Source organism: Amycolatopsis tolypomycina (genome assembly GCF_900105945.1).
In the GTDB taxonomy this organism is placed as follows: Bacteria; Actinomycetota; Actinomycetes; order Mycobacteriales; family Pseudonocardiaceae; genus Amycolatopsis; species Amycolatopsis tolypomycina.
Genome location: NZ_FNSO01000003.1, coordinates 55,380 through 110,650 on the forward strand (window position 1 = coordinate 55,380; position 55,271 = coordinate 110,650).

Annotated in this window: 55 protein-coding genes and 1 pseudogene (2 of these 56 cut by a window edge); 34 read left to right on the forward strand and 22 right to left on the reverse strand. The window is 70.5% G+C overall.

Going from position 1 to position 55,271, the window contains the following annotated elements:
* Both BLW76_RS05795 and purD read right to left on the reverse strand, forming a co-directional pair.
* On the reverse strand, positions 1-294 hold the 5' portion of the coding sequence (locus BLW76_RS05795; RefSeq protein WP_208613224.1) for a hypothetical protein. It extends 87 nt beyond the left edge of the window; the window shows 294 of its 381 coding nt (coding positions 1-294); the start codon lies at positions 292-294; the stop codon falls past the left edge of the window.
* A 124-nt stretch (positions 295-418) separates the two neighbouring features.
* The gene (gene purD / locus BLW76_RS05800) at positions 419-1,693 is read right to left on the reverse strand and encodes a phosphoribosylamine--glycine ligase (protein WP_091304824.1); all 1,275 of its coding nucleotides are present in this window, start codon (positions 1,691-1,693) and stop codon (positions 419-421) included.
* 955 nt (positions 1,694-2,648) lie between these two features.
* Between purD and BLW76_RS05805 the strand changes: the two genes are divergently transcribed.
* From BLW76_RS05805 to BLW76_RS05815, 3 genes are all read left to right on the forward strand, one after another.
* Positions 2,649-3,785 (forward strand): glycerophosphodiester phosphodiesterase, encoded by a 1,137-nt coding sequence (locus tag BLW76_RS05805; protein WP_091304825.1) that lies wholly within the window; start codon positions 2,649-2,651, stop codon positions 3,783-3,785.
* A gap of 52 nt (positions 3,786-3,837) precedes the next feature.
* The gene (locus BLW76_RS05810; RefSeq protein WP_091304826.1) at positions 3,838-4,758 is read left to right on the forward strand and encodes a serine hydrolase domain-containing protein; all 921 of its coding nucleotides are present in this window, start codon (positions 3,838-3,840) and stop codon (positions 4,756-4,758) included.
* A gap of 70 nt (positions 4,759-4,828) precedes the next feature.
* Positions 4,829-6,367, forward strand: a complete 1,539-nt coding sequence (locus tag BLW76_RS05815) for an amino acid permease (RefSeq protein WP_091304827.1) — start codon at positions 4,829-4,831, stop codon at positions 6,365-6,367.
* Between the two features lie 61 nt (positions 6,368-6,428).
* Here the strand turns inward: BLW76_RS05815 and BLW76_RS05820 are convergent, their stop codons facing one another.
* Positions 6,429-7,664: an MFS transporter gene (locus BLW76_RS05820; RefSeq protein ID WP_091304828.1), complete on the reverse strand. Its 1,236-nt coding sequence runs from the start codon at positions 7,662-7,664 to the stop codon at positions 6,429-6,431.
* Positions 7,665-7,803: 139 nt separating this feature from the next.
* Between BLW76_RS05820 and BLW76_RS05825 the strand changes: the two are divergent.
* Positions 7,804-9,439: pseudogene (locus BLW76_RS05825) on the forward strand (cation:proton antiporter).
* Between the two features lie 108 nt (positions 9,440-9,547).
* Positions 9,548-10,045: an OsmC family protein gene (locus tag BLW76_RS05830; RefSeq protein ID WP_091304829.1), complete on the forward strand. Its 498-nt coding sequence runs from the start codon at positions 9,548-9,550 to the stop codon at positions 10,043-10,045.
* Here the strand turns inward: BLW76_RS05830 and BLW76_RS05835 are convergent.
* On the reverse strand, positions 10,042-11,328 hold the full coding sequence (locus BLW76_RS05835) for an adenylosuccinate synthase (RefSeq protein ID WP_091304830.1): 1,287 nt from the start codon (positions 11,326-11,328) through the stop codon (positions 10,042-10,044). The genes BLW76_RS05830 and BLW76_RS05835 overlap by 4 nt on opposite strands.
* A 112-nt stretch (positions 11,329-11,440) precedes the next feature.
* Here BLW76_RS05835 and BLW76_RS05840 point away from each other — a divergent pair, with 112 nt between their 5' ends.
* The 3 genes from BLW76_RS05840 to BLW76_RS05850 all read left to right on the forward strand — a co-directional run bounded on the left by BLW76_RS05840 (position 11,441) and on the right by BLW76_RS05850 (position 13,972).
* Entirely contained in the window at positions 11,441-12,085 is a 645-nt protein-coding gene (locus BLW76_RS05840) for a hypothetical protein (protein ID WP_091305776.1), read from the forward strand.
* Positions 12,086-12,208: 123 nt separating this feature from the next.
* Positions 12,209-12,847, forward strand: coding sequence for an HNH endonuclease family protein (locus BLW76_RS05845; RefSeq protein WP_167384484.1), 639 nt, complete (start codon positions 12,209-12,211; stop codon positions 12,845-12,847).
* Between the two features lie 18 nt (positions 12,848-12,865).
* Positions 12,866-13,972, forward strand: coding sequence for a glycosyltransferase (locus tag BLW76_RS05850; protein WP_091304831.1), 1,107 nt, complete (start codon positions 12,866-12,868; stop codon positions 13,970-13,972).
* Here the strand turns inward: BLW76_RS05850 and BLW76_RS05855 are convergent.
* Positions 13,956-15,836, reverse strand: coding sequence for an FAD/NAD(P)-binding protein (locus tag BLW76_RS05855; protein ID WP_091304832.1), 1,881 nt, complete (start codon positions 15,834-15,836; stop codon positions 13,956-13,958). The two genes, BLW76_RS05850 and BLW76_RS05855, sit on opposite strands and share 17 nt — an antisense overlap.
* A 174-nt stretch (positions 15,837-16,010) precedes the next feature.
* On the opposite strand from BLW76_RS05855, the gene BLW76_RS05860 reads away from it, so the two are divergent.
* The 3 genes from BLW76_RS05860 (at position 16,011) to BLW76_RS05870 (ending at position 19,350) form a co-directional block, all read left to right on the forward strand.
* On the forward strand, positions 16,011-16,307 hold the full coding sequence (locus tag BLW76_RS05860; protein ID WP_091304833.1) for a hypothetical protein: 297 nt from the start codon (positions 16,011-16,013) through the stop codon (positions 16,305-16,307).
* Positions 16,308-16,605: 298 nt separating this feature from the next.
* Positions 16,606-17,865 (forward strand): MFS transporter, encoded by a 1,260-nt coding sequence (locus BLW76_RS05865; RefSeq protein WP_091304834.1) that lies wholly within the window; start codon positions 16,606-16,608, stop codon positions 17,863-17,865.
* A gap of 318 nt (positions 17,866-18,183) precedes the next feature.
* On the forward strand, positions 18,184-19,350 hold the full coding sequence (locus BLW76_RS05870) for a sensor domain-containing diguanylate cyclase (protein WP_091304835.1): 1,167 nt from the start codon (positions 18,184-18,186) through the stop codon (positions 19,348-19,350).
* On the opposite strand, the gene BLW76_RS05875 is transcribed toward BLW76_RS05870, so the two are convergent.
* The gene (locus BLW76_RS05875) at positions 19,351-19,995 is read right to left on the reverse strand and encodes a TetR/AcrR family transcriptional regulator (protein WP_091304836.1); all 645 of its coding nucleotides are present in this window, start codon (positions 19,993-19,995) and stop codon (positions 19,351-19,353) included.
* An 88-nt stretch (positions 19,996-20,083) separates the two neighbouring features.
* Here BLW76_RS05875 and BLW76_RS05880 point away from each other — a divergent pair, with 88 nt between their 5' ends.
* Positions 20,084-21,307, forward strand: coding sequence for a lipase family protein (locus BLW76_RS05880; protein WP_091304837.1), 1,224 nt, complete (start codon positions 20,084-20,086; stop codon positions 21,305-21,307).
* A 68-nt stretch (positions 21,308-21,375) separates the two neighbouring features.
* Here the strand turns inward: BLW76_RS05880 and BLW76_RS05885 are convergent, their stop codons facing one another.
* Positions 21,376-21,786: a DUF3151 domain-containing protein gene (locus BLW76_RS05885; RefSeq protein ID WP_091304838.1), complete on the reverse strand. Its 411-nt coding sequence runs from the start codon at positions 21,784-21,786 to the stop codon at positions 21,376-21,378.
* A 231-nt stretch (positions 21,787-22,017) separates the two neighbouring features.
* Here BLW76_RS05885 and BLW76_RS05890 point away from each other — a divergent pair, with 231 nt between their 5' ends.
* The 3 genes from BLW76_RS05890 to BLW76_RS05900 are packed head-to-tail and all read left to right on the forward strand — an operon-like array spanning position 22,018 to position 23,889.
* Positions 22,018-23,217 carry a hypothetical protein gene (locus BLW76_RS05890; RefSeq protein WP_208613225.1) on the forward strand — a complete coding sequence of 400 codons (1,200 nt, stop codon included), beginning with the start codon at positions 22,018-22,020 and terminating at the stop codon, positions 23,215-23,217.
* Entirely contained in the window at positions 23,214-23,492 is a 279-nt protein-coding gene (locus BLW76_RS05895) for a type II toxin-antitoxin system Phd/YefM family antitoxin (protein ID WP_091304840.1), read from the forward strand. Before BLW76_RS05890 ends, BLW76_RS05895 begins: the two co-directional genes overlap by 4 nt.
* A complete protein-coding gene (locus tag BLW76_RS05900; RefSeq protein ID WP_091304841.1) occupies positions 23,485-23,889 on the forward strand; it encodes a type II toxin-antitoxin system VapC family toxin in 405 nt (134 codons plus the stop codon). Before BLW76_RS05895 ends, BLW76_RS05900 begins: the two co-directional genes overlap by 8 nt.
* Before the next feature lie 53 nt (positions 23,890-23,942).
* Here BLW76_RS05900 and fbaA read toward each other — a convergent pair whose 3' ends face one another.
* A complete protein-coding gene (fbaA, locus tag BLW76_RS05905) occupies positions 23,943-24,974 on the reverse strand; it encodes a class II fructose-bisphosphate aldolase (RefSeq protein ID WP_091304842.1) in 1,032 nt (343 codons plus the stop codon).
* 153 nt (positions 24,975-25,127) lie between these two features.
* A complete protein-coding gene (locus tag BLW76_RS05910) occupies positions 25,128-25,949 on the reverse strand; it encodes an LLM class F420-dependent oxidoreductase (RefSeq protein ID WP_091304843.1) in 822 nt (273 codons plus the stop codon).
* Between the two features lie 62 nt (positions 25,950-26,011).
* Between BLW76_RS05910 and BLW76_RS05915 the strand changes: the two genes are divergently transcribed.
* From BLW76_RS05915 to BLW76_RS05940, 6 genes are all read left to right on the forward strand, one after another.
* Positions 26,012-26,914: an aldo/keto reductase gene (locus BLW76_RS05915; RefSeq protein WP_091304844.1), complete on the forward strand. Its 903-nt coding sequence runs from the start codon at positions 26,012-26,014 to the stop codon at positions 26,912-26,914.
* A gap of 55 nt (positions 26,915-26,969) precedes the next feature.
* On the forward strand, positions 26,970-27,881 hold the full coding sequence (locus tag BLW76_RS05920; protein ID WP_091304845.1) for an SDR family oxidoreductase: 912 nt from the start codon (positions 26,970-26,972) through the stop codon (positions 27,879-27,881).
* Positions 27,882-27,883: 2 nt separating this feature from the next.
* Positions 27,884-28,357 (forward strand): pyridoxamine 5'-phosphate oxidase family protein, encoded by a 474-nt coding sequence (locus tag BLW76_RS05925; RefSeq protein ID WP_091304846.1) that lies wholly within the window; start codon positions 27,884-27,886, stop codon positions 28,355-28,357.
* Positions 28,358-28,438: 81 nt separating this feature from the next.
* Positions 28,439-29,911, forward strand: a complete 1,473-nt coding sequence (locus tag BLW76_RS05930) for a flavin-containing monooxygenase (RefSeq protein WP_091304847.1) — start codon at positions 28,439-28,441, stop codon at positions 29,909-29,911.
* Positions 29,908-30,765, forward strand: coding sequence for a metal-dependent hydrolase (locus BLW76_RS05935; RefSeq protein ID WP_091304848.1), 858 nt, complete (start codon positions 29,908-29,910; stop codon positions 30,763-30,765). Before BLW76_RS05930 ends, BLW76_RS05935 begins: the two co-directional genes overlap by 4 nt.
* An 86-nt stretch (positions 30,766-30,851) precedes the next feature.
* Positions 30,852-31,787, forward strand: coding sequence for a PDR/VanB family oxidoreductase (locus BLW76_RS05940; RefSeq protein ID WP_167384555.1), 936 nt, complete (start codon positions 30,852-30,854; stop codon positions 31,785-31,787).
* Here the strand turns inward: BLW76_RS05940 and BLW76_RS05950 are convergent.
* On the reverse strand, positions 31,782-32,066 hold the full coding sequence (locus BLW76_RS05950; RefSeq protein WP_091304849.1) for a YciI family protein: 285 nt from the start codon (positions 32,064-32,066) through the stop codon (positions 31,782-31,784). The two genes, BLW76_RS05940 and BLW76_RS05950, sit on opposite strands and share 6 nt — an antisense overlap.
* A gap of 202 nt (positions 32,067-32,268) precedes the next feature.
* On the opposite strand from BLW76_RS05950, the gene BLW76_RS05955 reads away from it, so the two are divergent.
* The 4 genes from BLW76_RS05955 to BLW76_RS05970 all read left to right on the forward strand — a co-directional run bounded on the left by BLW76_RS05955 (position 32,269) and on the right by BLW76_RS05970 (position 35,200).
* Positions 32,269-32,841 carry an RNA polymerase sigma factor gene (locus tag BLW76_RS05955; RefSeq protein WP_167384556.1) on the forward strand — a complete coding sequence of 191 codons (573 nt, stop codon included), beginning with the start codon at positions 32,269-32,271 and terminating at the stop codon, positions 32,839-32,841.
* Between the two features lie 91 nt (positions 32,842-32,932).
* Positions 32,933-34,084: an N-acetylglucosamine-6-phosphate deacetylase gene (nagA, locus tag BLW76_RS05960; RefSeq protein WP_091304851.1), complete on the forward strand. Its 1,152-nt coding sequence runs from the start codon at positions 32,933-32,935 to the stop codon at positions 34,082-34,084.
* A gap of 24 nt (positions 34,085-34,108) precedes the next feature.
* Positions 34,109-34,453, forward strand: coding sequence for a hypothetical protein (locus BLW76_RS05965; protein WP_091304852.1), 345 nt, complete (start codon positions 34,109-34,111; stop codon positions 34,451-34,453).
* Between the two features lie 45 nt (positions 34,454-34,498).
* A complete protein-coding gene (locus tag BLW76_RS05970) occupies positions 34,499-35,200 on the forward strand; it encodes a DedA family protein (RefSeq protein WP_091304853.1) in 702 nt (233 codons plus the stop codon).
* 292 nt (positions 35,201-35,492) lie between these two features.
* Here the strand turns inward: BLW76_RS05970 and BLW76_RS05975 are convergent, their stop codons facing one another.
* From BLW76_RS05975 to BLW76_RS05990, 4 genes are all read right to left on the reverse strand, one after another.
* A complete protein-coding gene (locus BLW76_RS05975) occupies positions 35,493-35,903 on the reverse strand; it encodes a type II toxin-antitoxin system VapC family toxin (RefSeq protein ID WP_091304854.1) in 411 nt (136 codons plus the stop codon).
* Complete coding sequence (locus BLW76_RS05980) at positions 35,903-36,175, reverse strand: type II toxin-antitoxin system Phd/YefM family antitoxin (protein ID WP_244170066.1); 273 nt, start codon at positions 36,173-36,175, stop codon at positions 35,903-35,905. The genes BLW76_RS05975 and BLW76_RS05980 overlap by 1 nt, the downstream gene beginning before the upstream one ends.
* Before the next feature lie 40 nt (positions 36,176-36,215).
* Positions 36,216-37,607 (reverse strand): FAD-binding oxidoreductase, encoded by a 1,392-nt coding sequence (locus BLW76_RS05985; protein WP_167384485.1) that lies wholly within the window; start codon positions 37,605-37,607, stop codon positions 36,216-36,218.
* Between the two features lie 73 nt (positions 37,608-37,680).
* On the reverse strand, positions 37,681-38,100 hold the full coding sequence (locus tag BLW76_RS05990) for a PPOX class F420-dependent oxidoreductase (protein ID WP_091304857.1): 420 nt from the start codon (positions 38,098-38,100) through the stop codon (positions 37,681-37,683).
* Positions 38,101-38,288: 188 nt separating this feature from the next.
* Here BLW76_RS05990 and BLW76_RS05995 point away from each other — a divergent pair, with 188 nt between their 5' ends.
* The 4 genes from BLW76_RS05995 (at position 38,289) to BLW76_RS06010 (ending at position 42,986) form a co-directional block, all read left to right on the forward strand.
* Complete coding sequence (locus BLW76_RS05995; protein WP_091304858.1) at positions 38,289-38,813, forward strand: MarR family winged helix-turn-helix transcriptional regulator; 525 nt, start codon at positions 38,289-38,291, stop codon at positions 38,811-38,813.
* Entirely contained in the window at positions 38,810-41,377 is a 2,568-nt protein-coding gene (locus BLW76_RS06000; protein WP_091304859.1) for an MFS transporter, read from the forward strand. The genes BLW76_RS05995 and BLW76_RS06000 overlap by 4 nt, the downstream gene beginning before the upstream one ends.
* Positions 41,374-42,195, forward strand: coding sequence for a YceI family protein (locus tag BLW76_RS06005; RefSeq protein ID WP_091304860.1), 822 nt, complete (start codon positions 41,374-41,376; stop codon positions 42,193-42,195). The genes BLW76_RS06000 and BLW76_RS06005 overlap by 4 nt, the downstream gene beginning before the upstream one ends.
* Positions 42,196-42,317: 122 nt before the next feature.
* The gene (locus tag BLW76_RS06010; protein ID WP_091304861.1) at positions 42,318-42,986 is read left to right on the forward strand and encodes a DedA family protein; all 669 of its coding nucleotides are present in this window, start codon (positions 42,318-42,320) and stop codon (positions 42,984-42,986) included.
* Here the strand turns inward: BLW76_RS06010 and BLW76_RS06015 are convergent, their stop codons facing one another.
* The 7 genes from BLW76_RS06015 to BLW76_RS06045 form a co-directional block, all read right to left on the reverse strand.
* Positions 42,987-43,400 (reverse strand): VOC family protein, encoded by a 414-nt coding sequence (locus BLW76_RS06015; RefSeq protein WP_091304862.1) that lies wholly within the window; start codon positions 43,398-43,400, stop codon positions 42,987-42,989.
* A 316-nt stretch (positions 43,401-43,716) separates the two neighbouring features.
* Positions 43,717-44,457 carry an SDR family oxidoreductase gene (locus tag BLW76_RS06020; RefSeq protein WP_091304863.1) on the reverse strand — a complete coding sequence of 247 codons (741 nt, stop codon included), beginning with the start codon at positions 44,455-44,457 and terminating at the stop codon, positions 43,717-43,719.
* Positions 44,454-45,089 (reverse strand): nucleoside/nucleotide kinase family protein, encoded by a 636-nt coding sequence (locus BLW76_RS06025; RefSeq protein ID WP_091304864.1) that lies wholly within the window; start codon positions 45,087-45,089, stop codon positions 44,454-44,456. Before BLW76_RS06025 ends, BLW76_RS06020 begins: the two co-directional genes overlap by 4 nt.
* Entirely contained in the window at positions 45,086-45,913 is an 828-nt protein-coding gene (locus BLW76_RS06030; protein WP_091305783.1) for a PfkB family carbohydrate kinase, read from the reverse strand. The genes BLW76_RS06025 and BLW76_RS06030 overlap by 4 nt, the downstream gene beginning before the upstream one ends.
* Positions 45,914-45,915: 2 nt before the next feature.
* Entirely contained in the window at positions 45,916-46,725 is an 810-nt protein-coding gene (locus BLW76_RS06035; protein ID WP_091304865.1) for an ATP-binding cassette domain-containing protein, read from the reverse strand.
* Positions 46,722-47,711, reverse strand: coding sequence for an ABC transporter permease (locus BLW76_RS06040; RefSeq protein ID WP_167384486.1), 990 nt, complete (start codon positions 47,709-47,711; stop codon positions 46,722-46,724). Before BLW76_RS06040 ends, BLW76_RS06035 begins: the two co-directional genes overlap by 4 nt.
* On the reverse strand, positions 47,708-48,724 hold the full coding sequence (locus tag BLW76_RS06045; protein ID WP_091304866.1) for a substrate-binding domain-containing protein: 1,017 nt from the start codon (positions 48,722-48,724) through the stop codon (positions 47,708-47,710). The genes BLW76_RS06040 and BLW76_RS06045 overlap by 4 nt, the downstream gene beginning before the upstream one ends.
* Positions 48,725-48,831: 107 nt before the next feature.
* On the opposite strand from BLW76_RS06045, the gene BLW76_RS06050 reads away from it, so the two are divergent.
* The 3 genes from BLW76_RS06050 (at position 48,832) to BLW76_RS06060 (ending at position 51,328) form a co-directional block, all read left to right on the forward strand.
* Entirely contained in the window at positions 48,832-49,869 is a 1,038-nt protein-coding gene (locus tag BLW76_RS06050; RefSeq protein ID WP_091304867.1) for a LacI family DNA-binding transcriptional regulator, read from the forward strand.
* Between the two features lie 69 nt (positions 49,870-49,938).
* Complete coding sequence (locus BLW76_RS06055; protein WP_091304868.1) at positions 49,939-50,805, forward strand: LacI family DNA-binding transcriptional regulator; 867 nt, start codon at positions 49,939-49,941, stop codon at positions 50,803-50,805.
* Positions 50,806-50,815: 10 nt separating this feature from the next.
* Positions 50,816-51,328 (forward strand): GNAT family N-acetyltransferase, encoded by a 513-nt coding sequence (locus BLW76_RS06060; RefSeq protein WP_091304869.1) that lies wholly within the window; start codon positions 50,816-50,818, stop codon positions 51,326-51,328.
* Here BLW76_RS06060 and BLW76_RS06065 read toward each other — a convergent pair.
* On the reverse strand, positions 51,293-52,312 hold the full coding sequence (locus BLW76_RS06065; RefSeq protein ID WP_091304870.1) for a glycoside hydrolase family 76 protein: 1,020 nt from the start codon (positions 52,310-52,312) through the stop codon (positions 51,293-51,295). The two genes, BLW76_RS06060 and BLW76_RS06065, sit on opposite strands and share 36 nt — an antisense overlap.
* Before the next feature lie 51 nt (positions 52,313-52,363).
* Between BLW76_RS06065 and BLW76_RS06070 the strand changes: the two genes are divergently transcribed.
* Together BLW76_RS06070 and BLW76_RS06075 are read left to right on the forward strand one after the other, a co-directional pair.
* The gene (locus tag BLW76_RS06070; protein WP_167384487.1) at positions 52,364-54,508 is read left to right on the forward strand and encodes a molybdopterin-dependent oxidoreductase; all 2,145 of its coding nucleotides are present in this window, start codon (positions 52,364-52,366) and stop codon (positions 54,506-54,508) included.
* A gap of 67 nt (positions 54,509-54,575) precedes the next feature.
* Positions 54,576-55,271: the 5' portion of a cellulase family glycosylhydrolase gene (locus BLW76_RS06075; protein ID WP_091304872.1), read on the forward strand. 273 nt of this gene lie beyond the right edge of the window; the window shows 696 of its 969 coding nt (coding positions 1-696); its start codon is at positions 54,576-54,578; the stop codon falls past the right edge of the window.

Genomic DNA, 55,271 nt, shown 5'->3' on the forward strand with positions numbered 1-55,271 from the left:
CTCGACCAGGCGCTTGAGGCCGGCGACGTACTCGCGGACCTGGCCGGCGTAGGAGCGGTCGCCGTCGGCGATGAGGGTGTTCCAGGCCTGGACCGACTGGGTGCTGATCACGTCCGCGGACGGCGAGTCGATCCGCAGCTGGCCGAGCTTGGTCAGCAGCTGGTCTTCGAGGGCGTTGGCCTGCTCTTCGACGATCCGGGCGACGTCGAGGAGCTTGTCCGGGTGGACCAGGACGTCCGCGGCCGCGGGCGCCACCGGGACGGCCGAACTGAGGTCGTACGAGGGTCCTGACATGCGCTCCCCTGACGTCATACGGACAGTGACCGGCCGGTTCCCGTCGAGGCTACCAACGTGGGTGTGGCGGCAGCCTGAGTTTGGACGAAGAGTGCGGCCGGCCGGTTCCCCCGATCCGTGGAAATCAGGCGCGCTGTTTCGCCGCCGGGGCGCCGACCTCGCCGTTCGCCGCCTTCAGCGCGATGTCCGTGCGGTGGTGCGAGCCCGCGAGGTGGACCTTTTCGACGGTCTCGTAGGCGTGCTTGCGCGCCGACTTGAGCGACTTGCCGGTGCCGACGACCGACAGCACGCGGCCGCCGGCGGAGACGACGGCGCCGTCGTCGCGGCGGCGGGTGCCGGCGTGCAGGACGCCTTCCAGCTCGGCCCCGGTGATGACGTCGCCGGTGCGCGGCTTGCCCGGGTAGCCGTCGGCGGCGATGACGACGGTGACGGCGGCGCCGCCCGACCACTCCAGCGGCGGGTGCTCGGCGAGCTTGCCGGTGGCGGTGGCGTGCATCAGCCCGGCGATCGGGGTGCGCAGCAGCGCGAGCACGACCTGCGTCTCCGGGTCGCCGAAGCGGCAGTTGAACTCGATGACCTGCGGACCTTCGGAGGTCAGCGCGAGGCCGGCGTAGAGCAGGCCGGAGAAGGGGGCACCGCGGTTCACCAGCTCGTCGGCGACCGGCTGGACGACCGTCCTGACCAGCTCGTCGACCAGGTTTTCGGGCGCCCACGGCAGCGGCGCGTAGGCACCCATGCCGCCGGTGTTCGGGCCGGCGTCGCCGTCGCCGACGCGCTTGAAGTCCTGCGCCGGCAGCAGCGGGACGACGGTGTTGCCATCGACGAAGCAGAACAGCGAGGCCTCCGGGCCGTCCAAAAAGGACTCCAGGAGGACGGGGTGCCCGCCGTCGAGCAGCATGATGGCGTGCTTGCGCGCGACGTCGATGTCCGCCGTGACGACGACGCCCTTGCCGGCGGCCAGCCCGTCGTCCTTGACCACCCAGGTCGGGCCGAAGCGTGCGAGCGCGGCATCGAGCCGAGCCGGGTTGTCGACGACCTCGCACCGAGCGGTGGGCACGTTCGCGGCGGCCATGACGTCCTTGGCGAAGGCCTTGGACCCTTCGATCCGAGCGGCGGCGGCCGAGGGACCGAAGCAGGCGATGCCGGCCTTGCGGACAGCATCGGCAACACCGGCGACGAGCGGCACTTCGGGACCGACCACGACGAGGTCGGCATGCCAGCTCTTCGCGAGCGCCGCAACGGCCTCGGGATCGGAAGCTTCGACACCAAGCTGCTCAGCGACGGCGGCGGTCCCGGCATTGCCGGGCGCGCAGGCCAGGGCCGTGACAGCGGGGTCGCCGGACGCCGCGAGGACGAGTGCATGCTCCCGGGCGCCGGAGCCGATTACCAGTACGCGCACGCCGCACAGCGTATCCGGCCGGGTTCGCGGGGGACATCGCGCCGTCGGTGGGGTGTGGTGGGCGGCGGGTGCGCGGGGTGGGTGGGCAGAGGTGTGGTGGGGCGGCGGTGGTGGTGGGGCGGTGGTGGTGGGGCTGCGGTGGTGGGGCTGCGGCTGGGGCGGGCGGTCGCGGGGGTGCGGCTGGATGGGCGGGGCGGTGCCGAGGCCGCGGTGGGCGGGCGGCGCCGCGGCCGCGGCCGGGGCGGGCTGCGGCTGGAGCGGGCGGTGGCGGGGTGCGGTTGGGCGGGCGGCGCCGAGGCCGCGGCTGGGCGGGCGGGTGCCAGTGCTGCGGCGGGCGGGCGGTGCCGGGGCGGGCTGCGGCTGGAGCGGGCGGTGGCGGGGTGCGGTTGGGCGGGCGGTGCCGTGGCCGCGGCTGGGTGGGCGGGTGCCAAAGCTGCGGCGGGCGGGCGGCTTGCCGCTCGCTGCTCGCTCGCCGCCTGGCTCGCGGCTTGGCGAGCCTGTCCACAAGTTGCCGCCGGTGTGGATAACTCGGGTTGTAGGGCCGGCGATCGGGAAAATTTGTCGGGGGTCGCCGATACGCTGAAAGCGGGGGCTTCCCCCTGGGAGGGCGGGCGCTGCGGCGGTTCCTCGGGAGGCCTTCGGCTGCCGCGGGGCGGTTCCGCAGCGGCGATTGCTCCGGGAGGCTCCAGCCGCCGCGGCGCGACTCTGCGGCGGCCGTTCCCGCCCTGCCCTGCCCTGCCCTGCCCTGCCCCGCCCTGCCACGCCGCCGGCCCAACCCCGGGCGCGCCGGGCGCAGCCCTGCCTCTGTCACCGTGCCCAGGGCCACATCTGCGCGAACAGGAGTCCACTCGTCGTTTACCGCTTCGACCGGCCGATGACGTACTTCGGACGCTTGCGGCGTCGAGGGTGGCGCGGGTACATCCAGGGCACACCCTGTGTGAAAAGAGGTCACCAGATGAAGCGCAAACGTGTCGGCGTCCTGGCACTGGCCGGGCTGGCGTTGCTGAGCGTCACCGGGTTCGCCGTCGGGTCGGCGAATGCCGCCGAAAGTGAGACCGCTGGTGCGGCCGCGCACGGGCGGGGCCACCATGACCCCGTGATCATCGGACACCGTGGGGCGCCCGGGTACCGGCCGGAGCACACCCTTGCTTCCTACGAGCTCGCCTACCGGATGGGTGTCGACTGGGTCGATGTCGACCTCGTGCCCACCAAGGACGGGCAGCTCGTCGCCCGGCACGAACCCGAGATCGGGGGCACCACCGATGTCGCCCAGCATCCTGAGTTCCGGGATCGGAAGAAGACCGTTGTCCTCGATGGGGTTACCACTACCGGGTGGTTCACGCAGGACTTCACGCTCGCCGAGCTGAAGACGCTGCGTGCCGTCGAACGGATTCCGCAGAACCGGCCGCACAACACGCTGTACAACGGGCGGTACCAGATTGCCTCCTACCAGGAGGTTCTCGACCTGACCAAGCGGCTCGGCAAGGAACTGCACCGGACGCTCGGCACCTACCCCGAGGTCAAGCACTCGACCTTCTTCCAGTCCATCGGCAACCCGACCGAGCCGAAGCTGGTCGCGATCCTCAAGCGCAACGGGCTCGACCGGCCGGACGCGCCCGCGATCATCCAGTCGTTCGAGGTGTCGAACCTGATCGCGCTGCACCAGCAGGTCCGGACGCCGCTGCTGCAGCTGACGTCGGCGACCGGCGCCCCCGCCGACTTCGTCGCGAAGGGCGACCCGCGGACCTACAAGGACCTCGTGACGCCGCAGGGCCTGCGTGACGTCGCGAAGTACGCGAAGTACCTCGGCCCGGAGAAGGGGCAGATCATCCCCCTGGACGCCGCCGGGAACCTGACGCGGCCGACCGCGCTCGTCGCCGACGCGCACCGGGCCGGCCTGAAGGTGCAGCCGTACACCTTCCGGAACGAGAACCCGTTCCTGCCCGCGAACCTGCGCTCGTCGGCCGAGCCGGATGCCTACGGTGACGTCTTCACCGAGGAGAAGGCGTTCCTCGAGGCCGGCGTCGACGGCTTCTTCGCCGACCAGCCGGACACCGCGCTGGAGTCGCTGCACGCGTTCCTCGGGCGGTAACTCTGCCCTTAAGTGATTGGCCGCGAAGGGGGCTTCCGGGGACGCTGTGTCCATGGAAGCCCCCTTCTCCGGCGTGGTGCTGGTCAACCGCGGCGACGAGACGCTGCTCGCCGAGGCGTCCGGGTACGCGCACGTCGCCCACGGCGTCGAAAACACCGTCGACACCCGGTTCGCGATCGCCAGCGGCACCAAGGGGTTCACCGCACTCGTCGTCGTCGGCCTAATCGCCGAGGGACGGCTGAAGCCGGCGACCACCGCGCGCGAAGTCCTCGGCGACGACCTGCCGCTGATCGACGACGGCGTGACCGTCGAGCACCTGCTGACACATACCTCCGGCATCGGCGACTACTACGACGAAGACGCTGACCCGGCGCCGGCCCCGCTGCTCGCCACGTCGGCGGACTACCTCGCCGCCCTCGACGGGTTCCCGCAGCGCACCCCGCCGGGCCGGGAGTTCCGGTACAACAACGGCGCCTTCGTCGTCCTCGCGTTGATCGCCGAACGGATCGCGGGCATACCTTTTGCCGAGCTCGTGCGGACCCGGGTGACCGAGCCGGCCGGGATGACGGACACCGCGTTCCTCCGCTCGGACGCGCTGCCTGCCCGGACGGCGACCGGCTACCTCGAAGACGGCCGCAGCAACGTGTTCAGCCTGCCGGTCGTGGGCCACGGCGACGGCGGGATCTACAGCTCGGCACCGGACTTCCGGAAGTTCTGGCCCGCGCTGCTCGACGGCCGCCTGGTGCCGGACGAATGGGTGACGCGGATGCTGCGCCCGCACGCCGACGGCTACGGCCTCGGCTTCTGGCTGCCCCGGCCCGGGGTGGTCCGGCTGGAGGGCGGCGATCCCGGCGTCACGTTCCGGAGCACGCACGAGCCGGCGTCCGGGCTCACCGCGACCCTCATCTCGAACGACCACCGAGGTGGCGGGCCCCTGCTGCGGCGGCTGGACGAGTTCTTGACGAAGGCTTGACACCCTCCGGGACCGGAGCTACCTTCGGCGAATTCAATGGTCTGGCCGCATACCTTTCAAGAGGTGCCCGATGGACGTTTCCGACCAGCAGACCACCCCCGCCGACGACGACGCCGCCCGGCTGCACCAGCTGGGCTACGCGCAAGAGCTGAAACGGACGATGTCGGCGTTCTCGAACTTCGCCGTCTCGTTCACGATCATCTCGATCCTCTCCGGCTGCCTCACGCTCTACGGCTTCGGCATGAAGACCGGCGGGCCCGCCGCGATGATCTGGGGCTGGCCGCTGGTCGGGCTGTTCGTCATCCTGGTCGGGCTCGGCATGGCCGAGGTCTGCTCCAGCTACCCGACCGCCGGCGGGCTGTACTACTGGGCCGCGAAGCTCGCGCCCGGCAAGTCCGGCCCCGCGTGGTCGTGGTTCACCGGCTGGTTCAACCTCATCGGCCAGATCGCGGTCACCGCCGGCATCGACTTCGGGGCGGCGCTGTTCCTCAACGCGTTCCTCGACCTGCAGTTCGGCTTCGAGGCGACGCCGGGGCACACGATCCTGCTGCTCGCGATCATCCTCGTGGTGCACGGCCTGCTGAACACCTTCGGCGTCCGGATCGTGGCGATCCTCAACAACGTCAGCGTCTGGTGGCACCTCATCGGCGTGCTGGTGATCGTCGGCGTGCTGATCTTCGTGCCCGCCAAGCACCAGGACGCGTCGTTCGTCTTCGGCAGCTTCGTCAACCAGACGGGCTGGGGCTCGGCGTTCTACGTCTTCGCGCTGGGTCTCCTGGTGGCCCAGTACACGCTGACCGGCTACGACGCGTCCGCGCACATGACCGAGGAGACGAAGAGCGCGGCGACGGCCGGGCCGCGCGGCATCGTCATGTCGATCGTCGTCTCGCTCGTGGCCGGCTGGATCCTGCTGATCGGCCTGACGTTCGCGATCCAGGACTACGACGGCGCCGTCGGCTCGGCCACCGGGGTGCCGCCCGCGCAGATCTTCATCGACGCCACCGGCGCCGTCACCGGCAAGTTCCTCCTCCTGATCTGCATCGGCGCGCAGCTGTTCTGCGGAATGGCCTCGGTGACGGCGAACTCGCGGATGATCTACGCCTTCGCCCGCGACGGCGCCATCCCGGGCTCGGGCTTCTGGCACAAGATCAACAAGCGCACGCAGACGCCGACCAACGCCGTGTGGCTCGCCGCGGGCGGCGCGCTGGTGCTGGCCCTGCCGTACCTGTGGAGCGCGACGGCCTACGCGGCGGTGACTTCGATCGCCGTGGTCGGGCTGTACGTGGCCTACGTGATCCCGGTGTTCCTGCGCGTGCGCCGCGGCGACTCGTTCGAGCCGGGGCCGTGGACGCTCGGCAAGTGGGGCAGGCCGATCGGCATCGTCGCGACGGTGTGGGTCGCGCTGATCTTCGTGCTCTTCATGCTGCCGCAGGTGGCACCCGTGACCGTGGATTCCTTCAACTACACGCCGATCGCCTTCCTCGTGGTGCTGGGCGGGGCCGCCCTGTGGTGGGCGGTTTCGGCCCGGAAGTGGTTCAAGGGGCCGAAGGTGCAGGGGTCGGAGGCGGAACTGGCCGCGGTGGAACAGGAACTGAAGGACCTGGGCTGAGTTGTCGTGAGTGGTAAGGCGGTTCTAACCCGCTTACCACTCACGACCCACCGCGGCAGGCTCAGGAAGCCGCGTGGCTTTCCGGGGCTGGAGTGGGGTCTGGCGCCGGGGAGCGGCGGCCTGGGCGGACCACCGTCACGGCCACCGCGCCCAGGGCGCCCACGGCCGCGAACGCGTAGAAGCCCCACGGGTAGGCGATTCCCGCCGTCAGCAACGCGCCGCCGAGGAGGGGACCGGAGATGGCGCCGAGCCGGCCGATGCCCGCCGACCAGCCGAGGCCCGTCGCGCGGATCGCGTCCGGGTAGATGCGGCCGATGTACGCGTACACCAGCACCTGGGCGCTGAACACGAAACAGCCCGTGAGGAACACCGCCGCGTACAGCCCCACCGCCGGCAGCTTCACGCTCAGCAGCGCGAGGAACACCGCGCCCGCGCAGAACCAGACGATCGCCGACGGCCGGATGCCCACCCGGTCGGCGACCCGGCCCGCGACCAGCAGGCCCACGATGCCGCCGACGTTCAGGGTCAGCAGCAGGCTCAGCGCCGCGCCCAGTGGGTAGCCGGCCTGGCGCATGATCTCCGGCAGCCACGTGTTCAGCCCGTAGACCAGCAGCAGGCCCATGAACGACGTGACCCAGAACGCGATCGTCGCGCGCAGCAGGCCGCCGCGGAACAGCCCGGCCACGGCGTGCCCGGCCGAGCGCTCGGTCTCACGGACCCGCTCGAACGTCTCGGACTCCGGCAGGTACTTCACCATCAGCGGGACCAGGACCACGGCGGGCAGCGCGCCCGCGACGAACATCGCGCGCCAGCCGAGTGGCGAGATCAGCACAATGCCCAGCAGCGCCGTCAGCACCGCGCCGACGTGGTAGCCGGTCATCACCGTGGTGGTCGCACTGCCGGACCTGCCGTGGCGCGCGTACTCCGTGACGAGCGTGATCGCCGTCGGCAGGCAGCCGCCGAGGCCGAGCCCGGCCACGAACCGCAGCAGGCCGAAGACGAACGTCGACGGCGCGAAGGCGCACAGCAGCGTGCACAACGAGAACAGCGTGACGGAGATGATCAGCGACTTCCGGCGGCCGATGACGTCGGTGACCGTGCCGATCGCCAGCCCGCCCAGCATCATACCGGCGAGCCCCACCGTCGACACGACCGAGGCCGTGGCGGGCGTCAGGCCCCAGACGTGGCCGCGGAGGAGCACGGGCAGCACCGTGCCGAGCACGACCAGGTCGAACCCGTCGAGCAGGACGGCTGTCCAGGCCAGGGGCACGACCCAGCCGCGAGTACCAGGGGACATGGAAACCTCCGGAGGTGGTCGTCTTCCGCACAGGTGTGCGTATTGCGAACAGTATGCATGTGGGGTCCGACACATTCCACCGCTTTTCCGCTCACCGGAAGCCCAGCGAGGCCGTGCGACCTGCGGAAAGATCGGCCCAGTGGAAATTTTGACGCTGATGGGCGTGCTCGCCGGCTCGCTCGCGCTGACGGCGGTCGCACGGCGCTGGAACCTGTCCGCGCCGCTGCTGGTGGTGGTCGTCGCGCTCGGCGTCGCGCTGATCCCCGGGGTGCCGCGGCTGGAGCTCGAACCCGAGCTGATCCTCACCGTCGTGCTGCCGCCGCTGCTCTATTCGACGTCGCTCGAGAGCTCGCTGACGCACTTCAAGACCAACCTGCGGCCGATCATCGCGCTCGGCGTGGTGCTGGTGGCGGTGACCGCGGTGGTCGTCGCCGTCGTCGTGCACCTGCTGCTGCCGGACGTGCCGTTCGCGTCGGCACTGGTCCTCGGCGCGGTCGTGGCGCCGCCGGACGCGGTGACGGCGGTGGCGATCGGGCGCAAGCTCGGCCTGCCGCGGCGGGTGATGGCCGTGCTGACCGGGGAAAGCCTGGTGAACGACGCCGCCGCGCTGACGCTCTACAAGGTCGCGCTCGCCGCGGTCGCGGGCACCGCGAGCTCGGCCGGGCACGGGTTCGCCGTGTTCGGCGTGGCGACCGTGCTCGGCATCGCGGTCGGCCTGGCGATCGGCGCCGTCGTGGTGCTGATCCGGCGGCTGCTCGACGACCCGCTGATGGAGTCGGCGTTCGGGATCATCGTGCCGTTCGCCGCGTACGTCACCGCCGAGCACCTGCACCCCTTCGGCGACGACTTCAGCGGGTCGGGCGTGCTCGCCGTCGTCGCGGCCGGCCTCTACCTCGGCCACCGTTCGCTGTACGCGTCACCGGCGACCCGCATGCAGGACAGATCGGTGTGGGCGTCGATCGACGTCCTGCTGGAGGCGCTGGTGTTCGCGCTGATGGGCCTGCAGTTGCCGTTCGTGCTGGACGGCGCCCAGCACGCGGCCCGCGACAACGGCACGCTCGCGCTGGTCGCGGCGGCCGTGCTGGCGGTGACGATGCTGGTGCGGATTCCCGCGGTGTTCGTCTCCGCGTACCTGCCGCGGGCGATGCGGCTGTTCGGCCGCGGCCGCGCGGCGCCGTCGTGGCGGGTACTGGCGGTGGTCTCGTGGACGGGCATGCGCGGGGTCGTCACGCTGGCGGCCGCGGCCGGGGTGCCTGCCGGGACACCGGGCCGCGAGGAGATCCAGCTGTTCGCGTTCACCGTGGCGATCGGGACCGTGCTGCTCCAGGGGCTGACGCTGCCACCGCTGATCCGGGCGCTGAAGGTCGAAGATCCCACGGAAGCATCGCGGGACGAAGCGGAAGAGCTCGCCGCGCGCGAAGTCGCGAAGCAGGCGGCGCAGGAACGGTTGCGCGAGATCAGCCGCGAGCGGCTGGCTTCGCTCGACCTGCCCCCCGGAGAAGGTGGACCGGCTCAAGGAGCGGCTCCAGCGGCTGATCGACATGCGCTACCGGTTCGCCAAGGCGGCGATCACGCTGTCCGGCGAAGAGCATCCGGGAAGTCCGCAGGCCCAGTTCGCGAAGGCCCGGCGCGAACTGCTGATCACCCAGCGCAAGGCGATGATCGAGGAAAACCGCGCGGGCCGCCTCGACGACGACGTGCTGCGGAAGGTGTTGCGGGAACTGGACCTGGAAGAGCTGGCCGTGTCGGCGACTATCCCGAACCGGTTGAGCTAGCAAGCGCTTCCGCATGCCGGACACCCCGGCTCCCAACGCATGAGAACCCGAGCGCCCGGAAGTGAAATCGCCCACCCTGAAGCAAATCACGATCTTCAGGAGAGCCCCATGTCGCTGACCGAAGTCATCGAAGGCACCCGCAAGGCCGTCGACGCCGATCCGCACAACGCCGCCGTCTCCTTCAGCGTCGACAACGTTCTCAAGCCGGGGACGCGGACCGAAGTCGAGGTCAAGGTGCGGGACCACAGCTTCACCGTCGACGAGCCGGCCGCGCTCGGCGGCACCGACCAGGCCGCCAACCCCGTCGAGTACGCGCTCGCCGCCCTTGGCTCCTGCCAGGTGATCACCTACCAGTTCTGGGCGGCGAAGCGCGGGATTCCGCTCGACTCCGTCAAGGTCACCGTCGACGGGGACCTCGACCTGCACGGCTTCTTCGGCTTCTCCTTCAACACGCGGCCCGGTTTCGGGGACGTCCGCGTGTCCGTGGAACTCGAGGGCCCGGCGAGCCGGGAGCGCTACGAAGACCTCAAGCGCGAGGTCGACGAGCACTGCCCGGTGCTCGACCTGTTCCGGAACGAAACGCCCGTCAGCACGAAACTGACCTAGACGAACTGGTGCCGGACGATCGTCTGCTCGCGGCCCGGGCCGACGCCGATCGCGGAAATCCGGGCGCCCGACAGCTCTTCCAGGCGCTCGACGTACGCGCGGGCGTTCGCCGGGAGCTCCTCGAACGTGCGGCACGCCGAGATGTCCTCGAACCAGCCCGGGTGCTCTTCGTAGATGGGAATCGCGTGGTGCACGTCGGTCTGCGTCATCGGCATGTCCTGGGTGCGGAATCCGTCGACTTCGTAGCCGACGCACACGGGAACCTTCTCCAGCCCCGACAGCACGTCCAGCTTCGTGAGGAAGTAGTCGGTGATGCCGTTGACGCGGACCGCGTACCGCGCGATCACCGCGTCGAACCAGCCGGTGCGCCGCGAACGGCCCGTGGTCACGCCGAACTCGCCGCCCTGCTTGCGCAGGTATTCGCCGGACTCGTCGTGCAGCTCGGTCGGGAACGGGCCGGAGCCGACGCGGGTGGTGTACGCCTTGAGGATGCCGAGCACCGTCGTGATGCGGCCCGGGCCGATGCCCGAGCCCGCGCTCGCGCCGCCGGACGTCGGGTTCGACGACGTCACGAACGGGTAGGTGCCGTGGTCGACGTCCAGCAGCGTGCCCTGTGAACCCTCCAGCAGCACGGTTTCGCCGCGCTCCAGCGCCTGGTTGAGCTGCAGGCGCGTGTCGGCGATGCGGTGCGCGAACTTCTCGCCGGCCGCCAGCACCTCGTCGGCGACCTGGTCGGCGTCGAGGGCCTTGCGGTTGTAGACCTTCACCAGCACCTGGTTCTTGAACTCCAGCGCGGCTTCGACCTTCTGGCGGAAGATCTTCTCGTCGAGCAGGTCCTGCACGCGGACGCCGACGCGGGCGATCTTGTCCTGGTAGCAGGGCCCGATGCCGCGGCCGGTGGTGCCGATCTTGCGGCTGCCGAGGTACCGCTCGGTGACTTTGTCGATGGCCACGTGGTACGGCATGATCAGGTGCGCGTCGGCCGAGATCAGCAGCTTGGACGTGTCCACGTCCCGCGCTTCGAGGCCGGAGAGCTCGTCGAGCAGCACGCCCGGGTCGACCACCACGCCGTTGCCGATGACGTTCGTCACGCCCGGGGTGAGGATGCCGGACGGGATGAGGTGCAGGGCGAAGTTCTCGCCGTTCGGCAGGACGACCGTGTGACCGGCGTTGTTGCCACCCTGGTACCGGACGACCCACTGGACGCGGTCACCCATCAGGTCGGTGGCCTTGCCCTTGCCTTCGTCTCCCCATTGGGCACCGATGAGCACGATGGCCGGCATGTGACACTCCAGGTGTTCGACGACTGAGGTTTAGTGTCCCGGACGGACACCGGTGGCGCTGACGAAATGCCGGTGCATGACTGTAACGGAGGACCTGCGGGTGCGCGGAATCGTGGTGGCCTGTGGCGACGACGCGGCCGGCTTCGAGGACGTCGACGACGTCGAGTCGGTCCGGGTGCCGAGCCGTCCCGGCAAGGCGGAAATCGACCCCTTGCTGGGCGAACACGATCATCTGGTCGTCTCGGGGACCGACGCCGACCTCGCCGCGGTCGTGCTGCGCCTGCTCCGGAAGGACGCGCTCTCCGGCGTGTCGGTCGGGTACGTCCCCTCGTCGCCGGACTCGGTCGTCGGCGCGCTCTGGGACCTGCCGAAGACGCCGCTGCGGGCGCTCGCGCTGGCCTTGCGCGGCGAGGTCGACCCGGTGCCGCTGATCCGCGACGACGTCGGCGGCGTGCTCGTCGGGCGCGGGCAGCTGCGGATGGTCCGCGGCGTGGCCTACGCCGACGAGCAGGTGGCGCTGCGCGGGCCGGCCACGTCGATCGAGGTGACGCCGGACCCGGACGGCCCCGGCCTGGCCGTCCGGGTCGTGAAGGGCACCATCTTCAAGCGGCCGTCCACCCTGTACTCGCGGGCGTTCCAGATCGGCTGCCTGCCGACCCGGCCGGTGCTCGACGACGTCGTCCACGAGCGCGCGGTGAACAAGTGGACCTGGTACCGGCACACGGAGGACCTGCGGCTGGTCCGCGGCGCCGGCTGACCGTACGGTGACCCGCGGGTCACGCGGTGTTCATCGACGGGCAGCAACCTGTCACCTATACGTGTTGTACCGGCCACTCTCGTGCTTCAGGGTTAGCTGTCCCCACTACACGGAGGCAGCAATATGCCAACCAGGCGTGCTGTGCGTCATTCGTTCACTGTGCTGGCCGTCACCGCGGTCCTCTCCGGCACCCTGGCCGGCGTCGCCGACGCGACGCCGCCGGGCATCCCCTCGGCCACCACGGCGAAGTCCGAGCTCGCGACCTTGACCGTCAAGGCCGACGGCTCGCAGACCGGCTACAGCCGCGACAAGTTCCCGCACTGGATCGACCAGGGCAACAGCTGCAACACCCGCGAAGTGGTGCTCAAGCGCGACGGCACGAACGTGGTGACCGACTCGAGCTGCGCCGCGACCTCCGGCAAGTGGGTGAGCCCGTACGACGGCGCGACCTGGACCGCGGCGTCCGATGTGGACATCGACCACGTCGTGCCGCTGGCCGCCGCGTGGCGCACCGGCGCGTCGTCGTGGACGACCGCGCAGCGCCAGGCCTTCGCCAACGACCTCACCGATCCCCAGCTGATCGCCGTGACGGACAACGTCAACCAGGAGAAGGGCGACAAGTCGCCCGACCAGTGGAAGCCGCCGCTCGTCGGCTACTGGTGCACCTACGCGAAGATGTGGGTCGCGGTGAAGTACAAGTTCAAGCTGACCATCAACTCCGCCGAGAAGACCGCCCTGACGGACATGCTCAACCGCTGCTGACGCCGGTACGCTCGGGCGGTGCGGATCTTCTTCTCGTGCCGCCCGGCGTACGGCCACCTCTTTCCGCTGCTCCCGCTGGCGAACGCGGCGCGCGGGGCCGGGCACGAGGTCGTCTTCGGCACCGGCGAGGCGTTCGTCCCCAAGGTGCGTGAACTCGGCTTCGAGACCCACCGCGTCGGCATCTCCATCCGTGCCGCCGAGGCCGAAGCCCAGCGGCGGCACGGGGAGGACGCCGGCTTCCTCGAACTCGGCATCACGATGTTCGCCGAGCTGCTGCCTGAGGCGACGATCGCCGACCTGCGACCACTGCTGCCGGAGCTGCGGCCGGATCTGGTGGTCTACGAGCAGAGCGACGTCGGCACCGGTGCCTTGGCGCAGCAGGCGGGCATCCCGGCCGTCTCGCACGTGATCGGCCGGTCGATGCCGCCGGAAGTCCTGTCCGTCGCGGCCGAGCGGCTGGCGCCGTTGTGGGGCAGGCTGCCCGCGGACGCGATGCTCGGCGACGCCTGCGTCGACGTCTGGCCGGACAGCGTCCGCGATCCGGGCACGGCGGCCGTGCCGAAGGTGTTCCGGATGCGCCCGACGCAGTACAACGCGGCGGTCCCGCTGCCGGCGCTGCCGGAAGACGGCTTCGTGTACCTGACCCTCGGCACGGTGGTCCACGGCGCGACGCAGGTGCTGCGCGGCGCGATCGCGGCGTTGTCTCGGCTGCCGGTGGACGTGCTGGTGGCGGCCGGCCCGGGTGATCCCGCGGCGCTGGGTCCGGTGCCGGGGAACGTGCGGGTCGCCGGGTTCGTGCCGCAGGCCGAAGTGCTGGAGCACGCGGGCCTGGTGGTGCACCACGGCGGCACGGGGACGGTGCTCGGCTCGCTCGCCGCGGGTCTGCCGCAGCTGGTCCTGCCGCAGGGCGCCGACCAGTTCGTCAACGCGGAGACGCTGTCGGCGCTCGGCGCGGCCAAGGCCTTGGTGGGCGACGCGGTCCGGATCGACGCGATCGAGGCGGCGGTGCGCGAACTGCTGGACGACCCGGCAGCGCGAGCGGTCGCGCAGGGAATCGCGGCCGAAATCGCCGGGATGCCCGCGCCGGAGGAGGTGCTCGCCGAGCTCGTCAGCTGGGCGGGCTGACCAGCGCCAGGATTTCGCGCGCCACGGCGTCGTTCTGGCGGAAGGACAACGCGTTCGTCCGCGGCCGGGTGAACGCCGCCGCCGAGCGTGCGCTCGTGTGCGGGCCCACCGCGAACCGGTGCGGGTGGGGGCGGCCGGTCCCGTCGAGCAGCCGGGAGTCCGAGACCCGCGTGTGGATGCGGCCGGACGGCAGCGAAGCGCCCGTTCCCGGGTCCGCCACCGTCTCCTCGGCCAGTTCGCCCGCGTCGCGCAGCTGCCGGAGCAGGCCGTCGGCCGCGCGGCGCACGCTCGGGTCCGGCAGGCGCGCTTCGATCAGCGTGCGCGCCTCGACCGTCTCCGGGTGACTCGCCGACGACGCCACGAAGACGCCGCGCTCGGCCGTCACGCGCATTTCCGCGCCCGCAAAGGAAACGATCCCCGCTTCGTGCAGGGCCAGCAGCTCCTCCAGGCGACGCGGCGGCGGCCCGCTCGCGTAGTAGGAGAAGAACCCGTGGAACCATCCGTCCATATCGGACACCTGTGACCCGGCGGCCAGCCGTCCGTTGTGGACAAGGACGGGCAGCTGGCCGTAGACCGAGAGCAACGCCATGAAGGCACCCAGGTCGGCGCTGAACTCCTGGTCCGCCCGCCGCGCCAGATCGGCCTCGACGTACTTGCGCAGTTCCTTGCCGAACTCCTCGGCCGTGCCGAAGGTGCGGCCCGCCATCGGCCGGTCCAGCCGGTCGAGGTCGAGCCGGTCGGCCTCGGCGGGCACCGCCCGCGCCACGAGGTCGCGCATGGCGGGCGAATTCCAGTCCAGGTCGGCGAAGGCGTCGGCGAACACGGCGAAGTCCAGGCGCACGCGGTCCGGGTGCCCGGTGAACAGCTCGCTGTAGTAGCCCCAGGCCAGTTCCTTCGCGACCAGCGGCCAGACGTCCCGGCGGAAGTCGAGCACGTCGCCGGCCAGCGCGTCGATCGCGTAGGCGTCGAAGAACCTGGGCAGCCGCAGCGGTTTCCCGCGCAGCCGGTAGCCGATCTTCGCGTGGTAGGGCACGCCGCGGCGCGAGCCGACGTGCAGCACCGGCTCGGCGCCGCTCGGGTGGTAGCGGAGGCCGCCGCACGGAAGGTCCTCGAACCGGCCGCCGCGGCCCTCGGTCAGCAGCAGCATCAGGTCGACGAACGCCAGCCCGAACCCGCGCACCAGGACGGTTTCGCCCGGCTCGACGCCCGCGTAGTCGACATCGGCGGTGTAGCCGGCCGGGTAATAGGCCAGCCCGTGCCGCGCGGCGAACGCCACCAGCTCGCGCTCCCGGTCGTCGGGTTCGGCGTCGAGGTGGCCGACGGTGAAGACGACGGCGTCCGCCGCGACCGCCGTCCCGTCGGACAGGTGGACGGTGTCCCCGTCGACGCCGGTCGCGCGCGCCGCGTGCTCGACGACGTCGATGCCGTCGGGCAGGTCCTCGACGACCTTCCGGTACACCCACGTCAGGTAGGCGCTCTGGAGGCGCCGGGTGGGGAAGTCGAAGGGGTCGAGCGCGGTCAGCTCGGCGACGACGTCGGACGGCACGTCGGCGTCGAGCCCGCCGGCCCGCACCTGCCGCGCCCACTCCAGCAGCGACGGCCCCCGCCGCACCGGGCCCGCCATCCGCACCGAGTCGTCGGTGAACATCGTGACGTCCTCGGGCATCGAGTTCATCCGCAGCAGCGGCGACTGGTCGTAGCGCCACACGCGGCCGGGCCCCGGCGGGAACGGGTCGATCAGGTGCACCTCGAGCCGCCGCCCGCCGAGGAGCGCGCCCGCGTTCGCGCCGAGCCGTTCGAGGACGCCGACCCCGCGGGGTCCGGCGCCCACGACGGCCAGGGTGAACGGCGCGAGATCGGCCACGAACCCGAAGCTACGCCGGGGCCGGGGCGCCGGACGGCCTTCCCACGGAGCGGAACCCATCCACCGCGCGACCGGCTCCGAAGGCCTGGGGTACACCGGCGAAAGGAGCGAACTTGACCTTCGTCCACCACCGAGGCGCCCGGGCCTCTGCCGCATGCTTCCACCGGCGAATACTTGGCCGATGAGATCGGCTCGCCGCACCGCGTCCACACCGCGCAGGACGTGGTCGGCACCCTCCTCCGGGGAAACTGGGCGATCTTCGCCCACGAATGGGCCGATCCGGACGGGATCGACCCCGAGCACTGGCAGGACGTCGTCGAGGCCGCCGCGGAGGCGGCCGGGGTCGACGTCGAGTTCGTGGTCATCCCGCGCCGGTCCCTGACCGTCGTGTTCAACCGGGCCGTCCCGCCCACCTTCGAGCAGGTCCGCGCATCGATCGAGGTCATCGAACGCTCGCGCGGCAAGGGCTGAGCCACCTCGCGTTCGCGAGGTGGCTACTTTTGCCTCTGGCGACCGACCGGGCGGTACGGAATGATCGATTGGTGACTCCTGGGCCACCGGTCAGACACTGCGGGCTATCGTCTGACCCGTTCGGGAAAGCTCCGTGACACCTTGGATACCAGCGAAAGAACCTAGAGATTTACCAACAGTCACGGGACACTGGCTGGGGTAACTCACGTACCGTGACTGCCTCATGACCGACTGATCCGTCTCGTCACCGTTGGTCATGGGACGGATGCGGTCTGCACAAGAGGTCGGGAGAAAACGCATGGCAGCACCGCCGGATCGCGTCACGTTCCGCGAGGTGTTCGGGGTCGCCGAGTTCCGCGCGCTGTGGTTCGGCGAGCTGCTTTCGATCGCCGGCGACCAGCTGGCCAGGGTCGCGCTGTCCATCCTCGTGTTCACCGGGACGAACTCCGCGACGCTCACCGGCCTGACCTACGCGCTGACGTACGCGCCCTCGCTGCTGGGCGGCATCTTCCTGACCGGCTTCGCCGACCGCTTCCCCCGCCGCAGCGTGATGGTGCTCGTCGACGTGCTGCGGGCCGCCCTGATCCTGCTGGTCGCCATCCCCGGCATGCCGTTCTGGCTGATGTGCGTGCTGGTCGGCGGCGTTTCCCTGGTCAACCCGCCGTTCAAGGCGTCCCAGCTGGCACTGCTGCCGCAGGTGCTCGAAGGCGACCGGTTCGTGGTCGGGATGGGCATCCGGAGCATGACCGTGCAGAGCGCCCAGCTGCTCGGCTTCGCCGGCGGCGGCGCGCTGCTGATCGCCCTCGACCCGCACGTCGCGCTGCTCATCGACGCCGCCACGTTCGTGCTGTCGGCGCTGTTCATCCGGTTCGGCCTGCGCGCCCGGCCGGCCGCGGCGACCGGCGAGCAGCGCAAGTCCTTCTTCGCGACGCTCGGCGGCGGTGGCCGGACGGCGTTCGCCAGCTCCCCGCTGCGGACGCTGGTGCTGTTCACCTGGTTGATGGGGCTCCTGCCGGTCTACGAGGGCATCGCGGCACCGTACGTCGCGGCGGCGGGCGGCGGCCCCGAGGCGATCGGCCTGCTGCTCGCGGCCGACCCGATCGGCAGCGTCATCGCGACCTTCGTCTACACGCGCTGGGTGCCCGCGCGGCTGCGGCCGAAGCTGATCGGCCCGCTGTCGGCCCTGTGCGCCGTGCCGCTGGTGGTTTGCTTCCTGAACCCCGGACCGGTCTCCTCGATCGTCCTGTTCATCGTCTCCGGCGGCCTGGGCACGGTCTGCCTGCTGCAGGCGACCGCGTCACTGACCCTGGCCGTGCCCGACGAGCAGCGCGCGCAGGTGATGGGCCTGTCCAACACGGGCCTGACCACGATGATGGGCATCAGCCCGCTGGTCGGCGGCGTGCTCGCGGATCAGCTGACGCCGCACGCGACGGTCGGCATCTTCGGCATCGCCGGGATCGTCCTCACCCTGCCGCTGGCGGCACTGTGGACCAGAGCCATGTCGAGCGAGCCCGAAAGATGGGTCGACAAAGAAGCCGCACGCGCCGAACATGCTTGACATGCCCCGCGCGTGGGCTCGACCTGCGCGACCTTGCGGTGCGCTGTGCGGTCACTGATCTTTGCCGCGCATCGCTGGCCACCTCTCGTTCCGGTGTCAAACAAAAAGTACACACCGAAAGCCCTTGTGGACAGCACGCAAACGGTCTGAAACTGTCCGTGAGTAGATTGTCACTGATCACCTGCGCAAGGGGCTGGGGGAAAAATGGTCACATCGGGGGAACGGTCTGGACAAGCCACGGCTCGTGGTGTTGCCGACTGGGCACTGTGGACCCGGCCACGAGCCTGGGTCGCCGTCACGCTCACCGCGATCGCCGTCATGCTCGCCTGGACCATGGCGGCCACGCTCACGATCCCGGTCACGCTCGCGAACGTGGGGACGTTCGCGCTGCTCACGGCCCTGGCGGTGGCCCAGACCGAGGTCAGCAGGCGCATCGAGCGCCAGCGCCGGATCCTGAGCAACGGCCCGCACATCAACATGACGTCGGTCTGGCTGCTGCCCGCCGGGCTGCTGGTGCCGCCGCAGCTGGTGGCCGTCCTGGGCACGGTGCTGTACGTCTACCTCGCGTTCCGCAGCTGGTCGGGTACCCGTCCGGGTGAGGCCCACCGCGTGGCGGCCAACGCGACCACGATGATCCTGTCCGGCTTCGCCGCCGGCCTCGTCGCGGAGCTGTTCAGCGGGCACGGGATGGTGGCCGTCGCACTGGCCGCCGTCGCGTTCTTCACGACCAACACCGCCCTGACCGGCCTCGGCCTGTACCTGGCCGCCCCGGAGAAGGCGACCGTCGAGGGCTGCCTCGGCAACATGGACGACAACCTGCTGGAGCTGGCCACCCTGTGCGTCGGCGGCCTGCTCGTCATGGTCCTGACCACCGAGCCGCTGCTGTCGGTGCTGGTCATCCTGCCGCTGTACGTGCTGCAGCGGTCCGTGCTGATCAAGCGGCTCGAAGAGCTGGCCACCACCGACCAGAAGACGCAGCTGCTCAACGCCACCACCTGGCAGGACGGCGCGCAGCGCGAGATCTCGCGCGCGGAGCGGGAGAACGGCAGCTTCGGCGCCATGATGATCGACCTCGACCACTTCAAGCGGATCAACGACACCTACGGGCACCTCGCCGGCGACGACGTGCTCAAGGCGGTCGCCGCCGTCGTCAAGCAGGAGACCAGGGCGCACGACCTGGTCGGCCGGTTCGGCGGCGAGGAGTTCGTCGCGCTGCTGCCGTCGACGTCCAAAGAAGACGCGATCGTCACGGCGGAACGGATCCGGCAACGGGTCAGCGAGCTGATCATCAGCACCACGACCAACGAGGGCGCCGCCGTCGACATCGAACGGCAGACGGCGTCCATCGGCGTCGCCGCCTACCCGCTGGACGGTTCGTCCATCGAGGAGGTGATGGCGTCCGCCGACGCGGCCGTGTACGCGGCCAAGCACGGCGGGCGAAACCGGGTGGTGGGGTCGGCCGCGGCGGCCTTGGCCGCGGCTTAGCTACCGCAACCGGTCGATGACGTCGCTCGCCTTGGTCTGCAGGCGGGCGACACCGCCGACGGTGAACTCGGTGAGCAGGTCGATCAGCGCGTCCTGGTCCGGCGGCTCGCCGTCCCAGGTGGCCTGGACCAGCGACTCGGTCATCGCGAAGAAGAGCGTGACGAGCGCGCGGTCGGCGCGGCCGGAGTCGATGCCGTGCGCGGCCCACCGCTTGCGGCTGGCTTCGGCGTAGACGACGGCCAGTCTCTCCCTCAACCGGGTGAGGGCGGGGTCGCCCGCGCGCTCGGCCGCGCGGAGCACGCCGTACCCCTCGGGGTGGTCGGCGACGAAGGTGACCATGTTGGCGTAGTTGGCCCGCGCCCAGGCCCGCAGGCCGGGCTGCTCGTCGGCCACCGAAGGACCCGCGATGGCGGTGAAGGCCCGCTCCTCGGTTTCGGCCACGACCTCGGCGAACAGCGTCGCGCGGTCGCCGAACTGCTCGTAGACGGCCTGGCGCGAGACGCCGGCTTCGCGCGCGATCTGCTCGATCGTCGCGCCCTGCATCCCGTGCTGCGCGACGACCCTCGCCGTCGCGCTCAGCACGCGGGCGCGCTGCTCCGAAACGGGGAGCTTGCGCGGCCGCCCACGCGGAGCCGGGCTTGACATGGTGGTCCACCTCACGTGATTCTTTTTCCGACACCTCTGTCTAAAAAGGTGTTCCCCGCGCACCCGCCCTGCTCAACGAGGAGCAAGCATGCGTATCTTCCCCCGCCGCGCCCTGTCCGCGGCCGTCGCCACGATTTCCGTCGTGGCGTTGGCGGCGCTCGGCCCGCCTTCCGCCTCCGCCGCGTCCTTCTACGACCCGCCTTCGCCGCTGCCCGCCGGCAGCAACGGCGACGTCATCCGGCACGAGGCGTCGACGTTCTACATCGATCCGATCAAGCTGATCAAGGCCGACGCGAACGTGCAGCGGATCATGTACCGCAGCACCGACACGCACGGCTCGGCGATCGCCGTCACCGGCACGGTGCTGACCCCGCGGTCGGCGTGGCACGGTACCGGCGTCCGCCCGATCGTCTCCTACGCCGTCGGCACCCAGGGCGAGGGCGACGACTGCGCGCCGTCGAAAGCGCTTGCCGCGGGTTTCGAGTACGAAGGCCCGTTCATCGCCGGGCTGCTGGCGCGGGGGTACGGCATCGTCGTCACCGACTACGAAGGGCTCGGCACGCCCGGGGACCACACGTACGTCAACCGCGCTTCGCAAGGGCACGCGGTGCTCGACGCGATCCGCGCGGCGCAGCGGCTGCCCGAGGCGGGCCTGCCGGACGACGGCCCGGTCGCGATCGCGGGCTACTCCCAGGGCGGCGGCGCGTCGGCCGCGGCGGCGGAGCTGCAGCCGGGCTACGCCCCCGAGCTGAAGCTGAAGGGCGCGTACGCGGGGGCCGTGCCGGCGGACCTCGCCGAGGTCGCCAAGAACCTCGACGGCCACTACGCGGTCGGCTTCCTCGGGTTCGCGCTGGTGAGCATGAACTACGCGTACCCGGAACTGAACATCCCGGCGCTGCTCAACGCCCGCGGGAAACAGCTGTTCGAGCAGGTCCGGACCGAATGCACGGTGGAGGCGATCGCCGGGCACGCGTTCACACAGTCCTCGACGCTGACCAACGACGGCCGCTCGCTCGTCGCGTACCTCGGGGAGGAGCCGTACCGGTCACGCGTGGCCGAGCAGAAGATCGGCTCGCTGAAGCCGACGGCGCCGGTGCTGATCGTGCACAGCGCGCTCGACGACATCGTGCCCTACGCGCAGGACCGCGACCTGGGCCGGACGTGGTGCGGCAAGGGCGTGCAGGTGCAGTTCAGCACGTCGCTGGTGCCGACGCACGTGCTCGGCGCGGTGCGGGCGTACCCGGAGGCGTTCGCCTGGCTGGAAGGCCGCTTCGCCGGGCTGCCGGCGCCGGTCAACTGCGGCTGGTTCTGACCCCCTCCCGCGGGCGTCGTGGGTGGTAAGGCGGGTTCTGACCCGCCTTACCACTCACGAGCGGTGGGTCACTTCAGGCCGGTGGCTTCCGCGGCGGCGGGGTCGGAGTCGGCGAGGAAGGTCCGGCAGCGCTCGTGTTCCTCGGTCTCGCCGATCTTCCCGGCGGCCTTGCCGAGGACGGCGAGGGCGCGCAGGAACCCCTGGTTCGGGCGGTGCGACCACGGCACCGGGCCGAAGCCCTTCCAGCCCGCGCGGCGCAGCTGGTCGAGGCCCCGGTGGTAGCCGGTGCGGGCGTACGCGTACGCGGCGACCGTCTCGCCCGCGTCCAGGGCCTTCTCGGCCAGCGAAGCCCACGCCTCGCTGTAGTCGGGGTGTTCGGCGGCGACGGTGGCCGGGTCGGTCCCGGCGTCGAGCGCGGCCTGGGCGGCGGTGTGCTCGGGCAGCAGCGTCGGCTCGGGGCCGAGCAGGTTGTGCGTCATGCCACCTATTCTGCCTCTACAGGAAGAGGGTCCCGAGCACCCCGGCTCCGGCCAGCACCAGGGCGGCGACCAGCACGCCCGCGACAAGTCGTTTCGGCATCATGGCGCGACACCCTGCCAAGCGGGAGCCGCTGGAAGCAAGTCGTCCACCCCTAAGGGTGAATCCGGATTTTCGCGTCCTTTGCCACGGTCTTGGCCCACTCGTGACCATGACCGGCCATGATGTCCGGCATGGCCAAGGCAGTCGACGTCCCGGTGGACGTGATCCCGCGCAGCCCCGTCGGCAAGACGCGGCTGTTCTTCACGCGGCACTGGCACCGCGGCGCGCCCGGGCAGCCGACCCCGGACTGGGTGCTCCGGTTCTGCTACGGGATGTGGCTGGCGGCGTTCGCGTTCAAGCTGGTCGGCTCGTCGTGGGACATGTCGTGGCACTTCATGTGGCTGCGCGACGACCTGGCGCCGCCGCACCTGATCAACACCGTCGGCACGGTGATCATCGTGGTGCTGGTGGCGATCCACAGCTACACGGGCCTTGGCTGCGACAAGCGGTCGCTGCGCCTGATGCAGGTCGGCCTGCTGACGTTCCTGATCGCGGCGCCGCTGGACGTCATCAACCACCGCGTCAACGGCCTCGACCTGACCGCGTGGAGCCCGTCCCACATGATGCTGTACCTGGGCACGGGCATCATGCAGGCGGGCGTCCTGCTGGGCTGGCTGCGGTTCTCGCCGCCGGGCCGGTTCCGGACGGGCGTGCTGCTCGGGCTGTGGGCGTTCTTCCTGGAGAACACGTTCTTCCCGAACGGCCAGCAGGAGTACGGCATCCTCGGGCTGCGCGCGTGGGAGCGCGGCGAGCCGGAGGCGGAGCAGTCGCTGCTGGACTTCGCGGCCAACCAGATCGGCCACCCGGTCGACCGGACGGCGGTGCTGCACTTCACGATGCCGATCCCGTCGTGGGTGTACCCGCTGTGGGGCATCGGCGTGATGGCGTTGATCCTGGTCCTGGCCCGCCGGACGCTGGGTTTCCGCTGGGCGGCCACTTCGGTGGCTCTCGCGTACGTGGCTTACCGGTCGGTGATGTGGCCGCTGCTGCTGGGGCTGGGCTTCCCGGTGTCGACCGTGCCGTTCTACCTGCTCTTCGTGGGCCTCGCGGTGGACCTGGCGTTCGCGATGACGTCCGGCGTGCTCCGGGCGGCCGCGGGGGCGCTGCTGGTGACGGCGTTCGGGTACGGGGCGTTCTGGCTGCAGTCGCAGTTCCGGCCATGGGTGCTGGGTGACGCGCACACGGAGTCGGCACCCCCGGCGGCGTACTGGACGGCGTTGGTGGTGCTGGGCGGGGTGTTCGCACTGTGGGCGGCTGCGGGGCCCTTCACTCGAAGGTGGAGCGCTCGGCGAGGTCTCGCTGTAGCACGCGGTGCTACACCGGAGCCGTGAAGATCATCAGCCAGCGTGAACTGCGCAACGGCTCCGCCGCGGTCATGGATGCCGTCGAAGCCGGCGAAACCTTCCACGTCACGCGCAACGGTGTGGAGATCGCCGAGCTGCGACCGCTGGCCCAACGACGCCAGCTCACCACAGAGGAAATAATCGCCCGGCGCCGGCGGCTACCTCGGGTGGACGCAGCAGAGCTGCGCCGAGAGACGGACGAGTTCTTCGGCGAGGATCGCCTGACCGACGACGACAACCCCTGGGAACGGGCACGTGGCTGACCGGCATGAGCTGGGCGTGCTCGACACCTGCGTCTACCTCGACCTCGTCGACCTCGCTCCGGAGAACTTACCGGTCGTCCATCAGATCACGACAATCACGATGGCCGAACTCCACCAAGGTGTCGTGTTGGCGAAGGATCCAGTGAGCAAAGCCGCTCGTACGGAAGACCTCGCGGCGGCACTCGTGGACTACGTGCCGCTTCCGTTCGATGGCGATGCCGCCACGCGATTCAGCTCATTGGCTGCCCTCACTGTGGCGGCAAAGCGCGAACCGCGACCACGCAAGATGGACTTGATGATCGCCGCGATCGCGTCCGTGCACGGCCTGCCGCTGTACACCCGCAACGCGAAGGACTTCAGGGGCCTCGAGAACTTGCTGGAAGTCGTCGAGGTCTGAACACGACGAAGGGGCGGCACTTTCACGGGAAAGTGCCGCCCCTTCGCGCGTGACTACTTGAGCTTCGTGCCCGCCGAGCCGAGCGCCTGGCAGGCCTCGACCACGCGCTGGGCCATGCCGGCCTCCGCGGCCTTCAGGTACGAACGCGGGTCGTAGACCTTCTTGTTGCCGACCTCGCCGTCGATCTTCAGGACGCCGTCGTAGTTCTTGAAGAAGTGGTCGACGATCGGGCGGGTGAACGCGTACTGCGTGTCCGTGTCGACGTTCATCTTCACCACGCCGTACGACACCGCCTCGCGGATCTCCTCCGGGAGGGAGCCCGAGCCGCCGTGGAAGACCAGCTCGAACGGCTTCGAGCCCGCGTCCAGGCCGAGCTTCTTCGCCGCCGCCTCCTGGCCGCCCTTGAGCACGTCCGGGCGGAGCTTCACGTTGCCCGGCTTGTACACGCCGTGGACGTTGCCGAACGTCGCCGCCAGCAGGTAGCGGCCCTTCTCGCCCGCGCCGAGCGCGTCGATCGTCTTCAGGAAGTCGCCTTCGGCGGTGTACAGCTTCTCGTTGATCTCCGCCTCGACGCCGTCTTCCTCGCCGCCGACGACGCCGATCTCGACCTCGAGGATGATGTTCGCCGCCGCCGTCTTGGCCAGCAGCTCCTGGGCGATCTCGAGGTTCTCGTCGAGGTCGATCGCCGAGCCGTCCCACATGTGGGACTGGAACAGCGGGTTCTGGCCGTTCTTGACGCGCTCGGCCGAGATCTCGATCAGCGGGCGGACGAAGCCGTCCAGCTTGTCCTTCGGGCAGTGGTCGGTGTGCAGCGCGACGTTGACGTCATAGCGAGCCGCGACGACCTGGGCGAACTCCGCCAGCGCGGTCGCGCCGGTCACCATGTCCTTGACCTTCTGGCCGGACGCGAACTCCGCACCACCGGTGGAGAACTGGATGATGCCGTCGCTCTCCGCCTCGGCGAAGCCGCGGATGGCGGCGTTCACGGTCTCGGACGAGGTCACGTTGATGGCCGGGTAGGCGAACTCGTTCGCCTTGGCCCGGTCGAGCATCTCCGCGTAGACCTCGGGGGTGGCGATGGGCATCGTTACTCCTCCTTGGCACAGGGTGGTCCCGACCGCATCGTACGAGGTCCGCCGCCGCCGCACACCGGTCCCCGCGCAGAAACTTCTCCGCACGTGGAATCGGTTCAGAAGGAGGGTGTCCGGCCGCCGGGCGAACCGGCGGCCGGACGGACGTCACAGCAGCTCGGCCGCCAGCTCCCGGTACGCCGGCCACGGGTCTTCGTTCAGCACCTGGATGTTCACGTGGTCGGCACCCGCCTCGAAGTGCTCGCGCAGGCCGGCCGCGATCGTCGCCGCGTCACCCTGCAGGGCCAGTGCGTCGACCAGGCGGTCGCTGCCCTCGCCCTCGAGGTCCTCGTCCGTGAAGCCCAGTTTCCGCAGGTTGGCGACGTAGTTCGACAGCCCGAGGTAGAACTTGACGGTGTTGCGGCCGATCGCGCGGGTCTCGGCGGCGTCGGTCCCCAGGACCACCTTGTGCTCCGGCGCCAGCAGCTTGCCCGCGCCGAGGATCTCCCGGGCTTCCCGCGTGTGCTGCGGCGTCACCAGGTAGGGGTGCGCGCCCGCCGTGCGGTCGCCGGACAGCTTGACGACCTTGGGTCCGAGTGCCGCCAGCGCCCGGCCGGCCACGGGGACGCCCGCCGCGTCCAAGCCGTCGAGGTACTCGACGAGCGCCGTGTACGGCTTCTTGAACTCCTGCGTGTGCTCGCGGTGACCAGCGCCGACGCCGAGCAGGAAGCGGTCCGGGTACTTGCCCGCGATCCGCTCGTACGCCTTCGCGATCGAGGCCGGTTCGTCCTGCCAGATGTTCACGATGCCGGTCGCGACGACCAGGGACTCCGTTGCCCCCAGCAGGTCGTCGACGTATTCGAGGTCGCCGCCGGGCGAGCCGCCCAGCCAGATCGCCCCGTAGCCGAGCTTCTCCGCTTTCGCCGCGAACTCCGCGTCGACGCCTGAGGGGTGCCGCCAGATCCCGAGTTTGCCCAGTTCGATAGCCATGGAACACTCCAACGCGCGAGACACGGGTTTTCCTCCCGGGTTCGGCTACTAATCTCGAAAGCATGAGCAAGCTGGGCAACACCGACCTCGACGTGTACGGCCTCAACCTCGGCTGCAACGTCTTCGGCTGGACGGCCGACGAGCCGCGGTCCTTCGCCGTCCTCGACGCCTACACCGCGGCCGGCGGCAACTTCCTCGACACCGCCGACCTCTACGGCGGCGGCGGTGGCTCCGAGACGATCATCGGCAACTGGCTGGCCGCCCGCGGCCGGCGGGACGACGTCGTCGTCGCCACCAAGGTCGGCATGTGGGAGGGCAGGCCTGGCCTCTCGGCGAAGAACATCCAGGCCGCCGCGGAAGACTCACTGCGGCGCCTGCAGACCGACCACATCGATCTCTACTACGCCCACGTCGACGATCCGGACACCCCGCTCGAAGAGACACTCGAGGCGTTCGACGCGCTGGTCCGCGCGGGCAAGGTGCGCCACCTGGGCGCGTCCAACTACACCGCCGAACGGCTCGCCGCCGCACTGTCCATTTCGGACAGCAACGGCTTCGCGCGGTACGCCGTGCTGCAGCCGCACTACAACCTCGTCGAACGGGACTACGAGCAGGACCTCGCGCCGCTCGTCGAGCGCGAAGGCCTCGCGACGCTGCCGTACTTCTCCCTCGCGAAGGGCTTCCTCACCGGCAAATACCGCACGAAGGGCTCCGGAAGCGACAGCCCGCGCGCTGCCCGCGCCGAGTCCTATTTGGACAAGGGCGGCGCGCACGTCCTGGCCAAGCTCGACGCAGTGGCGGCCGCGCACGGCGTTTCGGTCGCCACGGTGGCGCTCGCGTGGCTGCGGCAGCAGCCGACGGTCGCCGCCCCGATCGCCAGCGCGCGCACGCCCGAGCAGCTCACCGACCTGATCGCGTCGGTCACCCTGACGCTGACCCCGGACGAATTGGCTACTCTCGGGTAGCTTACCGCGGGTAAGTTGAGGTACGGTGCCCTCAAGTGACGTCTAGGAGGGCACCGTGGCCAACCCGTTTTCGCTGCTGAGCGGCACCAAGAAGGTCGACGGCAAGGTCGTCCTGATCACCGGCGCGGCCCGCGGCATCGGCGCCGGGCTGGCCGAGCGGCTGGCCGCTCGCGGCGCCAAGGTCGCCCTCGTCGGCCTCGAAGCCGAGGAGCAGCGGAAGGTCGCCGACCGGATCGGGCCGAACGCGAAATCGTGGGAAGCCGACGTCACGAGCTGGGACGCGCTCGAAAGCGCGACGAAGGGCGTGGTCGAGCACTTCGGCGGCATCGACATCGTGATCGCCAACGCCGGCATCGCGACCGCGGGCTTCGTCCGCTCGGTCGACCGGGCCGCGTTCGAGAAGGTCATCGAGGTCGACCTGCTCGGCGTCTGGCGCACGTTCCGCGTCACGCTCCCGCACGTCATCGAGCGCAAGGGCTACCTGCTGGCGATCTCCAGCCTCGCCGCGATCACGCACGCGCCAGGCATGGCGAACTACGCCGCCGCGAAGGCCGGCGTGGAAGCCTTCTCGAACAGCCTCCGCGCCGAGGTCGCCCACCTGGGCGTCAAGGTCGGCGTCGCGCACCCGACGTGGATCCGCACCGACCTGGTCGAGAGCGCCGACGCGCACCCGGTGTTCGGCAAGCTCCGCGCGTCGATGCCCGGCCTGATCGGCAAGACGTACCCGCTGGACGTGGCCCTCGACGACCTCGAAGCCGGCATCCTCAAGCGCGCCCGGACGATCCACGTGCCGCGCTGGGTCGGCGGGCTCAAGCTCCTGCGCGCGTTCCTGCCGCCGGTCATCGAGATCGGCTCCCGCAGCCGGGTACCGTCGGCGGACAAGGCCGCGCTCGCCGACATCGAGGCGCGCGGCGCGTTCGAGTCGGCGGTCACCGGCCACGGCGGGCGAGCCGCCACCAAGGGGTGACCATGTCCCGTCGCGACCAGATCAGGATGACCGAGGCCGAGGTGCGCGCGTACCTCGCCGAGCAGAAGGTCATCAACGTCGCCAGCATCGGCCCGAACGGCCGCCCGCACCTCGCGCCGCTCTGGTACTTCCCGCACGAGGACGGCGTCGCGACCTGGACGTACGGCACGTCGCAGAAGGCGAAGAACTTCCGGCGGCGGCCGGAGGCGACCGTGCTGGTCGAGGACGGCGACAGCTACGAGAAGCTCCGCGGCGTCTCGTTCGAGGCCGACGTCCAGCTCGTCGAGGACGTCGACGAGGTGACCCGGATGGGGACCGCGCTGATGCAGCGGTACTCGGGCGCCAAGCCGGGCGACCCCGCACCCGACGAACTGAAGGCCTTCATCGCAGGTCAGGCGGCCAAACGCGTCGGACTGATCTTCAAGCCGACCAAGGTCGTCAGCTGGGACCACGGCAAGCTCGGCGGGACGTACTGATCGGTAGGGAGTACTTCCAAGTAACTGTTACCTGAGGTAACGTCATCTGGGCAGCCAACTCGACGCAGCGGAGGCCGACAGATGACCGAGCGGTTCAAGGTCGTGATCGTGGGCACCGGGTTCTCCGGGCTCGGCCAGGCGATCCAGCTCGAAAAGGCCGGCATCCGGGACTACGTGATCCTGGAGAAGGCCACCGAGGTGGGCGGCACCTGGCGAGACAACTCCTACCCCGGGTGCGCGTGCGACGTGCAGTCGCACATGTACTCGTTCTCGTACGAGCAGAACCCGGGCTGGTCGCGGTCGTTCTCGCCGCAGCCGGAGATCTTCGACTACCTCAAGGGTGTCGCGGACAAGTACCGGCTGCGCGAGAAGATCCGCTTCGGCGTCGAGCTGACCGGCGCCCACTGGGACGAGCGGGCGCGCCGCTGGACGGCGACGACCAAGGACGGCTGCGAGTTCGTCGCGCAGTTCCTCGTCTCCGGCGTCGGCGGCCTGCACATCCCGCAGGTCCCCGAGCTGCCCGGGATCGCGGAGTTCAAGGGCCAGACCTGGCACTCGGCGCAGTGGAACCACGAGTACGACCTGCGCGGCAAGAAGGTCGCTGTCGTCGGCACCGGCGCCAGTGCCGTCCAGTTCGTCCCGAAGATCGCCCCCGACGTCGCCGAGCTGACGCTGTTCCAGCGGACGCCGCCGTGGATCATGCCGAAGCCCGACCACGCGATGCCGTCGTGGGCACAGACGCTGTTCAAGCGCGTCCCCGGCACCCAGCGCCTGTACCGCAACGCGCTGTACTGGCTCCTGGAAGCGCGGGCCATCGGCTTCAACGGCCACCCGGCGATCATGAAGGCCGGCGAGCTGATCGCGAAGCGGAACATCGCCAAGGGCATCAAGGACCCCGCGCTGCGCAAGAAGGTCACGCCGGACTACACGATGGGCTGCAAGCGCGTCCTGATCTCCAACGACTACTACCCGGCGCTGGCCCGGCCGAACGTCGACGTCGTCACCGAGGGCGTCAAGGAGGTCAAGGCGCACTCGATCATCGACTCCGCGGGCGTCGAGCACGAGGTCGACGCGATCATCTACGGCACCGGCTTCAAGGTCACCGACGCGCTGGAGTACCTCGACATCACCGGCGTCGACGGCCGCGACCTCGCCAAGGAGTGGGCGACCGAGGGCATGCGGACCCACAAGGGCATCACCGTGTCCGGCTTCCCCAACCTGTTCTTCCTGCTCGGGCCGAACACCGCGCTCGGCCACAACTCCGTGGTGTTCATGATCGAGTCGCAGTCGCGGTACGTCGTCGACGCCGTCAAGCTCGCCGACTCCCGGGGCGCCGCCGCCCTCGACGTCCGGCCGGGCGTGCAGGACGAGTTCCAGCGCGAGATCCAGGACAAGCTGGTCAAGGGCGTCTGGACGCAGGGCGGCTGCAAGAGCTGGTACCTCGACGCCCAGGGCGTCAACCGGACGATCTGGCCGGGCTTCACCTGGCGCTACTGGCTCCAGACGCGCAAGGTCGACCCGGCCGACTACGAGCTGACCGGCCGGGCGTCATGACCGGCGAAGACGAGCAGCTCGTCCTCCACGCCCGGGACGTGCAGTTCGACTGGGCGGCGCTCCCGATGCACTGGATCCCCGGCGAACCGCAGGCCACGCACACCATCAACGTGCTGCACCTGGCCCTGCCCGAGGGCGAGCGCTGGTTCGTCGAGGTGTTCAAGCAGGCGGTGCCGCTGATCCGCGACGAGCGGCTCAAGGAGGACGTCCTCGGCTTCATCGGCCAGGAGGCCGTGCACGCCGAGGCGCACGACGGCGCGGCGGCACACCTCGAGGCGGCGGGCGTCCGCGTGCGCCCGTTCGTCGCGCAGATGGAGTGGCTGTTCCGGAAGCTCCTCGGCGACCGCGACCTGACCGGGAAGGCCGCCGAGGAATGGCTGGTCGAACGGCTCGGGATCATCGCGGCGATCGAGCACTACACGGCGTTCCTCGGCCAGTGGGTGCTCGACGCGCCCCTGGCGGAGGCGGGCGCCGACCCGGTGATGCTGGACCTGCTGCGCTGGCACGGCGCCGAGGAGGTCGAGCACCGGTCGGTGGCGTTCGACCTGTTCGTGCACCTCGACGGGCGGTACACCCGCCGGGTGCGCAGCATGGCGGCGGTGACGCCGGTGCTGGCCTGGGTCTTCGCCCGGGGCACGCGCTATCTGATGCGCCACGACCCGACGCACCCCGGCCGCGCGTCGCTGCGGGGCCACCGGCGGGCGGCGCGACGCGGGTTGCTGCCGACCGGACGTCAGCTGGTGCGGGAGATCCGGCCGTACTTCCGGCGGTCGTACCACCCGTCCGGGACCGGGAGCACCGAGCAGGCGGTGGCCTACCTGGCGAGCTCGCCCGCCGCCCGGGCGGCGGGGTGAGCGAGCCAAGAGCGGCACTTTCACGTGAAAGTGCCGCGTTGGGGCGGCCCACCCGGCTCGACGGCAGCGCGCGCACCGACCACCTGATGTCCACTTTGGTCGGTGTCGTGGGCGTTTACCGCCGGTTGTCGCAATTCAGCGGGAAGCGGCGACCGCCGGTGCGCACGGTGGACCGCAACCTTTCGCTGGTCGTCGAAACGATCCGGCCCGAAGCCGACGACGTCGTGAGCCTGCGGCTCGCGAACGGCACGGCGCTCCCGGGCTGGCGGCCGGGCGCGCACATCGACCTGGTGCTGCCGTCCGGCCTGGTCAGGCAGTACTCGCTCTGCGGCGACGCGGGCGACCGCTCGCACTACCGGATCGCCGTCCGGAAGATCGGTACCGCCTCGGCCGAGGTCCACGCGCTGGCGCCGGGCACGCGCGTCACCGTGCGCGGCCCGCGGACCGCGTTCCCGCTCGTCGGCCGCGGGCCGTTCCACTTCGTCGCCGGCGGCATCGGCATCACGCCGATCCTGCCGATGGTCCGGACCTGCGTGGCGGCGGGCGCGGACTGGCGGCTGGTCTACACCGGACGCAGCCGGGCGTCGATGCCGTTCCTCGGCGAACTGCCTGCCGACGACCGCGTCTGGATCCGCCCGGACACCGAGTACGGCGTCCCGGCCTCGGGTGCCGAGCTCCTCGACGGCCTGCCGGCCGGCGCGGCCGTGTACTGCTGCGGCCCGGTGCCGATGATCACCGGCGTCCGCGTCGACCTGGCGCTGACGCCGGCCGCGGTCCACTTCGAACGGTTCGCCCCGCCGCCGGTCGTCGACGGCGAGCCGTTCCGGCTGACTCTGCGCAGGTCGGGACAGGTGATCGAGGTGCCGGGCGACCGGACAGCGCTGGACGTCCTGCGGGCGGCCCGGCCGGCCACGCCGTACTCGTGCCGGCAGGGCTTCTGCGGGACCTGCGCGGTGCCGACGGCCGACGGCGGCTCGATGCGGATCTGCGTCGACCGCGGCACCACGGTGCTCGACCTATGACTCCGCGGGCAGCCAGGCGCCGATCACCGGCTTGAACTCCCGGACGGTCCGCTGCGCGACGACGCCTTCCAGGAAGTACGGGTCGCGGTCGATCGTCTCCTTCAGGTGGGCCTCGTCTTCGGCCTGGTAGAGCGTGATGCCGCCGGTGCCGTCGCCGAGCGGCCCGGCGACCGCGACGCGGCCCTCCTCGGCCAGGTTCGCGAGGAACTCGCGGTGACGCGGCCGGACGTCCGGCATCTTCTCCTGGACGTAGGTGATTTCGACGAGGAACCAGGCCATGTGGATCTCCGGGGGGCAGGCGCGGGCGGGTCGGTGCCGACGCTACCCGTGTCACGGTTCTGTACCAGCAGCCGATCTGTGGCACCGGCATCTGAACCCGATAGGCTGGGGACGCGTCAGTACCTGTGTGAGCGCTGTGAATACCGTGAACCTGCTGACGCGGCACACCGTGCAAGCCGGGGTCGAGAACAGGCAGGGGTTCATGCTCGAGGGCAATGCGGAACGCAGTGTCGAGGCGACCCTCGGCCACCTGCGGGTCATGGACGGTCCGGCCCCGGCGCAGACCGCCGCGCCGCTGACCCTCGAAGACCTCTACCGCCAGCACCGCATGCGGCTGGTCCGGCTGGCGATCCTGCTGGTGGACGAGCCCGCGACGGCGGAAGACGTGGTCCAGGAGGCCTTCACCGGCCTGCACCGCAACTGGAGCAGGCTCCGGGACGCCGCGGCCGCGGTCGGATACCTGCGCACCGCGGTCGTCAACGGGTCACGCAGCGTGCTGCGCCGCCGCAAGACGGCCCGGGAGTACGTGCCGCCGCACGCGGTGAACGCGCGGTCCGCGGAGAGCCTCGCGATGCTCTCCAGCGAGCACCAGGCCGTGGTCAGCGCGCTGTCCAAGCTGCCGCCCCGCCAGCGTGAAGTGCTGGTGCTGCGCTACTACGGCGGGCTGAGCGAGGCCGAGATCTCTGAGGCCGCAGGTATCTCGAAGGGTACCGTCAAATCGACCGCCAGCCGGGCGCTCGAGGCACTCCAGAAAGCCATGCAAGCCCCGCAGTGACCCGGGTGGACCATTCCAGTCACTGAGTCGTATCACCATGCTTGGTCCAGACCAATATATGCTGGGGTGCGTGAGAGGCGCCGGAGATTTCGTGATCATGGGCGGCCGGGTCGCCGCCCCGGACCGTGTACTCGACGACGGCTGGGTGGCCGTCTCCGACGGGCGGATCGCCGGCGTGGGTTCCGGGACCCCGCCGTCCGGCGAGCACGTGGACGTCGGCGGGGCGCTGGTCGTGCCCGGTTTCGTCGACACCCACTGCCACGGCGGGGGAGGTGCTTCGTTCACCTCCCTCGATCCCGAGGAACTCCTGACGGCGGTGCGGGCGCACCGCCGTCACGGCACCACGACCATGCTCGCCAGCCTGGTCTCGGACCCGGTGGACATCCTGCGTGAGCAGGTCGCGGCGCTGCGTGAGCTCGTCCAGGACGGCGAGGTCGCGGGCATCCACCTGGAGGGGCCGTTCATCTCGAAGGCCCGCTGCGGCGCGCACGACCCGGAGACACTGCTCGAACCGGACACCGGCACGGTCGAGAAGCTGCTGCGCGCGGGCCAGGGCGCGATCCGGATGGTCACCATCGCCCCCGAGCTGCACGGCGGGGTGAAGGCCGTCCGCCAGCTGGCCGAGTCCGGCGTCATCGCGGCCATCGGGCACACCGACGGCGTCGAGGAGCAGCTGCTGCCGGCGATCGACGCGGGCGCGACGGTGGCGACCCACCTGTTCAACGGCATGCGGCCGCTGCACCACCGCGAGCCCGGCCCGGTCGGCGCCCTGCTGGACGACGAGCGCATCACGATCGAGCTCATCTGCGACCTGGTCCACCTGCACCCGACCGTGGTCCGCCTGGCGGCGAAGCACGCGGGCCGCGACCGGACGGTGCTGATCACCGACGCGATGTCGGCGACGGACGCGGCCGACGGCCGCTACACCCTGGGCCGGCTGGAGGTCGACGTCCACGACGGCGTCGCCACGCTGGCGGACAACGGCTCGCTGGCCGGCAGCACCCTGACGATGGACACCGCCTTCCGCAATCTGGTCAGGGGTGCCAAACTCGGCATTCTCGACGCGGTGCACGCGACGTCGCGGCGGCCGGCCGAGCTGCTCGGCATCGCCGACCGCACCGGGCTGCTGTGCCCGGGCTACCAGGCCGACATCGTGGTCCTCGACCAGGACCTGCGGCCCGCGAAGGTGCTGCGCCGGGGAGAATGGGTCGCCGAGGTGGGTACGGCTACCTTGAGCACGTAAGTTTGGGCGAGCGGACGGGCGGAGATGAGCGAGCCGAAGGATCCCGAGCAGCTGCTGGCGGACGCCCTTCGTGCGCAAGCCGTCTTCGCGCCTTCCGCGTCTTCCACGGCCGCGCCTTCCGAGCCGGCCACGGACGCGGTCCCGACCAGCGATCTGCCGTCGGCGTACGGGCTGCTGTCCGGCGCCAGCGCGGACTCGCTGGAGCGTGAGCGCGCGGCCCTGGACGCGGAGGCACCGACGACGTTCGCCCCGCGCCCGCCGGAGCCGGTGCGGACGTCCGCGCAGCTCCCGGCGTACTGGATCTTGCTGCTGGCGGTGCTGCTGGGGCTCGCCGCGGGGTCCGTGGTCGGGCTGCTGACGCTGGTCTGACCGGGTCTCAGTCACGACTCAGGGTGACCCTGTACCGTTTTTGGGGTGATTCTCGCCCAGAGCACGGTCAACACGATGTCGCTGCTGCCGTCATGGCTGGACCCGCAGCACCTGCTGAGCGGCCTGACGACACCGGTCGTCGCGGTGCTGTGCCTGATCATCTTCGTCGAGAGCAGCATCTTCCCGGTCCTCCCGGGCGATTCGCTGCTGTTCACGGCGGGCCTGTTCATCGCGAACGGCACGCTGAACGCTCCGTTGTGGCTGGTCTGCGTCCTGGTGACGGCGGCGGCCCTGCTCGGCAACGTGGTCGGCTACTACATCGGCTACTTCGTCGGACCGAAGCTGTTCAACCGGCCCGACTCGAAGTTCTTCAAGCAGGAGTACGTCGACAAGACGCACGAATTCCTGGAGAAGCACGGCCCGAAGGCGGTGGTGCTGGCCCGGTTCGTGCCGTTCGTGCGCACGTTCATCACGTGGATCGCGGGCATCGGCCGCATGGACCCGAAGCGCTACTTCACGTACACGGTGCTCGGCGGGATCCTGTGGGCCGCGGGCATCACGGTGCTGGGCTCGCTGCTGGGCAACATCGGCTTCATCCGGGACAACGTCGACGCGATCTTCGTGCTGATCGTGCTGGTGTCGGTGGTGCCGATCGCGCTGGAGTACCTGAAGTCGCGGCGGGAGAAGAAGCTGCTCGCCGAGGCCGACCCGGAGGTCACGCAGCGGATTCCCCGCGTCCGGGACTGAGGTTTTACGAAGGGCCCTGCCGGTCGGCGGCAGGGCCCTTCGTCGTCCGCAACGGCCAACTCACACCAGAGCGGCCAACTCACCGGGAGTATGGGTGTGTTGGCCGTTCCGGTGGCGGCACGAGTTCGCCAACAGCGTCGTCGGAGGTCCCGAATGAGTCATTCGCGACCTTCGCAGGACCCGCGGCCGGGTTCGGTGCACGCGTGGCCGGCCGAAACTGTCGGACCCTCGCGGTAACGTGAAAACAGGGGTCCCCCGGGCGGGGACCCCTGCAGGCGCGGCTCGGGCTCGGCTACCCGGCGGATTCCGCGCCCGGACTCCGGACCGGCAAGCCGAACGCTTCGGCGACCGCCAGAAGCCGTTTGTCGTAGGTGACGAAGGACGTCAGCTGCCTGCCGAACACGGCGTGGGCAGTGGCCAGGTGAATGGCATCCAGCGAGCGCAGCTCGGGTGACGGGTAGCCGGCAGCGGTGCTGCGTACCAGGTCGTCGATCTCGTACTTGGCGACTCGCTCCAGCACCGCCGGGACGGCGGCCACCAGATCGGGATCGCTGCGGCGGAGAGCGCGGGGCAGTTCGACCTCCGCCAATGCCGACGTGACCAGCATCGTGTTCGGCCGTTCGTCCAGCCAGTCGACCAGCGCGACGCTTTCGGCTTCGTGCCGGACCAGCTTCACCAGGGCGGCCGTGTCCAGGTAGATCATCAGTACCGTTCGTCGTCGCGAAGCTGCCGGAGCAACTCCCCAGCCTCAAGATCTGTGCGCACGGGGCCCTGCGGGCGGGGCATCGGCCCGCCTACGCTGGCCGCGCGCAGCTTTCCCGAGGCGATCAAGGCCGAGACCGGGCTCGGCCGAGCCGGCACGATGCGAGCGATTACGGTGCCACGCTCGGTGATCTCGACGTCCTCGCCGGCCTTTACCCTGGCCAGGACCCCTGCCGTGTCCTGGTTCAGCTCGCGCACGGGAACCTGACTCATGCAGCCAGTGTAGTACGCCGATGTAGTACGACGGTCCCGCTCAGGTCATCGAGAACATCGACCCCGGGTTGAACAGGTTCTCCGGGTCCAGCGCCCGCTTGATCTCCTGGTGCACCCGCAACCCCACCGGCCCGATCTCCCGCGCCAGCCACTCCCGCTTGATCTTCCCGACGCCGTGCTCCCCCGTCACCGTCCCGCCGAGCGACAGCCCCACCTCGAGGATCTCGTCGAACGCCCGCTGGGCCCGCTCGAACTCGTCGGGGTCGTCCGGCTGGTACACGATCGTCGGGTGCATGTTGCCGTCGCCGGCGTGGCCGACCACCGCGATGCGCAGGCCCACCTCCGCGCTGATCTTCTCGCAGCCGCGGATCAGCTCCGCGATACGCGTGCGGGGCACGCACACGTCGTCGGTCAGCCAGAGGCCGTACGTCTCCAACGCCGTCAGCACCACCCGGCGCGCCTGCAGGAGCATCCGGCCTTCCTCGAGGTCCTCCGTCGTGTACGCCAGGTCCGCTCCGCAGTCGACGCAGATCTCCTCCAGTGCCGCCAGCTCGCGGCGGGCCACCTCGCCGCCCGCGTCCGACTGGCCCAGCAGCAGGGCCTGGCAGCTCGAGCCCGCGCCGAGGTCCGTCTTCAGGTACGCCTCGGACGCCTTGATCGACGACGCGTCCATGATCTCCAGCAGCGACGGCACCAGGCCTTCGCGCACCACCCTGGCCACGGCCTCCCCGGCCGCTTCCGTGGTCGAGAAGCCCGCGACCAGCGTCGCCGGGGCCTGAGGCAGGGGCTTGAGCTGGACCGTCGCCTGGGTGATCACGCCGAGGGTGCCCTCGCTGCCCACGAACAGCCGCGCGAGGTCGTAGCCGGCGACGCCCTTCACCGTGCGGCGGCCGGTCTTCAGCAGTGACCCGTCGGCCAGGACGACCTCCAGGCCGAGCACCGAGTCCGTCGTGACGCCGTACTTCACGCAGCAGAGGCCGCCCGCGTTGGTCGACAGGTTGCCGCCGATCGTGCACCAGTCGTAGCTCGACGGGTCCGGCGGGTAGAACAGCCCGTGCTTCTCCACCGCGTTGCGGAAGTCCAGGTTGACCACGCCCGGCTGGACGACCGCCAGCCGGTTGCCCGCGTCGATCTCGACGATCTCGTTCAGCTTGGTCAGCGACAACGTGACGCAGCCGTCGATGGCGTTCGCCGCACCGGACAGGCCGCTGCCCGCCCCGCGCGGCACGATCGGCACCTTGGCCTCGGCGCACGCCTTGACGACCGCCTGCACCTCCGCCGCGTTCGCGGGCAGCACGACGGCCAGCGGCGTGCCCGACGGCGCCAGCGGCATCATGTCGCGGGCGTAAGAAGCCGTGACGTCGATGTCGGTGAGCACGGCGCTCTTGCCGAGCAGGTCGCGGAGCCGGGTGACCAAAGCTTCGTTGCTCATGGCCTCATCGTAAGCCCGGACACTCCGCACTGTGGAAATTTTCTTTCGAAACCAGCCGTAACGGAGCAGTGCGTCAGCGGACCAGTCCCAGCAGCTTCTCGACGTGGACGGTCAGCAGCACCCGCTGGTCGGTGACCATGGCCTGGCGGTACTCGGCCCAGTCGGGGTGCTCGCCCGACGCGCGGCGGTAGTAGTCGACCAGCGCTTCCACCGTGTCGTCGTCCGGTGCCGCGGCCGGCGCCGTCAGCGACGCGCGTCCCTCGGCGACGACGTAGCTCCAGCCGTCCTCGCTGCCCACGTGGAACGTCACCCGCGGGTCGCGCCGCATGTTCTTCGTCTTCGCCCGGGTCTCGGTGATCGACGCGATGAGCGTTCCCGAGTCGTACAGGTAAGTGATCGTGGACAGCTGTGGCCGGCCGTCGCGGCGGATCGTGGCGAGGACGCCGTGGTGACGGGCGGCGAGGAAGTCCTTCAGCGCTGTGTCGTCGGTCATACCCTTCTCAACCCGCCACGGGCGCCGTTGTTCCGGCCGCAACCCCGGAGAAAATGTGCTTGCATACAACAACTAAAGTGTGTTCGACCACATCCCGCGGTACTCCGCTTGCATAACCGCTAGTGAAGGCACATCCTTGCCTGAGGCAACTAGTTGCAGCCGCCAACCAACGCCTTGAAGGATCACCGATGGCAACGAACACCACCCGACCGAAGGCCGAGCTGGACCTCGCCGACCAGCTCGGGCACGAGCTCGTGCGCCTGGTCCGCCTGATCAACAAGGCGAAGTCGCAGGTCGCCAAGCAGGGACCGGACGGCATCGAGCGGGCGGCGTACGCGATCCTCTTCACCCTCATCCACGAGGGACCGCAGCGCACCAGCAGGCTGGCCGAATCGCTCCACTCCGAGATCTCCACGATCAGCAGGCAGTCGAGCTCGCTCGTCCAGCACGGGCTGGTCGAGCGCCAGGCCGACCCGGAGGACGGGCGCGCCTGCCTGCTCGCGCCGACACCCGAGGGCATGCGGGTCTTCGAAGAGAACCGCAAGCAGCGCAACCAATGGCTGGCCGACGTGCTCGGGGACTGGAGCGACGGGGACATCCAGACCCTGAACCGCCTCTTCGGCCGGCTCAACACAGGTATCGAGAACCACTCTCCACAGCTGGCCGACGCCCACGCGTCCGCCGGTGCACCGGCCAAGGGGGCCAACGCATGAGCACCACCGTCGACCAACCAGTCGTGGCGAAGGAACCACCACGGCTGAGCCACCGCCAGATCGTCACGATCCTGAGCGGCCTGATGTGCGGCATGTTCCTCGCCGCGCTCGACCAGACGATCGTGGGTACCTCGATCGTCAAGATCGCCAACGACCTGCACGGCTTCGACCTGCAGGCCTGGGCGACCACGGCGTACCTGATCACCTCGACGATCGTCACGCCGATCTACGGCAAGCTCTCCGACATCTACGGGCGCAAGCCGTTCTACCTGGCCGCGATCACGATCTTCGTCGCCGGTTCGCTGGCCTCGACGTTCGCGCAGTCGATGTACGAGCTGGCCGCGTTCCGCGCGATCCAGGGCCTGGGAGCCGGTGGCCTGATGTCGCTGGCGATGACCATCCTCGGCGACATCGTGCCGCCGCGTGAGCGGGCCAAATACCAGGGTTACATCCTGGCCGTGTTCGGCCTGTCGACCGTGCTCGGCCCGGTGCTGGGCGGCTTCTTCGCGGGCATCGACACGCTGGGCGGCCTGCACGGCTGGCGCTGGGTCTTCCTGATCAACGTCCCGATCGGCGTGGTCGCGCTGTTCGTCGTCGCCCGCGTGCTGAACGTGCCGCACCAGCGCCACGAGCACAAGATCGACTGGTGGGGCGCGCTGACGATGGTCGTCGCGGTCGTGCCGTTCCTGATCGTCGCCGAGCAGGGCCAGAAGTGGGGCTGGGGCGACCAGAAGGCGATCCTCTGCTACGTCATCGGCGGCGTCGGCGTGATCGCGTTCATCGTCGTCGAGAAGTGGATGAAGGACGCCGCGCTGATCCCGCTGCGGCTGTTCAAGAACTCGACGTTCACCGTGGCGATCATCGGCGGTGTCATCGTCGGTGTCGCGATGTTCGGCGCGATCACGATGATCCCGCAGTTCCTGCAGGTCGTGCAGGGCAAGACGCCGACCGAGTCCGGGCTGCTGATGCTGCCGCTGATGGCGGGCATCATGCTCAGCTCGATCGTCTCCGGCCGGATCACCGGGAAGACCGGCCGCTACAAGATCTTCCCGATCGTCGGCACGCTGCTCATCGCCGGTGGCGCGTTCTTCTTCGCGCAGGTCAAGTACGACTCGGCGCTGTGGCACCCGCTGACCGCGGCCGCCATCATCGGCCTCGGCCTCGGCCAGTGCATGCAGACGCTGATCATCGCGGTGCAGAACGCGGGCCCGCGCAGCGACATGGGCGTCTCGACCGCGTCGGCGACGTTCTTCCGCCAGATCGGTGGTACCGCCGGTGTCGCGATCTTCCTGACGGTCCTGTTCAACACCCTGCTGCCCAACATCACGAAGGCGTTCGGCGGTCAGCTGCCCGCGGGCGCCGGCGCGAGCGTCGGGAACCTGTCCGAGAACACCAGCGTCATCCAGACCCTGCCCGAGGCGATCCGGACGCCGATCCTGGTCGGCTTCACCGACTCGATCACCACGGTGTTCTACATCGCGGGCGCGGTGGCCCTGCTGGCCACGCTGGTGCTGCTGTTCATGAAGGAGATCCCGCTGACCAACGCGGCCCCGGCCGCGGCGGCCATGGAGGGCGGCGAAGCGCTGCTGGACGACCACGCCGACGAGCCCACCGAGATCGTCGAGCCGGTGCGCCCGGTCGACCGCGAACCCGCTCTCGTGGGCGGTGGGAAGCACGCGCTGAGCACCAACGGGCACGGTGACTACCAGGCCGTCTCCGGCGCGCTGCCGATCACGAACTCCGTCGCGGACGCCGCGGTCGACACGCCCGTCGGCGCGAGCGGGGTGCCGGTGACCGGGCACGTCCGGCGCCAGGACGGCAGCCACGTGGCGGGCGCCGCGCTGACCCTGATCGACCAGCGCGGCCGCCAGGTCGCGCGGGCCACCGGCGCCGCCGACGGCAGCTACTCGGTGCCCAGCCAGGGCCCGGGCCAGTACGTCCTGATCGTGTCGGCGCACGGCCACCAGCCGCAGGCCTCCAGCGTCGTGATCAGCAACGGGCCGGCCACCGTCGACGTCACGCTCACCGGGTCCGGCGAACTGACCGGCACCGTGAAGGCGGCCTCGACCGGCGAGCCGCTGGCGAACGTCACCGTGACGCTCACCGACGGCCGCGGCGAGGTGAACGGCGCGTTCATCACGACCGCGGACGGCACCTACGCCTTCGTCGGGGTCGGCGCCGGGGCGTACACCCTGGTCGCCAGCGGCGCGGGCTACCGGCCCGTCGCGCTGACGCTCACCGTGCCCGACAGCGGCGTGCTGCGCCACGACGTCGAGCTGGCCAGCTCGGTGCTGCTCACCGGCACCGCGCGGACCGAGGGCGACCGGATCGTGCCGGACGCGCGGATCACCGTGCTCGACGCCGAAGGCAACGTGGCCGCGGTCGCCCGGACCGACGGCGAAGGCCGGTACGTGGTCAGCGACCTGCCCGCGGGCGCGTACACCGTGGTCGCGAGCGGCTACCCGCCGGCGACCAGCCAGGTGGAGCTGACCGGCGGCGAGGCGGGCCACGACGTCCGGCTGAGCTACGACCAGGCCCTCGACGAGCTGGTCGACCGGTCATGACCGGCCTGCGCGCGACCTTCCGCACGGCCGAGGGCTGGGCGGTGGAGCACGCGGTGCTCACCGTCACCGACCCGGCCGGGCGGCAGGTCGCCCGCCAGGCGGCGGACGTCCGCGGCGAGGTCGTCACCGACGCGCTCGCGCCGGGTGTGTACACGGCCGTCGTCACGGCGGCCGGGTACACCCCGCTCGCGCGGACCGCGCAGATCGCCTCGGACGGCAGCGGCTCGCTCGGCGACGTCGTGCTGGCCCCGGTCGCCGAGGCGATCGAGCTGCCGCCCGCCGGGCCGTGGGTGATCGACCCGATGCACACGTCGGTGGTCGCGACCGCGCGGCACCTGGGCATCGCGAGCATCAAGGCGCGGTTCCCGGACGTCTCGGGCCGGATCGAGATCGGCCGCCCGGCCGAGCGGTCGTCGGTGCACGCCGAGATCAAGGCGGCGAGCATCGACACCGGCATCCGGATGCGCGACGACCACCTGCGCTCGCCGGACTTCCTCGACGTCGACGTGCACCCGGTGATCACGTTCAGCAGCACCGGGCTGCGGCAGCGCGGCGCGGACTCGTGGACGCTGCTGGGCGAGCTGACGCTGCACGGCGAGCGCCGCGAGGTCGAGCTCGAGCTGACCTACGGCGGCTGGGGCCCGGACCCGTGGGGCGGCGTGCGCGTCGCGTTCCACGCGGAGACGACGCTGCACCGGAACGACTTCGCGATCAACTACAGCGCGATGGTCCGCGCCGGCGTCGCGGCGGTCGGCACGACGGTGAAGATCGAGCTGGACGTCGAAGCGGTGCAGGGCGAGACGCTGCCGCAATTCTGACGTCCCGTCCGTTCGGGAAGGCCCTCTCACCGCTGGTGAGGGGGCCTTCACCGTTGGTGAGACGGGTGCTCGATTTGACCGTTAGCCGCGGCGAGTTCACCCGGGCCACGTAGGCTCGCGGTGTGAACGTCGTGAGCATCGAGGCCGCGGGCGTCGGCGTGAGCTGGCTGGACACGGCCGGACCGCTGCTCGTCTGGGTGATCGTGCTGAGCTTCGTGCTGGTCGAGTGCGCGCTCATCGTCGGGCTGTTCCTGCCCGGCGATTCGCTCCTGTTCGGGGCGGGCGTGGTGCTGGCGCAGCACGGTTCGGACGCCAACGCGTGGTTCCTTTCGGGGGCCGCGCTGATCGTCGCGATCCTCGGCAACCAGATCGGCTACTACATCGGCCGCACGAGCGGCACGAAGCTGATCGCCCGCCGCGACGGCAAGGTGCTGAACCGCCACAACCTCGAGCGCGCGCAGCGGTTCCTGGACCGCAAGGGTTTCTTCGCGATCGTGGCGGCCCGCTGGATCCCGTGGATCAGGACGCTGGCCCCGCTGATCGCGGGCGCGGCCCGGATGGACCGCCGCCGGTTCCTGGTGGCGACGGCGTTCGGCGGGCTGCTGTGGGTCCCGACGCTGGTGCTGCTGGGGTACTACGGTGCCGGTCTGCTGGACTCCCTGCCGTGGCTGAAGACGGCGGCACTGTGGATCAGCATCGCGTTCTTCGTGTTCGGCACCGGCTACGGGGTGCTGCGGTACCGGCAGGAGATGCGCCGCCCGGTCGACGAGACGGACGACGCGCGCGCCTGATCAAAGCTCTGGATCGGCCCAGATCTCCAGCTGGATGCCGTCCGGATCGCGGAACACGACCACTCGCGAGCCTTCGAAGGTCCGCGACGGGGCCGCGTCCTGGTAGTGGACGCCGAACTCCTGCAGCCGGCTCTCCCACTCCGCCAGCTCGGCCGCCGAGTGCACCCGGAAGGCCACGTGGTCCAGGCCGGTCCGGCGTTCGTCGAAGCCGCGCCGCCCGGTGTCCGCGTGCTGCACCAGCACCACCGAGAACTCGTCGCCGGCGGAGCGCAGCACGACCTTGCGCAGGCCCGTGTCCGGCTCTTCGCGCCGGGTGACCTCCTCGAGGTCGAGGACACGCACGTACCACGGCACGCTGCGGTCCACGTCGGTCACGGTGAGCGCGAGGTGGTGCACGGACATGAGTTTGGCCATGGCTTCCGAAGCCGTCCTTTCTCGTGGCGGCTCCCCAGAGTTGCACAGCGTCCGACCGCCGAAACCGAGGTGACCAATTCCCCCGGCCAATCGTGATCTCGCCGTCTCCGGCCGTCCCAGCAGGCGGACGAAACCTACCGCTGGTCACCCCGGTCTTACGGATGGTGACCGGCGGTGAGGAACTGCTGCCATCGCCGTCCGGTAGCCGTCCGGCCACGGGACCGGGCCGTGGCCGGGCAGGCCCTAGCGAAGTGCCCGGACATCCCGCTCACCGACACCTGCGTCTCCGACCAGGTGCCTGCCCAGTTCACAAGGATCAGCGGCCGCCGCCGACGTCGAGGATCGCGCCCGTCGTGAACGACGATGCCGCCGACAGCAGGAACAACACCGCTTCCGCGATCTCCGCCGGCCGGCCCGCCCGGCCCAGCGGGATCTGCGGCGCGTACTTCGCCATCCGGTCCGGCAGGCCCGCGGCCGCGTGCAGCCCGGTGTGGATCATGCCCGGCCGGACCGCGTTGACCCGGATTCCGTCCGCCGCCACCTCCTGGGCCAGCCCGAAGGTCAGCGTGTCCACGGCCGCCTTCGAGGCCGCGTAGTGGACCCACTCCCCGGCCGAGCCCGTGCGGGCGGCCGTCGAGGAGATGTTGACGATCGCGCCGCCCTCGCCGCCGTGGCGGGTCGACATCCGGCGGACCGCCTCCCGGCAGCACAGGAACACCCCGGTGACGTTCACGTCGAGGGTGCGCCGGACGACGTCGACCTCGTAGTCCTCGAGCCGGCCCGGGGTGTTGCCGACGATCGCCGCGTTGTTGACCAGGCCGGTCACCGGGCCCAGCTCGGCCGCGGCGTCGAACAGCGCGCGGACGTCGTCCTCGCTGGAGACGTCCGCGCGGACGGCCAGCGCCTGCCGTCCCGAAGCCCGCACCTGCGAAGCGACAGCTTCGGCAGGTGAGGGATCGCCCGAGTAGTTCACGACGACGTCGTGGCCGCGCGCGGCGGCCAAGGTGCAGATCGCCGCGCCGATCCCCCGGCTGCCGCCGGTGACGATGAGCGTCAAATCGCGAAGTTCGCCAGCGGCAGGTTCTCCAGCACCAGGTCGGCGCGGTCGCGCGTCTGCGAGATGAGGTCGGCGTTGCGCTGGTCCGAGCCGAGCGCGCGCTGCTTCGCCTCGACCAGCGACCGGCCGTAGCGGCGGTGGCGCGACACGAGCCGCTCGATGCGCTCGGGCTCGTCCGGGGCGAGGAACCAGGCTTCGGTGAGCAGCGGCCGGATCGCGCTCCACGGGTCGTCCGGGAGCAGCAGGTAGTTGCCCTCGGTGATCACGAGCTGGACCTCCGGCGGCACCGCGACGGCGCTCGCGATGGGCTCCTCGATCTCGCGGCGGAACTCCGGCGCGTACACCGTCTCGCGGCCTTCGGCCAGGCGGCGGATCAGGTGGTAGTAGCCCGCGGCGTCGAACGTGTCCGGGGCGCCCTTGCGCTCGGTGCGGCCCAGCCGGCGCAGCTCGACCTGCGCGAGGTGGAAGCCGTCCATGCCGACCACGGCCGCGCGCGAGCCGAGCGCGTTGGCCAGCGCCCAGGCGAGCGTGGTCTTGCCGGACGCGGGCGCGCCCACGATCCCGAGCACGTTGCGCTGCCCGCGCACGGTCAGCCCCTCGGCCCTGGCCAGCAGGTCGTCGAACGCCGTCATGTCCTGTTCCTTCCTGCGATCGCGGTCGTCCACGACCGCGGTCCCACATGCCGCACCCGTTCGGCGGCCACCTCGTTGGCGAAGCGGATCCACTCCGTCACCGTCGGTTCGCACGTCACGGCCACGGCGAGCGCGCCGTGCCAGACGTCGCCCGCCCCTAGTGTGTCCCGAGCTTCCACGGCGGCAACAGGCACCTCACCCGAGCCGCCGTCCGCAGTGGACCAGCGCACCGGGTGCGGCCCCGCGGTGGTGATGACGGTGGGGACGCCGCGCTCGTGGAGACCGGGTCCCGGCGCGGTGAAGTGCGCGGAACACGCGGCCACGTCGACCAGTGGCAACAGGTCCTCGAGCACGGGTTTCCAGCTGCCGGCGTCGAGCACGACCGGCGCCTTCTTCTCTCGCGCCACCGCCAGGGCCAGCTCCGGATAGTGTCCGTCCAGCAAAATGACATCCGCTGCCAAAAGGGGCACTTTCACGTGAAAGTGCCGCCCTCCGGCGTTGCGGGAGACGACCGTGCGTTCGCCGTCGCGGGCGCGGACGGCCGCCGCGCTCACCGGCGGCGGTTCGAGCAGGTCGGGAGCCAGGTCGATCAGCCGGACGCCGTGGGTTTCGAGGTCGGTGCGGGCGAGCGCGGCCAGCGGGTGTGCGCCGAGGACGGTCAGCAGGGTCGCTTCGGCGCCGAGCGCGGCCGCCGTCACCGCGGCGTTCGTCGCGGGCCCACCCGCGGCGACGTCCACCTGCAGCGACTGCACCTTCTCGCCCGGCGCCGGCAGTTCCTCGACCCGCTGGACGACGTCCACCGTGCACAGACCCGCCAGCAGCACCTTCACTTCAAGCCGGCCACATGCGTTGCCGCGGCGGCCTCTTCGACTTCGCCGTTCTCGTTGAGCCGCAACGCACCCGTGAGCAGGCCGACGACCTGGTTCATCGAGTGCGTCTTCGGCGAGACGACCGCGACGCGCTTGCCGAGGCGGTGCACGTGGATGCGGTCGGCGATGTCGAACACGTGCGGCATGTTGTGGCTGATCAGCACCACCGGCAGGCCGCGGTCGCGGATCCGGCCGATCAGGTCGAGCACCTTGCCGGACTCGGCGACACCGAGGGCGGCGGTCGGCTCGTCCATGATCACGGCCTTGGTGCCGAACGCGGCCGCGCGGGCCACCGCGACACCCTGGCGCTGGCCGCCCGACAGCGTCTCGACCGGCTGGCTGATCGACTTGATGTTGATGCCCAGCTCGTCGAGGATCCGCTGCGCCTCCGACCGCATGGTCGCGGTGTCGAGCTTGCGGAACAGCCCGAGCGGCCCGCGCAGCCGTTTCTCCCGGCCCAGGAACATGTTCGACGCGATGTCGAGCGCCGGCGCGACCGCGAGGTCCTGGTAGACCGTCTCGATGCCGTAGTGCCGAGCGTCCAAAGGGGATTTGAAGTGGACAGTACGACCATCCACTTTGATCTCGCCCTCGTCCGGGATCACCGCGCCGGACAACGCTTTGATGAGCGACGACTTCCCGGCGCCGTTGTCGCCGACCACGGCGAGCACCTCGCCGGGCAGCAGGTCGAAGTCGGCGCCGTCGATGGCGGTGACGCGGCCGTAGCGCTTGACGAGTCCCCGCGCGGACAGGATGGGTTCGGTCATGACTGCTGCTGCCTCCTCGCGATCCGGTCCACCACGACGGCGGCGATCAGCAGGGCGCCGGTGGCGAGGTCCTGGTAGTTGCCGTCGACGTTCATCTGCGTGAGGCCCGACCGCAGCACGGCCACGACCAGCGCGCCCATCAGCGTCCCGAGCACCGAACCGCGGCCACCGAAGAGGCTCGTGCCGCCGAGGACGACCGCGGTGATCGAGTCGAGGTTGCCGAGCTGGAACTGGTTCGGGTCGGCGTTCGGCGTGCGGCCGAGCGCCTGCCAGGCGGCGATGCCGAAGGTCAGCCCGGCCACGATGTAGACCGACAGCACCGTGCGGTTGACCTTGATGCCGGACAGCCGCGCGGACTCCGGCGCGTTGCCCACCGCGTAGACGTGCTTGCCCCACGCGGTTTTCGTCAGCGCGTACCAGACGCCGAGGTACATCAGCAGCGCCAGCGTCATGCCGTAGGTGATCGGGATGCCGCCGAAGAGGTAGCGCTTGGTGCCGAGCCACTGCAGCAGCCCGTCGGTCACCGGCACCGCCTGGCCGCCGGCGACCAGCTTCGACACCGCGGTCAGCATGGTGAACGTGCCGAGCGTGATGATGAACGCGGGCAGCTTGACCCGGGTCGCGAGCCCGCCGATGAAGAGGCCGACGATGATCGTCAGCACGACGCCGGCGAGCAGCGCGACGAAGCCGTTCGTGCCCGCCGCGGCCAGCTTCGCCATGATCAGCGTCGCCACGACCATCGAGGCCGCGTTGGACAGGTCGATGCCCGCGATGAGGATGACGAGCGTCTGGCCCAGCGCGAGCGTCCCGACGACGAGGGACTGCTGGACCACGGTGGACAGGTTGTCGAGGTCGAAGAACGTGTCCGTGGCCAGCGAGAACACCACGATCGCGACGACCAGCGCGAGCGCCGGGCCGACCGCGGGGGCGCGGAGCAGGAAGTCGCCGAGCGATTCACGGTCCTTCGTCGCCACTGCCGTGGTCATTTGTTGCCTCCCCAGCAGTTCTGCAGGCCCCAGGCCGAGTCGTGGCTCTCGATGCCGGGCAGGGGCTTGTCGGTGATCACGGCGGACCCGGTGTTGACGAAGCCCGACGGCTTCTTGCCGGTCTTGGCGTATTCGACGGCGGCGAGCACGCCCTGCTCGGCCATCTTCGCCGGGAACTGCATGACAGTGGCGGCGAACAGGCCGTCCTTGACGTTCTGGACGCCTTCGCAGCCGCCGTCGATCGAGCCCATGACGATCTGCCCGGTGAGCCCGCGCGCCTTCAGGGCCGCGTACGCGCCGCGGCCCATCGGCTCGTTCATCGAGTAGACGGCGTTGATGTCGGTGCTGCGCTGGAGCAGGTTCTCCATGCCCTGCTGGGCGAGGCTCTGGTCGCCGTTGGCCGCGGTGTGGCCCTTGATCTCCGGCGAGCCGTCGGTCAGCCCGATGCCCTTGAGGAAGCCGCCGTGCCGCTGGGTGTCGACCGTGCTGCCCGCGGTGCCGTCGACCATGAGCAGCTTCGGCGTCGTGCCGTTGAGCGCGGCCTTGACGTAGGCGCCCTGCTGCTCGCCGGCCGCGAAGTTGTCGGTGGCGAAGGTGGCGTCGACGGCGTCGGCCGGTTCGGTGGCGGTGTCGAGGGCGATGACCAGGACGCCGGCGTCGCGGGCGTCCTTGATCGCCTTGAGCACGCCGGTGGACGAGCTGGGCGTGATCAGGATGGTGTTCGCGCCCTGCTGGCGCAGGTTCTCGATGGCCCGGACCTGGCCGTCGTTGTCGCCGTCGAACTGGCCGGCGAGCGCGCTGAAGTCGGCGCCGTTGGCCTGCGCGGCCGCTCTCGCGGCGTTGCGGAGTTCCACGAAGTAGGGGTTGGTGTCGGTCTTGGTGACCAGGCCGACCTTGGCCTTGCCGCTCCCGCCGGTGTTGGTGTTGCCGCCCCAGTGGCGTTCGACCGTGCACCCGGTCGTCGCGGCGAGGACGGCGGCCAGCACGACTGCGGTGAGACTTCGGTGTCTCATGGATTCCCAGCCTTTGTTCGTGTCGAGGCTTGCCGATGGTCGGGAAGGTAGACAGACTGCTCCTTGCGCGCAAGCGTTTGCGCAAACGCTTGCCGGAAAGGATGGGTATGCCCCAATCGAAGTCTTCGCGGCCGACCCAGCGGGACATCGCCGAGCTCGCGGGCGTGTCGATCACGACCGTCTCGCACGTGGTGAACGGGACGCGCGCGGTCGCCGAGGACACCAAGGCGGCGGTGCTGCGGGCGATCGAGACGACCGGCTACACCGGCGACGCCATCGCCCGCTCGCTGGTCACGGGCGGGACGCGGTCGATCGGGATGGCGATCTCCCTGGTGGCGAACCCGTACTTCGCGACGCTGATGCAGGCGATCGAGCGGGAGGCCTCGGTGCACGGCTACACCGTCCTGCTGGCCGACACCCACGACGCCGCGGACACGGAACGTGACACCGTGCGGGCGCTGCGCTCCCGTCGCGTCGACGGCCTGCTCATCACCCCGGCACCCGGCGACGGCCCGGTGATCGGCGAGCTGGTGTCCCTCGACGTCCCGACCGTGCTGATCGACCGGCTGGCCACCCGCACCGACGTCGACCAGGTCGGCTCGGAGAACATCCAGGCGACGTCGGCGCTGACCGCGCACCTGGCCACGCTCGGGCACCGGCGGATCGGGATGATCAGCGGCGTGCCCGGGCTGTCGACGAGCGAAGAGCGCGTCCTCGGCTACCGGCTGGGGCTCGGCCGGTCCGGGCTGACGTGGTCGTCCGAGCTCGTGGCCTGCGGAAACTCCTCGCGCGAGGGCGGCGCGCTGGCGCTGAGCACGCTGCTGGCGCTGCCCGAGCCGCCGACGGCGCTGGTCGTCGGGAACGACGGCATGATGGTCGGCGTGCTGCACGAGGCCCGGCGGCGCGGGCTGCGGATCGGGCGTGACCTGCCGGTCGTGGTCTACGACGAGGTCGAATGGGCGGACCTGGTCGACCCGCCGCTGACGACGATGGCGCAGCCGATCGAGGAGATCGGCAGGCAGGCGGTGCGGCTGCTGCTGGCCCGGATCAACGACCCGGGCCGCAAGGCCGAAACGGTGCGGCTGGCACCCACTCTGCGTCACCGTGAGTCGTGCGGCTGCCCGGCGGTTCACTCACTTCAGTGAATCTGGGTTCCTGACACCTGCGCGCGGCCGTTCAGCGGATACCTTTCGGCTGAGCGTCTGCGAGGGCTTATGACCGCACTTTCGCCGGACCTCCGGTTGTGGGACCCCCCGGTCACCTACCGGATCGGCGTCGCGATGGGTGTCGACACCCACCCGTACTCCGGCGAGCTGCTGCGCGCGATCAGGGCGGCCGCGGCGCAGGCGGGGTGCGACGTCGTGCTGGCGGACACCGAAGACACCGTGGGCGAAGAAGCCGCGGTGGTGCGTGCCCTGCGCGCGGACCTGGTGGACGGCGTGCTGCTGGTCCCCTCGGCCGGCGACGAAGCGGTGATCAACGGCCTGGTGCGGATGGGCGTGCCGACGGTGCTGGTCGACCGTGTGGCCGCCCGCAACGACGTCGACCAGGTCGGCACGGAGAACGTGCACGCGGTCGCGTCGCTGGTCCGGCACCTGACTGATCGCCGGCATCGGAAGATCGGCCTGATCTCGGGCGACGAGGGCCTGGAGGTCAGCCGCGAGCGCATCCGCGGCTACCGGCTGGGCCTGGAGCAAGCGGGCCTGCGGTTCAACCGCGAGCTGGTGGAGAGCGGGTTTTCGAACGCGGGCGGCGCCACCCGCGCCACGGCCAAGCTCCTCGACGGCTGGCCGTCCCCGACGGCGTTGGTGGTGGCGGACGAGGCGATGCTGGTCGGCGTCCAGTACGAGGCCCACCGCCGCGGCATCCGCATCGGCTCCGAGCTGGCGGTGGTCGGCTACGGCGACATGGACTGGGCCCGCCGCGTGAGCCCGGCGGTGACGACGCTGGTCCAGCCGATCGCGGACCTGGGCCGCCGGGCGGTCCAGCTGCTGATGTCCCGCATGGCCGACCCGGACCGGCCGCCGGAATCGGTCTGGCTGACCCCGAAATTCCTCCACGGCGCCTCCTGCGGCTGCTGATACTGGAGCGGTGATCCGCCTCGCGCACACCGCCGACCTGCCCGCACCCACCCGCACCCTGCTCGACACAGCCTTCGAGGGCGACTTCGCCGACACGGACTGGGAGAACACCCTCGGCGGCACGCACGCCCTCGCCTTCGCCGGAACCGAGCTGATCGGACACGCCGCGCTCGTCCAACGACGGCTCCTGCACGGCGGGCGCGTGCTCCGCGCCGGGTACGTCGAGGGCGTCGCCGTCCACCCGGACCACCGCCGCCGCGGGCACGCGAGCGCGTTGATGACGGCGTTGGAGCGGCTGCTGCCGGGGTACGACCTCGGAGCGTTGAGTGCCGCGGAGGAAGCCGTGCCGCTGTACGAAGGCCGAGGCTGGCGGCAGTGGCGGGGACCGACGTTCGCACTGACGCCATCAGGCATCCAGCGCACCGAAGAAGAGGACGGCGGGGTGTACGTGTGGCCGGCCCGGGCGCCACTGGACCTCGACGGCGAGCTAACCGCCGACTGGCGAGCCGGCGATGTCTGGTGACAGCGTCGCCGCTGCTTCGAGGAGCATCCAGCCGCCCACCTGGACCGACATGTCCCGCTCCGGCGCGTCCTCAACCAACGGCCAGGGCGCCGGGCGGTCCCAGTACGCGCTGAACACCAGACCAGGCGCCGCGCCTGACCAGCACGCCTCCGCCGACGTCAGCACCAGTGACCGGGCCACCGCGGCCTCCGGGCCCGGCAGCGAACGAGCCGCCAGCGCCAGGTACCGCGCCAGGATCGCCGCGAACAACCCGCCGTCGCCGCCGCCTTGGCCGCGGATGACGCCGCCCGGTGCGAGGTGCTCCGCCACCGCGCGGACAGTCCGTGCCGCATCGTCCACTAAGGACAACTCAAGGCAAGCACCCAGGTAAACCCCTTGGCAATACGTGTAAATGTGCTTCACCAGCTCGCCCGTGTCCGCGCGGATTCCGTCCCACACCAAACCGGACGAAGGATCGACCAAAGTGGACGTCAGCCACGCAGTCATCTCGCGAGCGCGGGTGAGATTCCCGGATCGGGCGTGGAAGATCGCCGCCGGGCCGTTGGCCGGGGCGTTCTTGAAGTCGTCGCCGCGGCGCCACCAGATTCCGCCGCCCGCCGCCGTCGTCCAGCCCGACAGGAGCTGGGCCTCGATCGCCGCCAGGGCCGGGCCGACGTCGATGCCCAGCGCCGCAACCCGTTGCAGCGCCAGGCCCAGCCAGGCGATGTCGTCGTAGTAGTCGTTGGTCCACTTGCCGAAGTTGCGCAGCCGCACCGAGCGCACGAAAGTCCGGATCACCGCGAGCCGCGCCGGTGAAGGCGCGCGCAGCTGGGCGTCGACCAGCGTGTCCAGCAGGTGGGCCTGCCACCAGTAGTTCCAGTGCCAGTGCAGCCGCTGGTCCACCGCCGCCGGCCAGCGGCTGCGGCCCAGGAGCGTGCCGGGCAGTGCCCACACCCGGCGCAGGTGCCGCGAAGTCACCGCGCGTTCCGCGGCCGAGACGTCCATGTCGCAATCGTGCCTTGCCGATCGACATACCGCTTAGTATGTTCGGTGGTCATGACGACCGCCCACGTCACCTGCCCGCTGTGCGAAGCCACCTGCGGCCTGGAAGTGACGCTCGACGCGAACCAGCAGGTCACGCGCGTCCAAGGTGACGACAAGGACGTCTTCTCGCGGGGGTACATCTGCCCCAAGGGCGCGTCCCTCGGCGCCCTGCACCACGACCCCGATCGGCTGACCGCCCCGCTGCTCAAGCGCGACGGCGAGTTCGTCGAGGTGAGCTGGCAGGAGGCCTACGACGAGATCGCGCGCCGGCTCCCGCCGATCCTCGAGGAGCACGGCCGGGACGCCGTCGCCGTGTACGCGGGCAACCCCGGCGTGCACAACATCGCGCTGACGCTCTACGGCCGCGTGCTCTACAAAGCGTTGGGCACCAAGAACTTCTACAGCGCCACCTCCGTCGACCAGCTGCCGAAGCACTACTCCGCCGGCACGATGTTCGGCGACCCGCTGGCCATCCCGGTGCCCGACCTCGACCGGACGCGGCACCTGCTGATCCTCGGCGCCAACCCGCTCGTCTCCAACGGCAGCCTGATGACCGCGCCGGACATCCGCGGTCGGCTGCGGGCGATCCGCGAGCGCGGCGGCAAGATCGTCGTCGTCGACCCGCGGCGCACGCGCACCGCGCAGTTCGCCGACGAACACCACGCCATCCGGCCCGGCACCGACGCGCTGCTGCTGTTCGCGCTGGTCAACGTCCTGTTCGCGGAAAACCTCGTCGCACCCGGGCGCCTGGAAGGACACCTCGACGGCCTCGAGGACGTCCGGGAGCTGGCTCAGCCGTTCACGCCGGAAGCCGTCGCCCCGCGCACCGGCATCGACGCCGACGCCATCCGCCGGATGGCCCGCGAGCTGACCTCGGACAACGCCGTCGTCTACGGCCGGATCGGCACCACCACGCAGGCGTTCGGCACCGTCGCGAGCTGGCTGGTCGACGTCCTCAACGTGCTCACCGGCCACCTCGACGCGCCGGGCGGCGCGATGTTCCCGCTGGCCGCCTGCCAGCCCACCGGCAACCGCCGTCCGTTCGCCGTCGGACGCTGGCGCAGCCGCGTGCGCGGCTACCCCGAGGTCGTCGGCGAACTGCCGGTCGCGACCCTCGCCGACGAGATCGAAACCCCGGGCGAGGGCCAGGTCCGCGCGCTGATCACGGTCAGCGGCAACCCGTGCCTGAGCACGCCGAACGCCGGCCGGCTGGCCGCGGCCCTCGACAGCCTCGACTTCATGATCTCCGTCGACGTCTACCTCAACGAGACGTCCCGCCACGCCGACGTCATCCTGCCCGGGCCGTCGCCGCTCGAGCGCCCGCACTTCGACCTGGCCTTCTACCAGCTGTCCATCCGCAACGTCGCCAACTGGACGCCCGCGACGCTGCCGTCGGCGCTGCCGCAGGAGTGGGAGACCATGCTGCGGCTCACCGGCATCGTCGCCGGCCAGGGCCCGGAGGCCGACGTCGCCGCGCTGGACGACTTCGTCGCCGGGGAGACCGCGCGCCGCAACGGGCTCGACGTCGCCGTCGCCGGCGAGCGCACCGGGCCCGCGCGCCTGGTCGACCTGCTGCTGCGCGCCGGCCCCTACAACGTCACCCTGGCCGACCTCGAAGCCGCGCCGCACGGGATGGACTTCGGGCCGCTGAAGCCGCGGATCCCCGAGGTGCTGTGCACGGCGTCCGGCCGGATCGAGCTGGCGCCCGAACCCGTAGTCGCCGACGTTCCGCGATTGCGGGAAGAACTTGCGAAAAACGCGGAAGCCGACGGTCTCGTGCTCATCGGGCGGCGGCACCTGAGCTCCAACAATTCGTGGATGCACAACCTGGAGCCGCTCGTCCGCGGCGGCAACCGGTGCACGGTGCAGGTCCACCCCGCCGACGCCACGCGCCTCGGCCTGACCGACGGCAGCCTCGCTTCGGTGACGTCGCGCGCCGGAAAACTGCAGGTCCCGGTGGAGGTGACCGACGAGGTCCGCCCCGGCGTCGTCAGCATCCCGCACGGCTGGGGCCACGACGTCGACGGCTCGCGGACGCGGGTGGCGCGCGCGAACCCCGGCGTCAACTCCAACCTGGTCGCCGACGAGACGCTGCTGGACGTTCCGTCCGGAACGTCGGTGTTGAACGGAATCCCGGTCGAGGTCGCCCCCGTCTGACCCTTGACGTCCGGCGGGCCGTCGAGGATTCTCGACGCGGCATGTTTACGTGAACATCGGAGTTCGCATGGCCCGTCTTCGGCAATTCCTGCTCGTCCTGCTGCTCGTTCCCCTCTTCGTCGTTCCGGAAAGCGCTTCCGCCGCCACCAACGGCTTCCGCGGCGTCAACTGGGCGGACGCCCGCGACAACTACGTGGACGGCTGGGTCATCCCCACCGGCCTCACCGCCGGCGACAGCTACGACAGCGTCCGCGGCAAGGCCGACGGCATCATCACCGGCTTCGAGCAGAAACTCGGCGCGAACACCGTGCGGCTGCCGATCAACCCGCAGAGCGTCAACTCGGACTGGTGGGGGCGGTACAAGGGCGCCGCCGACTCGGCGCTGGCCCACGGCATGAAGGTCATCTTCGGCTACTGGGAAGCGAACAAGGACGGCTTCGTCGACGACACAAACGCCTGGAACACCATGTGGGACAAGGTCACCGCCGACTACGGCGGCAACGGCAACGTGTACTTCGAGCCGATGAACGAGCCGTTCGGCTACAGCCTGAACGACTGGGTTTCGCTCTGCTCGACCTGGCTGGCCCGGCACTCGAACATCCCCCGCGGCCGGGTGCTGATCAGCGGCACCGGCTACAACGACAACGTCACCGGCGTCGGCGCCGCGAGCGCGCTGAACGGCACGCTGCTTTCGCTGCACTTCTACGGCTTCTGGGCCTCGGACACGACCCGCTCGGCGTGGACGGCGAACCTCAGCAACCGG

Coding starts and splice junctions, on each gene's coding strand:
- BLW76_RS05805 (WP_091304825.1), top strand. CDS start 2,649: ATGAAGCGCAAACGTGTCGGCGTCCTGGCACTGGCCGGGCTGGCGTTG.
- BLW76_RS05810 (WP_091304826.1), top strand. CDS start 3,838: ATGGAAGCCCCCTTCTCCGGCGTGGTGCTGGTCAACCGCGGCGACGAG.
- BLW76_RS05815 (WP_091304827.1), top strand. CDS start 4,829: ATGGACGTTTCCGACCAGCAGACCACCCCCGCCGACGACGACGCCGCC.
- BLW76_RS05820 (WP_091304828.1), bottom strand. CDS start 7,664: ATGTCCCCTGGTACTCGCGGCTGGGTCGTGCCCCTGGCCTGGACAGCC.
- BLW76_RS05830 (WP_091304829.1), top strand. CDS start 9,548: ATGTCGCTGACCGAAGTCATCGAAGGCACCCGCAAGGCCGTCGACGCC.
- BLW76_RS05835 (WP_091304830.1), bottom strand. CDS start 11,328: ATGCCGGCCATCGTGCTCATCGGTGCCCAATGGGGAGACGAAGGCAAG.
- BLW76_RS05845 (WP_167384484.1), top strand. CDS start 12,209: ATGCCAACCAGGCGTGCTGTGCGTCATTCGTTCACTGTGCTGGCCGTC.
- BLW76_RS05865 (WP_091304834.1), top strand. CDS start 16,606: ATGGCAGCACCGCCGGATCGCGTCACGTTCCGCGAGGTGTTCGGGGTC.
- BLW76_RS05870 (WP_091304835.1), top strand. CDS start 18,184: ATGCTCGCCTGGACCATGGCGGCCACGCTCACGATCCCGGTCACGCTC.
- BLW76_RS05875 (WP_091304836.1), bottom strand. CDS start 19,995: ATGTCAAGCCCGGCTCCGCGTGGGCGGCCGCGCAAGCTCCCCGTTTCG.
- BLW76_RS05880 (WP_091304837.1), top strand. CDS start 20,084: ATGCGTATCTTCCCCCGCCGCGCCCTGTCCGCGGCCGTCGCCACGATT.
- BLW76_RS05885 (WP_091304838.1), bottom strand. CDS start 21,786: ATGACGCACAACCTGCTCGGCCCCGAGCCGACGCTGCTGCCCGAGCAC.
- BLW76_RS05890 (WP_208613225.1), top strand. CDS start 22,018: ATGGCCAAGGCAGTCGACGTCCCGGTGGACGTGATCCCGCGCAGCCCC.
- fbaA (WP_091304842.1), bottom strand. CDS start 24,974: ATGCCCATCGCCACCCCCGAGGTCTACGCGGAGATGCTCGACCGGGCC.
- BLW76_RS05910 (WP_091304843.1), bottom strand. CDS start 25,949: ATGGCTATCGAACTGGGCAAACTCGGGATCTGGCGGCACCCCTCAGGC.
- BLW76_RS05915 (WP_091304844.1), top strand. CDS start 26,012: ATGAGCAAGCTGGGCAACACCGACCTCGACGTGTACGGCCTCAACCTC.
- BLW76_RS05925 (WP_091304846.1), top strand. CDS start 27,884: ATGTCCCGTCGCGACCAGATCAGGATGACCGAGGCCGAGGTGCGCGCG.
- BLW76_RS05930 (WP_091304847.1), top strand. CDS start 28,439: ATGACCGAGCGGTTCAAGGTCGTGATCGTGGGCACCGGGTTCTCCGGG.
- BLW76_RS05935 (WP_091304848.1), top strand. CDS start 29,908: ATGACCGGCGAAGACGAGCAGCTCGTCCTCCACGCCCGGGACGTGCAG.
- BLW76_RS05940 (WP_167384555.1), top strand. CDS start 30,852: ATGTCCACTTTGGTCGGTGTCGTGGGCGTTTACCGCCGGTTGTCGCAA.
- BLW76_RS05950 (WP_091304849.1), bottom strand. CDS start 32,066: ATGGCCTGGTTCCTCGTCGAAATCACCTACGTCCAGGAGAAGATGCCG.
- BLW76_RS05955 (WP_167384556.1), top strand. CDS start 32,269: ATGCTCGAGGGCAATGCGGAACGCAGTGTCGAGGCGACCCTCGGCCAC.
- BLW76_RS05965 (WP_091304852.1), top strand. CDS start 34,109: ATGAGCGAGCCGAAGGATCCCGAGCAGCTGCTGGCGGACGCCCTTCGT.
- BLW76_RS05975 (WP_091304854.1), bottom strand. CDS start 35,903: ATGATCTACCTGGACACGGCCGCCCTGGTGAAGCTGGTCCGGCACGAA.
- BLW76_RS05980 (WP_244170066.1), bottom strand. CDS start 36,175: ATGAGTCAGGTTCCCGTGCGCGAGCTGAACCAGGACACGGCAGGGGTC.
- BLW76_RS05985 (WP_167384485.1), bottom strand. CDS start 37,607: ATGAGCAACGAAGCTTTGGTCACCCGGCTCCGCGACCTGCTCGGCAAG.
- BLW76_RS05990 (WP_091304857.1), bottom strand. CDS start 38,100: ATGACCGACGACACAGCGCTGAAGGACTTCCTCGCCGCCCGTCACCAC.
- BLW76_RS05995 (WP_091304858.1), top strand. CDS start 38,289: ATGGCAACGAACACCACCCGACCGAAGGCCGAGCTGGACCTCGCCGAC.
- BLW76_RS06000 (WP_091304859.1), top strand. CDS start 38,810: ATGAGCACCACCGTCGACCAACCAGTCGTGGCGAAGGAACCACCACGG.
- BLW76_RS06005 (WP_091304860.1), top strand. CDS start 41,374: ATGACCGGCCTGCGCGCGACCTTCCGCACGGCCGAGGGCTGGGCGGTG.
- BLW76_RS06015 (WP_091304862.1), bottom strand. CDS start 43,400: ATGGCCAAACTCATGTCCGTGCACCACCTCGCGCTCACCGTGACCGAC.
- BLW76_RS06025 (WP_091304864.1), bottom strand. CDS start 45,089: ATGACGGCGTTCGACGACCTGCTGGCCAGGGCCGAGGGGCTGACCGTG.
- BLW76_RS06035 (WP_091304865.1), bottom strand. CDS start 46,725: ATGACCGAACCCATCCTGTCCGCGCGGGGACTCGTCAAGCGCTACGGC.
- BLW76_RS06040 (WP_167384486.1), bottom strand. CDS start 47,711: ATGACCACGGCAGTGGCGACGAAGGACCGTGAATCGCTCGGCGACTTC.
- BLW76_RS06045 (WP_091304866.1), bottom strand. CDS start 48,724: ATGAGACACCGAAGTCTCACCGCAGTCGTGCTGGCCGCCGTCCTCGCC.
- BLW76_RS06050 (WP_091304867.1), top strand. CDS start 48,832: ATGCCCCAATCGAAGTCTTCGCGGCCGACCCAGCGGGACATCGCCGAG.
- BLW76_RS06055 (WP_091304868.1), top strand. CDS start 49,939: ATGACCGCACTTTCGCCGGACCTCCGGTTGTGGGACCCCCCGGTCACC.
- BLW76_RS06065 (WP_091304870.1), bottom strand. CDS start 52,312: ATGGACGTCTCGGCCGCGGAACGCGCGGTGACTTCGCGGCACCTGCGC.
- BLW76_RS06070 (WP_167384487.1), top strand. CDS start 52,364: ATGACGACCGCCCACGTCACCTGCCCGCTGTGCGAAGCCACCTGCGGC.